The 57,671-nt window shown below is 33.0% G+C and carries 64 protein-coding genes and 4 pseudogenes (1 of these 68 running past the window's edge); 9 read left to right on the forward strand and 59 right to left on the reverse strand.

Annotation, left to right across the window (positions count from 1 at the left end; genetic code table 11):
• Positions 1 to 107: 107 nt before the first annotated feature.
• The 8 genes and pseudogenes from HMPREF3247_RS00005 to HMPREF3247_RS00040 form a co-directional block, all read right to left on the reverse strand.
• A pseudogene (locus tag HMPREF3247_RS00005) lies at positions 108 to 292 on the reverse strand (hypothetical protein).
• An 88-nt stretch (positions 293 to 380) separates the two neighbouring features.
• Complete coding sequence (locus HMPREF3247_RS00010) at positions 381 to 1,445, reverse strand: Mrp/NBP35 family ATP-binding protein (protein ID WP_000958531.1); 1,065 nt, start codon at positions 1,443 to 1,445, stop codon at positions 381 to 383.
• 147 nt (positions 1,446 to 1,592) lie between these two features.
• Positions 1,593 to 3,036 (reverse strand): annotated as a pseudogene (gene lmrS / locus HMPREF3247_RS00015) (multidrug efflux MFS transporter LmrS).
• A 322-nt stretch (positions 3,037 to 3,358) separates the two neighbouring features.
• Positions 3,359 to 3,832: a multidrug efflux transporter SepA gene (sepA, locus tag HMPREF3247_RS00020; protein WP_000636857.1), complete on the reverse strand. Its 474-nt coding sequence runs from the start codon at positions 3,830 to 3,832 to the stop codon at positions 3,359 to 3,361.
• Positions 3,833 to 3,930: 98 nt separating this feature from the next.
• Entirely contained in the window at positions 3,931 to 5,274 is a 1,344-nt protein-coding gene (gene sdrM, locus HMPREF3247_RS00025; protein ID WP_001237506.1) for a multidrug efflux MFS transporter SdrM, read from the reverse strand.
• Between the two features lie 176 nt (positions 5,275 to 5,450).
• On the reverse strand, positions 5,451 to 6,134 hold the full coding sequence (locus tag HMPREF3247_RS00030) for a PAQR family membrane homeostasis protein TrhA (protein ID WP_000047255.1): 684 nt from the start codon (positions 6,132 to 6,134) through the stop codon (positions 5,451 to 5,453).
• An 18-nt stretch (positions 6,135 to 6,152) separates the two neighbouring features.
• The gene (locus tag HMPREF3247_RS00035) at positions 6,153 to 7,340 is read right to left on the reverse strand and encodes a UTP--glucose-1-phosphate uridylyltransferase (protein WP_000884735.1); all 1,188 of its coding nucleotides are present in this window, start codon (positions 7,338 to 7,340) and stop codon (positions 6,153 to 6,155) included.
• A 43-nt stretch (positions 7,341 to 7,383) separates the two neighbouring features.
• Positions 7,384 to 7,899, reverse strand: coding sequence for a metal-dependent hydrolase (locus HMPREF3247_RS00040; RefSeq protein WP_000147094.1), 516 nt, complete (start codon positions 7,897 to 7,899; stop codon positions 7,384 to 7,386).
• 176 nt (positions 7,900 to 8,075) lie between these two features.
• Here HMPREF3247_RS00040 and HMPREF3247_RS00045 point away from each other — a divergent pair, with 176 nt between their 5' ends.
• Positions 8,076 to 8,336, forward strand: a complete 261-nt coding sequence (locus HMPREF3247_RS00045) for a SunI/YnzG family protein (RefSeq protein ID WP_001251935.1) — start codon at positions 8,076 to 8,078, stop codon at positions 8,334 to 8,336.
• A 131-nt stretch (positions 8,337 to 8,467) separates the two neighbouring features.
• Here the strand turns inward: HMPREF3247_RS00045 and HMPREF3247_RS00050 are convergent, their stop codons facing one another.
• The 4 genes from HMPREF3247_RS00050 to HMPREF3247_RS00065 form a co-directional block, all read right to left on the reverse strand.
• Complete coding sequence (locus tag HMPREF3247_RS00050) at positions 8,468 to 9,838, reverse strand: YjiH family protein (protein ID WP_001549577.1); 1,371 nt, start codon at positions 9,836 to 9,838, stop codon at positions 8,468 to 8,470.
• Positions 9,839 to 10,073: 235 nt separating this feature from the next.
• Positions 10,074 to 11,042 carry a FecCD family ABC transporter permease gene (locus tag HMPREF3247_RS00055; protein ID WP_000989091.1) on the reverse strand — a complete coding sequence of 323 codons (969 nt, stop codon included), beginning with the start codon at positions 11,040 to 11,042 and terminating at the stop codon, positions 10,074 to 10,076.
• On the reverse strand, positions 11,039 to 12,070 hold the full coding sequence (locus HMPREF3247_RS00060) for a FecCD family ABC transporter permease (protein WP_000974914.1): 1,032 nt from the start codon (positions 12,068 to 12,070) through the stop codon (positions 11,039 to 11,041). Before HMPREF3247_RS00060 ends, HMPREF3247_RS00055 begins: the two co-directional genes overlap by 4 nt.
• A gap of 11 nt (positions 12,071 to 12,081) precedes the next feature.
• Positions 12,082 to 13,065 carry an ABC transporter substrate-binding protein gene (locus tag HMPREF3247_RS00065; RefSeq protein ID WP_001214661.1) on the reverse strand — a complete coding sequence of 328 codons (984 nt, stop codon included), beginning with the start codon at positions 13,063 to 13,065 and terminating at the stop codon, positions 12,082 to 12,084.
• 166 nt (positions 13,066 to 13,231) lie between these two features.
• On the opposite strand from HMPREF3247_RS00065, the gene HMPREF3247_RS00070 reads away from it, so the two are divergent.
• Positions 13,232 to 13,357 (forward strand): hypothetical protein, encoded by a 126-nt coding sequence (locus HMPREF3247_RS00070; RefSeq protein WP_031866190.1) that lies wholly within the window; start codon positions 13,232 to 13,234, stop codon positions 13,355 to 13,357.
• A gap of 100 nt (positions 13,358 to 13,457) precedes the next feature.
• Here the strand turns inward: HMPREF3247_RS00070 and sfaC are convergent, their stop codons facing one another.
• From sfaC to sfaA, 3 genes are read right to left on the reverse strand one after another with little or no spacing between them, the layout of a single operon-like run.
• Positions 13,458 to 14,528 carry a staphyloferrin A biosynthesis protein SfaC gene (sfaC, locus tag HMPREF3247_RS00075; protein ID WP_000951637.1) on the reverse strand — a complete coding sequence of 357 codons (1,071 nt, stop codon included), beginning with the start codon at positions 14,526 to 14,528 and terminating at the stop codon, positions 13,458 to 13,460.
• 6 nt (positions 14,529 to 14,534) lie between these two features.
• A complete protein-coding gene (sfaB, locus tag HMPREF3247_RS00080) occupies positions 14,535 to 16,292 on the reverse strand; it encodes a staphyloferrin A synthetase SfaB (protein WP_000262646.1) in 1,758 nt (585 codons plus the stop codon).
• Complete coding sequence (sfaA, locus tag HMPREF3247_RS00085; protein WP_000170414.1) at positions 16,279 to 17,472, reverse strand: staphyloferrin A export MFS transporter; 1,194 nt, start codon at positions 17,470 to 17,472, stop codon at positions 16,279 to 16,281. The genes sfaB and sfaA overlap by 14 nt, the downstream gene beginning before the upstream one ends.
• A 101-nt stretch (positions 17,473 to 17,573) precedes the next feature.
• Here sfaA and sfaD point away from each other — a divergent pair, with 101 nt between their 5' ends.
• Entirely contained in the window at positions 17,574 to 19,550 is a 1,977-nt protein-coding gene (gene sfaD, locus HMPREF3247_RS00090) for a D-ornithine--citrate ligase SfaD (RefSeq protein ID WP_001087626.1), read from the forward strand.
• Positions 19,551 to 19,710: 160 nt separating this feature from the next.
• Here the strand turns inward: sfaD and HMPREF3247_RS00095 are convergent, their stop codons facing one another.
• The 15 genes from HMPREF3247_RS00095 to HMPREF3247_RS00165 form a co-directional block, all read right to left on the reverse strand.
• On the reverse strand, positions 19,711 to 20,220 hold the full coding sequence (locus HMPREF3247_RS00095; RefSeq protein WP_000215236.1) for an Asp23/Gls24 family envelope stress response protein: 510 nt from the start codon (positions 20,218 to 20,220) through the stop codon (positions 19,711 to 19,713).
• A gap of 62 nt (positions 20,221 to 20,282) precedes the next feature.
• A complete protein-coding gene (locus HMPREF3247_RS00100; RefSeq protein WP_000002683.1) occupies positions 20,283 to 20,522 on the reverse strand; it encodes a DUF2273 domain-containing protein in 240 nt (79 codons plus the stop codon).
• 12 nt (positions 20,523 to 20,534) lie between these two features.
• Positions 20,535 to 21,071 (reverse strand): alkaline shock response membrane anchor protein AmaP, encoded by a 537-nt coding sequence (gene amaP / locus HMPREF3247_RS00105; protein ID WP_070866154.1) that lies wholly within the window; start codon positions 21,069 to 21,071, stop codon positions 20,535 to 20,537.
• A gap of 174 nt (positions 21,072 to 21,245) precedes the next feature.
• Positions 21,246 to 22,808, reverse strand: coding sequence for a BCCT family transporter (locus HMPREF3247_RS00110; RefSeq protein WP_000792342.1), 1,563 nt, complete (start codon positions 22,806 to 22,808; stop codon positions 21,246 to 21,248).
• 307 nt (positions 22,809 to 23,115) lie between these two features.
• Positions 23,116 to 24,123, reverse strand: coding sequence for a zinc-binding alcohol dehydrogenase family protein (locus tag HMPREF3247_RS00115; RefSeq protein ID WP_000781953.1), 1,008 nt, complete (start codon positions 24,121 to 24,123; stop codon positions 23,116 to 23,118).
• Positions 24,124 to 24,357: 234 nt separating this feature from the next.
• Complete coding sequence (locus HMPREF3247_RS00120) at positions 24,358 to 25,359, reverse strand: NADP-dependent oxidoreductase (protein WP_001180217.1); 1,002 nt, start codon at positions 25,357 to 25,359, stop codon at positions 24,358 to 24,360.
• Between the two features lie 282 nt (positions 25,360 to 25,641).
• Positions 25,642 to 26,511 carry an alpha/beta hydrolase gene (locus tag HMPREF3247_RS00125; protein ID WP_000719329.1) on the reverse strand — a complete coding sequence of 290 codons (870 nt, stop codon included), beginning with the start codon at positions 26,509 to 26,511 and terminating at the stop codon, positions 25,642 to 25,644.
• A gap of 265 nt (positions 26,512 to 26,776) precedes the next feature.
• Positions 26,777 to 28,189 carry a 6-phospho-beta-galactosidase gene (gene lacG, locus HMPREF3247_RS00130; protein WP_000169226.1) on the reverse strand — a complete coding sequence of 471 codons (1,413 nt, stop codon included), beginning with the start codon at positions 28,187 to 28,189 and terminating at the stop codon, positions 26,777 to 26,779.
• Between the two features lie 17 nt (positions 28,190 to 28,206).
• Positions 28,207 to 29,919: a lactose-specific PTS transporter subunit EIIC gene (locus HMPREF3247_RS00135; RefSeq protein ID WP_000983327.1), complete on the reverse strand. Its 1,713-nt coding sequence runs from the start codon at positions 29,917 to 29,919 to the stop codon at positions 28,207 to 28,209.
• 5 nt (positions 29,920 to 29,924) lie between these two features.
• Entirely contained in the window at positions 29,925 to 30,236 is a 312-nt protein-coding gene (locus HMPREF3247_RS00140) for a PTS lactose/cellobiose transporter subunit IIA (RefSeq protein WP_001078309.1), read from the reverse strand.
• A 21-nt stretch (positions 30,237 to 30,257) separates the two neighbouring features.
• On the reverse strand, positions 30,258 to 31,238 hold the full coding sequence (gene lacD, locus HMPREF3247_RS00145; RefSeq protein ID WP_000047015.1) for a tagatose-bisphosphate aldolase: 981 nt from the start codon (positions 31,236 to 31,238) through the stop codon (positions 30,258 to 30,260).
• Between the two features lie 3 nt (positions 31,239 to 31,241).
• On the reverse strand, positions 31,242 to 32,174 hold the full coding sequence (gene lacC, locus HMPREF3247_RS00150; protein WP_000604135.1) for a tagatose-6-phosphate kinase: 933 nt from the start codon (positions 32,172 to 32,174) through the stop codon (positions 31,242 to 31,244).
• A gap of 12 nt (positions 32,175 to 32,186) precedes the next feature.
• Positions 32,187 to 32,702, reverse strand: coding sequence for a galactose-6-phosphate isomerase subunit LacB (lacB, locus tag HMPREF3247_RS14795; RefSeq protein ID WP_000684746.1), 516 nt, complete (start codon positions 32,700 to 32,702; stop codon positions 32,187 to 32,189).
• Positions 32,703 to 32,717: 15 nt separating this feature from the next.
• Positions 32,718 to 33,146: a galactose-6-phosphate isomerase subunit LacA gene (gene lacA, locus HMPREF3247_RS14800; protein WP_000974608.1), complete on the reverse strand. Its 429-nt coding sequence runs from the start codon at positions 33,144 to 33,146 to the stop codon at positions 32,718 to 32,720.
• 367 nt (positions 33,147 to 33,513) lie between these two features.
• The gene (locus tag HMPREF3247_RS00165; RefSeq protein WP_001032743.1) at positions 33,514 to 34,269 is read right to left on the reverse strand and encodes a DeoR/GlpR family DNA-binding transcription regulator; all 756 of its coding nucleotides are present in this window, start codon (positions 34,267 to 34,269) and stop codon (positions 33,514 to 33,516) included.
• Positions 34,270 to 34,510: 241 nt separating this feature from the next.
• Here HMPREF3247_RS00165 and HMPREF3247_RS00170 point away from each other — a divergent pair, with 241 nt between their 5' ends.
• Positions 34,511 to 35,251 (forward strand): NAD-dependent protein deacylase, encoded by a 741-nt coding sequence (locus HMPREF3247_RS00170; protein WP_001566761.1) that lies wholly within the window; start codon positions 34,511 to 34,513, stop codon positions 35,249 to 35,251.
• A gap of 36 nt (positions 35,252 to 35,287) precedes the next feature.
• Positions 35,288 to 35,442, forward strand: a pseudogene (locus HMPREF3247_RS00175) (hypothetical protein).
• A gap of 92 nt (positions 35,443 to 35,534) precedes the next feature.
• Here HMPREF3247_RS00175 and HMPREF3247_RS00180 read toward each other — a convergent pair.
• From HMPREF3247_RS00180 to HMPREF3247_RS00195, 4 genes are all read right to left on the reverse strand, one after another.
• On the reverse strand, positions 35,535 to 36,143 hold the full coding sequence (locus HMPREF3247_RS00180; protein ID WP_000333458.1) for a DUF3885 domain-containing protein: 609 nt from the start codon (positions 36,141 to 36,143) through the stop codon (positions 35,535 to 35,537).
• 190 nt (positions 36,144 to 36,333) lie between these two features.
• Positions 36,334 to 36,459, reverse strand: a complete 126-nt coding sequence (locus tag HMPREF3247_RS00185; protein ID WP_001566764.1) for a hypothetical protein — start codon at positions 36,457 to 36,459, stop codon at positions 36,334 to 36,336.
• Between the two features lie 218 nt (positions 36,460 to 36,677).
• On the reverse strand, positions 36,678 to 37,526 hold the full coding sequence (locus tag HMPREF3247_RS00190; protein ID WP_001015500.1) for an aldo/keto reductase: 849 nt from the start codon (positions 37,524 to 37,526) through the stop codon (positions 36,678 to 36,680).
• 69 nt (positions 37,527 to 37,595) lie between these two features.
• Positions 37,596 to 38,012: a MerR family transcriptional regulator gene (locus tag HMPREF3247_RS00195; RefSeq protein ID WP_000850008.1), complete on the reverse strand. Its 417-nt coding sequence runs from the start codon at positions 38,010 to 38,012 to the stop codon at positions 37,596 to 37,598.
• 244 nt (positions 38,013 to 38,256) lie between these two features.
• Between HMPREF3247_RS00195 and HMPREF3247_RS00200 the strand changes: the two genes are divergently transcribed.
• From HMPREF3247_RS00200 to HMPREF3247_RS00210, 3 genes are all read left to right on the forward strand, one after another.
• Positions 38,257 to 38,424: a hypothetical protein gene (locus HMPREF3247_RS00200; protein ID WP_001790107.1), complete on the forward strand. Its 168-nt coding sequence runs from the start codon at positions 38,257 to 38,259 to the stop codon at positions 38,422 to 38,424.
• Positions 38,421 to 40,868, forward strand: coding sequence for a polysaccharide lyase 8 family protein (locus HMPREF3247_RS00205; RefSeq protein WP_000222232.1), 2,448 nt, complete (start codon positions 38,421 to 38,423; stop codon positions 40,866 to 40,868). Before HMPREF3247_RS00200 ends, HMPREF3247_RS00205 begins: the two co-directional genes overlap by 4 nt.
• A gap of 188 nt (positions 40,869 to 41,056) precedes the next feature.
• Entirely contained in the window at positions 41,057 to 41,482 is a 426-nt protein-coding gene (locus HMPREF3247_RS00210) for an MAP domain-containing protein (RefSeq protein WP_000769705.1), read from the forward strand.
• 396 nt (positions 41,483 to 41,878) lie between these two features.
• On the opposite strand, the gene budA is transcribed toward HMPREF3247_RS00210, so the two are convergent.
• The gene (gene budA, locus HMPREF3247_RS00215) at positions 41,879 to 42,583 is read right to left on the reverse strand and encodes an acetolactate decarboxylase (RefSeq protein ID WP_000179064.1); all 705 of its coding nucleotides are present in this window, start codon (positions 42,581 to 42,583) and stop codon (positions 41,879 to 41,881) included.
• Positions 42,584 to 42,619: 36 nt separating this feature from the next.
• A complete protein-coding gene (gene alsS / locus HMPREF3247_RS00220) occupies positions 42,620 to 44,284 on the reverse strand; it encodes an acetolactate synthase AlsS (RefSeq protein WP_000130148.1) in 1,665 nt (554 codons plus the stop codon).
• 197 nt (positions 44,285 to 44,481) lie between these two features.
• Here alsS and HMPREF3247_RS00225 point away from each other — a divergent pair.
• Positions 44,482 to 44,711, forward strand: a pseudogene (locus HMPREF3247_RS00225) (hypothetical protein).
• Here the strand turns inward: HMPREF3247_RS00225 and HMPREF3247_RS00230 are convergent.
• The 23 genes from HMPREF3247_RS00230 to rplE all read right to left on the reverse strand — a co-directional run.
• Positions 44,693 to 44,875, reverse strand: coding sequence for a hypothetical protein (locus HMPREF3247_RS00230; protein WP_000655246.1), 183 nt, complete (start codon positions 44,873 to 44,875; stop codon positions 44,693 to 44,695). The pseudogene HMPREF3247_RS00225 and the gene HMPREF3247_RS00230 overlap by 19 nt on opposite strands.
• 281 nt (positions 44,876 to 45,156) lie before the next feature.
• Complete coding sequence (rpsI, locus tag HMPREF3247_RS00235) at positions 45,157 to 45,549, reverse strand: 30S ribosomal protein S9 (RefSeq protein ID WP_001790547.1); 393 nt, start codon at positions 45,547 to 45,549, stop codon at positions 45,157 to 45,159.
• 19 nt (positions 45,550 to 45,568) lie between these two features.
• Entirely contained in the window at positions 45,569 to 46,006 is a 438-nt protein-coding gene (gene rplM, locus HMPREF3247_RS00240) for a 50S ribosomal protein L13 (protein WP_001250038.1), read from the reverse strand.
• A 239-nt stretch (positions 46,007 to 46,245) separates the two neighbouring features.
• Entirely contained in the window at positions 46,246 to 47,049 is an 804-nt protein-coding gene (truA, locus tag HMPREF3247_RS00245) for a tRNA pseudouridine(38-40) synthase TruA (protein ID WP_001221855.1), read from the reverse strand.
• Between the two features lie 4 nt (positions 47,050 to 47,053).
• Positions 47,054 to 47,860, reverse strand: coding sequence for an energy-coupling factor transporter transmembrane component T family protein (locus tag HMPREF3247_RS00250; protein WP_070866156.1), 807 nt, complete (start codon positions 47,858 to 47,860; stop codon positions 47,054 to 47,056).
• On the reverse strand, positions 47,850 to 48,710 hold the full coding sequence (locus HMPREF3247_RS00255; protein ID WP_000155392.1) for an energy-coupling factor transporter ATPase: 861 nt from the start codon (positions 48,708 to 48,710) through the stop codon (positions 47,850 to 47,852). Before HMPREF3247_RS00255 ends, HMPREF3247_RS00250 begins: the two co-directional genes overlap by 11 nt.
• Positions 48,707 to 49,516, reverse strand: a complete 810-nt coding sequence (locus HMPREF3247_RS00260) for an energy-coupling factor transporter ATPase (RefSeq protein ID WP_000389653.1) — start codon at positions 49,514 to 49,516, stop codon at positions 48,707 to 48,709. Before HMPREF3247_RS00260 ends, HMPREF3247_RS00255 begins: the two co-directional genes overlap by 4 nt.
• A 537-nt stretch (positions 49,517 to 50,053) precedes the next feature.
• Positions 50,054 to 50,422: a 50S ribosomal protein L17 gene (gene rplQ, locus HMPREF3247_RS00265; RefSeq protein ID WP_000542274.1), complete on the reverse strand. Its 369-nt coding sequence runs from the start codon at positions 50,420 to 50,422 to the stop codon at positions 50,054 to 50,056.
• Between the two features lie 16 nt (positions 50,423 to 50,438).
• Positions 50,439 to 51,383 carry a DNA-directed RNA polymerase subunit alpha gene (locus tag HMPREF3247_RS00270; RefSeq protein ID WP_000569649.1) on the reverse strand — a complete coding sequence of 315 codons (945 nt, stop codon included), beginning with the start codon at positions 51,381 to 51,383 and terminating at the stop codon, positions 50,439 to 50,441.
• A gap of 74 nt (positions 51,384 to 51,457) precedes the next feature.
• Positions 51,458 to 51,847: a 30S ribosomal protein S11 gene (gene rpsK / locus HMPREF3247_RS00275; RefSeq protein WP_000101625.1), complete on the reverse strand. Its 390-nt coding sequence runs from the start codon at positions 51,845 to 51,847 to the stop codon at positions 51,458 to 51,460.
• A gap of 23 nt (positions 51,848 to 51,870) precedes the next feature.
• The gene (rpsM, locus tag HMPREF3247_RS00280) at positions 51,871 to 52,236 is read right to left on the reverse strand and encodes a 30S ribosomal protein S13 (RefSeq protein WP_000090796.1); all 366 of its coding nucleotides are present in this window, start codon (positions 52,234 to 52,236) and stop codon (positions 51,871 to 51,873) included.
• A gap of 22 nt (positions 52,237 to 52,258) precedes the next feature.
• Positions 52,259 to 52,372 carry a 50S ribosomal protein L36 gene (gene rpmJ / locus HMPREF3247_RS00285; RefSeq protein WP_000868342.1) on the reverse strand — a complete coding sequence of 38 codons (114 nt, stop codon included), beginning with the start codon at positions 52,370 to 52,372 and terminating at the stop codon, positions 52,259 to 52,261.
• 31 nt (positions 52,373 to 52,403) lie between these two features.
• Complete coding sequence (gene infA, locus HMPREF3247_RS00290; protein WP_001118443.1) at positions 52,404 to 52,622, reverse strand: translation initiation factor IF-1; 219 nt, start codon at positions 52,620 to 52,622, stop codon at positions 52,404 to 52,406.
• A gap of 192 nt (positions 52,623 to 52,814) precedes the next feature.
• Complete coding sequence (locus HMPREF3247_RS00295; protein WP_001021468.1) at positions 52,815 to 53,462, reverse strand: adenylate kinase; 648 nt, start codon at positions 53,460 to 53,462, stop codon at positions 52,815 to 52,817.
• A gap of 16 nt (positions 53,463 to 53,478) precedes the next feature.
• Positions 53,479 to 54,771, reverse strand: a complete 1,293-nt coding sequence (secY, locus tag HMPREF3247_RS00300) for a preprotein translocase subunit SecY (RefSeq protein WP_000616784.1) — start codon at positions 54,769 to 54,771, stop codon at positions 53,479 to 53,481.
• Positions 54,771 to 55,211, reverse strand: a complete 441-nt coding sequence (rplO, locus tag HMPREF3247_RS00305; protein WP_000766074.1) for a 50S ribosomal protein L15 — start codon at positions 55,209 to 55,211, stop codon at positions 54,771 to 54,773. Before rplO ends, secY begins: the two co-directional genes overlap by 1 nt.
• Positions 55,212 to 55,227: 16 nt before the next feature.
• Positions 55,228 to 55,407 carry a 50S ribosomal protein L30 gene (gene rpmD, locus HMPREF3247_RS00310; RefSeq protein WP_001096577.1) on the reverse strand — a complete coding sequence of 60 codons (180 nt, stop codon included), beginning with the start codon at positions 55,405 to 55,407 and terminating at the stop codon, positions 55,228 to 55,230.
• Positions 55,408 to 55,423: 16 nt separating this feature from the next.
• Positions 55,424 to 55,924 (reverse strand): 30S ribosomal protein S5, encoded by a 501-nt coding sequence (gene rpsE, locus HMPREF3247_RS00315; RefSeq protein WP_000113851.1) that lies wholly within the window; start codon positions 55,922 to 55,924, stop codon positions 55,424 to 55,426.
• 20 nt (positions 55,925 to 55,944) lie between these two features.
• Positions 55,945 to 56,304 (reverse strand): 50S ribosomal protein L18, encoded by a 360-nt coding sequence (gene rplR, locus HMPREF3247_RS00320; protein WP_000623881.1) that lies wholly within the window; start codon positions 56,302 to 56,304, stop codon positions 55,945 to 55,947.
• 30 nt (positions 56,305 to 56,334) lie between these two features.
• Positions 56,335 to 56,871, reverse strand: coding sequence for a 50S ribosomal protein L6 (gene rplF / locus HMPREF3247_RS00325; RefSeq protein WP_000091975.1), 537 nt, complete (start codon positions 56,869 to 56,871; stop codon positions 56,335 to 56,337).
• A 24-nt stretch (positions 56,872 to 56,895) separates the two neighbouring features.
• Positions 56,896 to 57,294 (reverse strand): 30S ribosomal protein S8, encoded by a 399-nt coding sequence (gene rpsH / locus HMPREF3247_RS00330; RefSeq protein WP_000178881.1) that lies wholly within the window; start codon positions 57,292 to 57,294, stop codon positions 56,896 to 56,898.
• A 31-nt stretch (positions 57,295 to 57,325) separates the two neighbouring features.
• Positions 57,326 to 57,511, reverse strand: a complete 186-nt coding sequence (locus HMPREF3247_RS00335; protein ID WP_001140799.1) for a type Z 30S ribosomal protein S14 — start codon at positions 57,509 to 57,511, stop codon at positions 57,326 to 57,328.
• A 22-nt stretch (positions 57,512 to 57,533) separates the two neighbouring features.
• Positions 57,534 to 57,671 carry the final stretch of a 50S ribosomal protein L5 gene (gene rplE / locus HMPREF3247_RS00340; RefSeq protein WP_001080824.1) on the reverse strand. 402 nt of this gene lie beyond the right edge of the window, so only the last 138 of its 540 coding nucleotides appear in the window; its start codon lies off the right edge, out of view — the gene reads right to left on this strand; it ends in the stop codon at positions 57,534 to 57,536.

The raw sequence follows: 57,671 nt of genomic DNA on the forward strand, positions 1-57,671 counted from the left end.
GACATATTGTCATTCAGTTTTCAATGTTCATTAATGTTCAATCTCTTTTATTCTACTTCATTTATTTCTTGAAGTCAATAACTTTTTGAACGATTACTTTATTTATTCTATATTGTTTTTATAGTTATTTCAATGGTAAGTTTTACACTTTTGAAATTCTTCTTTAAAAACAACTGCGTCGTTTTTGACGACTTTATCATATTATCAACTTTGGAATTTAAAGTCAATAACTTTTTTAAAACTTTTTGTGTTCACAACCCGCTTCTTTTTCAACGCGTTTATTGCTTAACACAAGAACTTATTTTACCAGCATTCCAAAACAAATCAACATAAAAACGTACAAAATAAAAGTAATTTTGTACGTTTAGCATATATTATACCTATTTATTTGTAGCAGCTATAACTTTTTGTGCAATCGAGCTATAAATTTTACCTAGACGATCATCTGATTGATATATTGACGGTGCAAAATCTTTTGGATTCCAAGATGGTTGCTCTAAAGGTAATTCCCCAAGTAATTGAGTATTAAGTTCATCAGCTAACTTAGTACCGCCACCTTTGCCAAAGACATATTCTTTATTACCCGTCTCTTTACTTTCAAAATAACTCATGTTTTCAATTACGCCAAGAATAGAATGATCCGTATGTTTTGCCATCGCACCTGCGCGAGCTGCAACAAATGCTGCTGTAGGATGAGGTGTCGTTACAATAATTTCCTTACTTGAAGGTAACATCGTATGAACATCTAAAGCTACATCTCCTGTTCCAGGTGGAAGATCGAGTATTAAATATTCAATGTCTCCCCATTTAACTTCTGTAAAGAAATTCGTCAACATTTTACCTAACATTGGCCCTCTCCATATAACTGGCGCATTTTCTTCCACAAAAAAGGCCATTGATATAACTTTAACGCCATGACGTTCAACTGGAATTACTTCCTTCCCTTTAATTCCAGGCTTTTCATCAATACCCATCATATCTGGTACACTAAATCCATATATATCGGCATCTACTAATCCGACTTTTTTCCCTTCACGAGCTAAGGCAACGGCTAAATTTACTGCAACAGTAGATTTACCGACACCACCTTTACCGGAGGCTATTGCAATAAATTCGACTGGATTATTTTGAGATAATAGGCCTTCTATCGTTTTAGGTTTATTTTCTTCTTTTGGTTTAAATTGATTTACTTTTTCTTCCGGCAATGTTTCAAATCGTATACCGACCGTTTTCGCACCGTTTTCTTTTAATGCATTAACAACAGCCATCTGTAAATCTAATTGCGGTGCACCACCTAATTGTGCCATTGCTAATTTAACACTCACATGTTCTTTTTCTTCCTTAATAGAAACTTCAACAATACCTTCTGTTTCTTTTAAAGGCACATCTATAATAGGATCTTTAATTTCTCCTACCAATTCTTTCACTTGATCTACCGTTAACAAAGCAAATCCCCCTTAATCATTTTAAGACATCTACATCATAGCAAATAACAATTTTTGCTTAGTCTATCACTAAAAGTATAAAACTTTTTATTAAATAAAAAAAGCAGTTAGCCTATTATTTTAAATAGACCAACTACTATAATTATTTTAAAATTTCCTTCTATTACTTTCTATTTCTTTAGGTTCTCTTATAAAAAGTGCTATCACATAAGCTGCCATAACAAGCACAGCTACAAAAGCAAATGAGATATCCACCCCTATAGCAATGGATTGCTGTTTAATTTCAGTTGCAGTTAAATGCGATGGCGATGTAGATAAAAATATTTTTGCACCAAAACTCATTAATGTAACCATTAAAGCTGTGCCTAGTGAACCAGCCATTACACGACCAAAGTTCATAATAGCCGTGCCATGTGAGATTTCTTCATTTCTCAAAGAATTAATTCCTGTAGTATTTATCGGCATCATGAGTAAAGAAACTGAAAACATTCTAATTGCATATACGACTATTAAATACGTATAAGATGTGTCTTGTATGCAAGAAACACAACATAATTGTAGTAATTGTTAAAATTGTAAAACCAGTATAAATCAATGGTCTAGGACCATACTTATCATAAAATTTACCTGTAAAAACTGACATAATACCATTTATTATTGCACCAGGCATGATAACAAGTCCTGATAACAAGGCAGATAAAGATAAACTGTTTTGAACATATAGCGGTATAAGCAGCGCAGGTCCAACCATTGACATCATTATAATCATTGAACTAATCGTACATAATGCAAATGTTCTATTTTTAAAAACCCTTAAATTTAAAAGTGCATTAGTAATATTAAATTGTCTACGTATAAATAAATAGATAATAACCATACTTATTATCAACGCACCTATTACTATTGGACTTGTAAATCCTAAATCTCCTGCACTACTAAATGCGTATAGCATTAACCCGAATCCAATAGTTGAATACATTACTGAGCGCTTATCTAATTTCGTATATTTCACTTCATTGTAACTTGAGATTGAAACTAAGCCGAAAACAAAGGCAACTAAAGCAATTCCTACAATTATAATAAATGGTACTCGCCAACTCGCTTGATCAATAATTAATCCTGTAACTGTAGGGCCTATTGCTGGTGCAAATTGAATTACTAAACCTGCTAGTCCCATTGCAAAACCTCGATGTTCTTTACTGAACAATGTAAATAACGTAAATTGCATTAAGGGCATAAGTACGCCTGCACCCATCGCTTGAATTACACGTGCTAACATTAAAACTCCAAAATTCGGAGCTAAGGCTGCAACAATAGAACCTAATAAAAATGTCCCCATCGCCGCTAAGTATAAAGGTCTAGTTTTAATTCTATCCATTAGATATGTCGTCAGAGGTATCATGACGCCATTAACAAGCATAAACCCAGTAACTAGCCATTGCGATGTACTTTCATTAATATTTAATTCTCTCATTATACTAGGTAACGCTGTATTTAATAATGTTTGATTTAAAATAGCTACAAACGCACTAATCAACATAACAGCAACTATGAAGTTTCGTCTCCGGGTTGTTAATTCAACTTTAGCCATCATAATTCCTCCTTTTTAAAACAGATATACACTTGCCCCTTTAATACATATAGCCATTAACATAATGGGAGTAGTACTCAAATGATAAAGAAGCACTACATAATAAATCATTATTGGTTCTTACACATTAGGCACAGCTAATGTGTACTTAAAAAACTAACAATATAACATTGTAGGGCCTAATAATTTATTTTATGTCTCAGACTCATACAATGGTTATTTAACTTATTTACCACAAATTGAGCACTAAGACTCACTATTATCGATTCTTCTATTGAACAAAAAGAAGTTGGAACACATATGTGCCCTCAACTTCAGATATCTATTTTCTATTATTTAAATTTTTACTTTCAGGGTAAAATTGAAGCTTACAAACATATAAGAACCCTATAATAACCATGATGACCCAAAAATCGATATTGATATAAACATAATTTAAATGAATGATGAAATAAAATAACGTTGTTGCAACTGTGTAAGAAATCAAATGAAAAGTCGCGCCTCTAAAATATGCATTTTCAGGCAACATTTTTCTAAAATAATCCATTAAATGCTCGACTGCAAATATGATGAAGTACCCAAAGATTATATAACTGCCATAATATAATAGGTTATCGTACATACTTCTATTATATGTAAAGTCACCCAACCTAAAATAAATAAGTATTCTACTTAATCCATATAAACCAAACCCTAGAAATGTTAAAAAAATCGCACCAGAAAGTACAAAAATAAAGAGAACAATCATTGTAGTTAACAAGTTATAAAACTTATGTTTAAGATAATTCACAATCATTGGCCTCCTTATTAATAAAATATTGAACGATTTATCTAGTATCTAGGAAATTTATTATTTCTTACTTTAATTACACTACATCAATTTTAATCATAATTCTATTCTTTTGATTGAGATGACTGTTCTTTAAAAAATACGACCCATAAAACAATAAGCCCAATGCTAATTACAGCAACAGCACTTAACACATTGTGTAAGTTTGGACCAAAGATTCCTGATTGTATCGCATAAAGATATCCCATTATTGTTGAACCTATTGATGCCCCAAGATTTTTAGTTAATCCATAAAATGACATCATTTTCTTCATTTGTAATGGGCTAGTTTCCTCTTGGACAATTACACTATCTTTCGTATAAATATATCCAAAACTTAATCCTGCCAAAATTAACACAAATGCTATAAGTACCGGCAATTTAATACCAAATGAAATGATAATACTACTTACTAGTAGCAATGTAAATGATAGTAAGTAAATAACTTTCCTTGATAGTTTTGCTTCAATTCGATGTAAATTAAAATTCAATGTAATCCAAGCTACAGATAAAGGAAAAATAACCAATCCACTTTGCAATGGAGATAATCCTAGTTGTTCTTGAAGGTAGACTGGAATATATAAATTGAATCCCATTAAACAAATAGCTGTTAGAAGGTCTGTTATAAAAACTAAAGTAATTGAACGATTAAATTCCACCACAGGTAAAAATGGTGAAGAAACATGTTTTTCTACTTTAAATAAACACATTGCCACAACGATAGCTAAGATAAAACTCAAGAAATTTAAAAGTAATAGCTGTTGGTTTAATAAAGCAAACATAATCAATCCAATAAATACATAAAATAGCGTGAGCCCTTTAGTATCAAATTTTGATTTAGCAACTGTTTCTTCCTCTGGAAAATGAAATGTCCATATAACTAATATAATGGCAATGATCGCAATCGGTATATTTATGTAGAATAACCAATGCCATGTTGCAAATTCTAATATACCACCACCTAGAAGCGGTCCAATGATACTCGAAATACCCCAAACACTGCCAACTATGCCCATAATTTTATATCGTAACGGAATTTCAAATGCTAACTTTGGAACAATTTGCGATAATGACATCAATACACCTGATCCAAAACCTTGTATCACGCGTGATATAATTAGCATAGTAAAATTAGTACTTAAACCACACATAAAACTACCTATACTAAATAAAAGTAATCCTGCAATTGCCACATAAATAATTTTAAATCTCGAAAGTAATTCGCCCACTATAGGATTGGCAATTACTAATGCGATAAAATACGCTGTGAAAATTAATGAAATTAAATTTCCTGCATTTAAATCTTGTTTAATTGTAGGTAATGCAAGCGAAATAATAGATGATTCAATCGCTGACATAAACATAATTAATATTAAAGCTATAACAGTTATGATTGACTTTAATCGCATGAAATACCTCCTTCTATAAATTTATTTATAAGATTTTATTTACAAATAATTGGTTTTCATATGTATAAACACTTTTGACTTTCAAATCTTAACGATAATTCTATTACAATACAATCCCCTATTAGAATGATTTATGTAATAAAAAAAGCGGAGTTTCCCCCAGCTTTTCTAAACGACTACATAAAATATAAGATCGCAATTAAATGCAATAGTGATGCTATTACAATAAAAATATGCCAAATCATATGAAAATATGGTCTATTCTTTTGTGCATAAAACCATGCACCAATTGTATAAGACACACCACCTAAGAAAATGAATAATATGAATATCCATGATGTGCGAATAAAAATAATTGGTAACAAGATAATACCTACCCAGCCCATCACTAAATAGACAATTAAGCTTAACTTTTGGTTAACTTTGACAGCTATGGATTTATATAAAATACCCCAAAGTGTCGTTCCCCATAATAAAATAAATACTGTCCAACCTATCCAACCACCTACAACTGTTAACAAAATAGGCGTATATGTACCAGAAATTGCTACGTAAATCATACTGTGGTCGATAATCCTTAAAATATATTTATGGGGTGTTTCATTTTGCATAGAATGATAAATAGTAGATGAAATAAACATCATAAAGATAGAAATAACATAAATAGACATACTCACAGACGCAAGCGTACCATGTGCAATATAACTATGCACAGCCGCATAGGGTAACACTAATAATGTTAACAAAGCTGCAACACCATGAGATGCCGCATTACCAATTTCTTCTCCAAATGATAAAGGGATGATATCCTTAAATGTTTCTACGATTGTGTCATTACTTTTTTTAGTTGATTTGGACATCATAGTCACCGCCTATCATTAAATTAAACCCATTCTACGTAAATCTTCTGTTGCAGTTGCAACACTATCTTTACCTTCTTTATTTTTAAGAGGTGAAAATTCTTCTTCTCTAGGAACTTGTAACGTGACAAAACTAGTTCCATAAGTAAATATGTCAAAATAGAACAATTCGAATTTTAAAGTTGGTTGTTCAATAACCCCAAAGTTCTCATCTAATTGTTTCAAATTCTTAATAGCTAAATGATAAGGTAACTCACGATTTACAGCGTTTAAAATAAAACCAAGTTTAAATGCATGAATACCGATATTAGCATTGTTAAATTGATTTGCAACTTCTGGATCTAATTCTGAATACTCCAGTACTGTATCTTTACAATCGACATTAACTAAACGTCCAACACTTTCTCCTGGTTTTGGTTGAATCGTTTTAGAAGTAATATCGTAATCATGTTCTACCGTAAATCCTGCAAATAGTGGATCCAACACTTTTACTAAAACATTGTCGATATTATTCAAGAAAATATACTTAACGCCATTATTAGACATTTCTTCTAAGTATCCTGCCTTGTCTAAAGATTTAAACACGCCACCATTACCATTCGGCGTTTCCATAATACGACCCTGTTGATTTAAAATTAACTTCCCTTCTTCACTAAGCGCCACAATATTATCTTGTTTAAAGAAATGGATTGCTTCTTGATCATATCCAAAATAACTATGTGCTTCGAAATAAGCTAAAGTTTCTTCATGATTGATATCACTTGTCATAATATACCATTGAATCGTATGTCCAGATTGATGATTCAATGTTTTTAATTGGTTAGCTTGAAGTTCAAATAAACTTACACCTTCAATTTCAAACGAACCTTTAGGGCCCTTGTAACCAAGTCTTGTTCCTTGACCACCTGCCATCAAAAGTACTGCAAATTGTCCTTCTTTAATAGCTTGAAGCCCTTGTTCCTCTAAACGCTTAATCTCATCATCACTCATTTGTGATTTAATATCATATTTCACTTCAGAAACTGCAGATACATCATCTATTGTTTTCTTATTGATGTATAAATCGTTATATAATTTGGCAATAAAATCTAAATCTAATGACGCTACCTTCTCTTCAAGTGCTTCTTTTTCATTGTTACTCATTATTTTTTCATATTCACACAAATGATCTTGTTTATATTTAGCTAATTGATTTTTATCTAGCATTTTATGCCTCCTGCTGAGTTTGTAACCTTTAATAATTTATTTTCTATAAAAACTTAGTATTCCAGTTGCTTATTATATCATTGATGAAAGGCTGAAATAAAACATAAACTGTTCCGACCATTAACGCAGTAGCTAAAGATAAGTCTACAAGTCCACCTGTTTTAAATTGGATCGGTGTCTTCACATTAAACGGTAACGGATAAAATAATTTCACGCCTTTTGGTGTTATCATATCTAGTATAACATGTGACACTAACCCAATTATAATTGCTGCCATATAATAATTAGGCGTCTGAATAATTTGCAATAAAAATGCTATGATTGCGATAAATAATATTGAATGCGTAAAGGTTCGATGTCCAAAGATCAATCTCACAAAAAAACTAATTACCTTAAACCTTCTGCCAATCTTACTTTGAGTGTGACATATATCAGGTAATAAGCTAGCTAGAGTTGCTAGAATGATAACCGTAACCGACGAAAAAATATCCGTTTGAAAATATTGTGTTGTTAGCGCTCCAACGAGCATGCCGCATGAAGCATGTGTTTTACCTGTCATATTTGTTCTCCTTTAATACTCACATTTTACCATATCCCTAACAAAAACACGAACATATTTTCGGGTTAAAATTCATTAGTATGACACAATTTAAAAAAGTATCACATAACTCTTGAAAACGATTACAAAATCGTTTATGATGTATTTACAAAATATTTAAAGGATGTGTTTGAATAATGGCAATGACAGTAAAGAAAGATAATAATGAAGTGCGTATTCAATGGAGAGTTGCTGATATCAAAATTCCTACAAGTGAAATTAAAAATATTACACAAGACCAAGATATTCATGCAGTTCCTAAATTAGACAGCAAAGATGTATCTAGAATCGGCTCAACATTTGGTAAAACGAATCGCGTTATTATCGATACTGAAGACCACGAATACATTATTTATACTCAAAATGATCAAAAAGTTTACAATGAATTAACTAAATAAATTGTATAAAAAAATCATTCATGGTGAGGGCTTCATGAATGATTTTTTTAATTGATTCAACACCCAGCAAAAACAAATACAAAAGGACAACTGTTCTCATAATTTTAACAGTTGTCCTTTTTCACATATATTTATAACAAAAGATGTGCCATCAAAGAAATAATTGGTAGTGTAATGATTGTTCTAATCAAGAAAATCATAAACAATTTGCCGATACTTACAGGAATCTTCGAACCAAGTATGACGCCACCTACTTCAGACAAGTATATTAACTGCGATATACTAAGTGCCCCAATAACAAAACGAGTTATATCATTTTGTACACCTTCAATTAATATAGAAGGTAAAAACATATCGGCAAAACCGATAATAATCGTTTGAGAAGCCTGTGCCGCTTCAGGTATTTGCATTAACTCTAAAAATGGAACAAAAGGTTTACCCAATATGACAAAAAAGGGCGTGTAGTTCGCAATAATGGTAGCAATAGTACCAATACTCATCACTACAGGCAAAATAACAAACCACATATCAATGACTGTTTTTAATCCTGACTTAAAAAAGTCAATAACGCCCGGTGCTTTAATACCAACTTCTGTTGCAGTATCAAAGCCATGTCTCAATGCCGTCTTTCCTTCTGGCAATGCCTCAGTACGCGCACTTTCAGGTACCTCCTTAGCATACTCATCAGGAATTTTATTTAAAGGCCAAATTCTTGGCATAATGACTGCTGCAACGAGGCAGGATACTATCACTGATAAATAGAAAGCAAAAAATTGATTTTGCATGTGCACTGTTTCAGCAACTACAATTGCAAAGGTGATAGAAACTACACTAAATGTCGTTGAAATAACTGTTGCCTCACGACGAGAATAATATCCTTCACCATATTGTCTACTTGTAATTAAGACCCCAACAGTTCCGTCTCCAATAAATGATGCTAAATTATCTACCGTCGAACGTCCTGGCAATGTAAATAAAGGTCTCATAACCGGTCTAAAAATAGGACCCAACATCTCTAACAAACCGTATTCCATTAATAGCGGTAAAAATAGAGCTGCAAATAAGAATACTGCCACTAATGTTGGCAATAAACTTGAGAACAATAATCCACCCGTTTCATCTGAGTAAATAACCTTTGAACCAATTCGTAAAAATGTCATCCATGCAAAAACAACTGCTAATATTCGTAAAATTAACCAACCAATTCTAACGTTAAAAGCATTGTTCATTAGCCCGTCAGGTTTCAATTTATCTTTTAAAATAGTTGAACAAATCAGAGTTATGATACCCGATAAAGTAATTATCGTCACAATTAAAAATGGCATTACGCCACCTAATACATCTTTAAGCACGCCTGCTAAAAATGCCACGGGCAACGTTGTTTGCTTCTGTCCATCTTGTTCGACTGGAATTGGTACTAAAAATAATAAGATACCAATTAAAGACATCGTAATAAACTTAAGTCTCCCAATAACTATCTCTTTCCTTGAAAAGCTATCCATAAAATCAATCCATTTCTCTATGTATTCGTTTTAAGTATATACAGAATTCTATTCAGTTAACAAACATATTCCTTATCATTCTATCTTTCAAAATGTTTATGTATGCAAAATAATGAATAATTACAGTTATTAAATATACGCTATTTCTTGTAATTTTTCAAGATGAATTCAAAAAAGGTTAAGTACAATTACTGATTTCGTACTTAACCTTTTTTAAACTCTAATCATATGTTAGTTATTTCATTCTTCGTAATAATATTAAGAAGTATGGTGCACCGATAATTGCAATGATAACCCCAACAGGAATATCCAGTGGCGGATGAATGCCACGGGCTAAACCATCTCCAAATGTTAACAATATAGCACCAATTAACCCCGACATGATAATAACGTGTAATGTTTTATTTCCTATTAATTGTCTCGCAATATGAGGTGCAATTAATCCTAAAAAGCTAATACCACCGACAACTGAAATTGCGGATCCTGCTAATATTACTGCTAAAATTAACAATAGCATTTTAATAGTTTTAACTTTTAAACCGAGTGCGGTTGCAACAGCATCACCTAGATTCAATACATCTAATTGATAACTCAATAAAATGATGATTGGTATCGTTATTAAAAACCAAGGTAATATAGTATAAATATTCGACATATCATGTCCATATAGACTACCTGTCAACCAAACAAGCGCTTTGTTTGCTTCCAGTGGATTTCTGATTAATAAGAACTGCACAATCGCCGTACATATTGCGCCTATTGCTAAACCAATTAAGGCAAGCTTTGAACCTTTAACATCATATTTTGAAATTAAAAATGATAAAAATAAACTTACTGCAAAGGCACCTAAGAATGAACCTATAGGTAATACAAACAATGGTGCTGTTGGAAAGGTCATAATAATAATCACAGCAGCTAAACTGGCACCTTTAGAAATACCTATAACATCAGGTGAGGCTAACGGGTTTCTTATTACAGCTTGTATAATTGCACCTGAAATAGCCAAGCTACTGCCGATAATAATACCAAGTAATGTTCTAGGTATACGATACTCATTTAAAATAAAATCATCTTGTGTAAAGATTCCCTTAATAGCATCAATCGGATGAATCATGACAGACCCTACACATAAACTTATGAATATACTCACAATTAAAAGGATTGTGATTAAACTATAACGACGTATAATTTTCGTTGTCATCATATTCTTTTCACCCCTTTAATCGTTATAAATAAGAAGTAAAGTGCACCTACGAATGATGTAACAATCCCTACTGGTGATTCATAAGGATATGTAATTAAACGACTTAATACATCTGATAGTAGTAACAAATCTGCACCTATAATAAATGTTAATGGAATCATGACTAAATAATTCTTACTCACATAGCGTTTGACTATATGCGGTACGATTAAGCCAACAAAGCCAATTGGTCCTGCCACTGATACCGACATACCTGTAAGAATAATGACTAATAGTCCAATGATAATTCTAACTTTATTTATATTTTGACCTAATCCCTTAGCAATGTCATCGCCTAGTTCCATTATCGTTAGTTGACGTCCAATAAAAATCGTTACAATTAAAGCACCAATAAGCCATGGTAGAATGGTTAAAATTTCATCCCACTTCATACTGGATAATGAACCGACAAGCCAAAACATCACTTGTTCGTTTGAATTCTCATTCAAAATAATAATACCTTCGGTCATACTACTAAAAAACAAATGGATGGCCATACCAGCCAATGCTAATTTAATGGGTGTCATACCTTTCGTAGCACCTGAAAGTGTATAAACAGTTAAACCACCTATAAATGCACCTATCACACCTAAATATAATGCATAATATTCTAATGATGGAATGATAATCGTCACAAATACAATGAAAAAAGATGCACCAGAACTGACACCAAAAATTTTAGGTGATGCTAGCGGATTGCGTGTCATTGCTTGCATTAACAAACCAGATACCGCTAATGCACCGCCAATAAATAACCCTGCAATCATCCTTGGCATACGTACATTATGCAATAAAAACGTTGCTTTCGTATCTGTATGACCAGTAACATAGTGAACGATATCGCTAAAATTAATTTTCGAAGAACCAATCGCCATATTTAAATATATACAAATAAAAAGAAAGCACAAACTCACTATATACGTGAGTGTTGTGCGTCTTTTTCTTTTATGATCTATGGCAGATTGGCTACTTATTTCTTTTATAGCCATTTACTTCCACCTTACTTTTGTTCTTTTTTTGATAATTCAACAAGTTCTTTAGCCATTTCTTCAGAAGAAATTAAGCCACGAGATCTTGCCCAAACATCACGGTCAACAATATCCACGCGATTATTTTTAACTGCATTCAATTTTTTCCATGTTGCATCTTCTTGTAATTTCTTGAATTCAGCAGAATCTTTTTTAGCGTGATCAGTCATAATGATCATACGCTCTGGATTTAAATCAGCTAAATGTTCAGTGTCTAATTGTAAGTAAGGTCCTTTCAAATATTTACTTAAACCTTTTGTTACATCGTCACTTAATGCATTTTTAAATCCTAGTTCGTTTAAAAATTGTCCAACATATGAATAGTTTGGATGTGCTAATAAACCAGCTTTAGCAACTACTGCTGGAAGCACTTTTTGATTTCTATCAAATTTAATTTCATCTTTATACTTATTGATTAATTTATCATGCTCAGCAAGACGTTTTTCGCCTTCTTTTTCTTTATTTAAAGCTTTAGCAATTGTTTTGAACGAATTAATGTTTTGTTTGTAGTCTCCATCAAAACTCTTTAATGATAATGTTGGTGCAATTTTGTTTAATTCTTTATTAATACCTTTATGTCTACTGCTATCAGCGATAATTAAATCCGGTTTTAATTTACTAATTTCTTCTAAGTTTGGCTGTTTACGTGTACCTACAGAAGTATAATCCCCAATTTTTTCTCTAACTGGTTTAATGATACGTTTTTTCTTACCATCATCAGCAATACCAACTGGTTTAACGTCTAATGCTGCTAATGCATCTGCAAATGAGTACTCTAATACAACGATACGTTTTGCATCTTTAGGTACTTTTACTGTACCATTTTCATCTTTTACCGAAATAGTATCTTTAGTTGATGATTCTTTTTTACTTGAATTATCCGTATTACCACAAGCTGCAACTAAAAGTAAGGCAACTATTAATCCCAATATACTAAAAGTTTTTAGACCTCTCATCGTTCCACTCCTTAATATGTATAACTTCATTTATTATTTTATTGATAACAATTATCATTGTCAAGTAACGTTCAATCTTTTTATATTACTAAAATGTATGACTATATATATTTCCTCTAATAATTATGACTACAATTAGCACATTTCCTTAGAAAAAATACTGATAATGTATCATTGCTATTTCATCTTTGCATTAATACAATTGACACCATTTAGCATGACCGTTATCCCTGTAACTCAGCTGATATTATCTGTTGCAATTTTATGTGACGAACTGTTGCACTTAATTTGATAAATCAACAAATACAAAAAATCTAAGTTGAACAATTATGATACAACCGTGCAAACGATATGTAGTATAACTTGTCAACTTAGACTTATTGATAAATATATTAATATTGGTTTACCATAGCAGGAGATTTCACATCAAAATTTTGAAGTAGCGTATCAATCTTTGAATCATCAATATATACCTTATGTAAATTTTTCATATACATCGAATGAGAAAGTGCTTCATAATTTAATGAAAAAGATATATGATCTCCAACTTGATAGTGTCCTTGACCATTTAAATCAAGCATTAAATGATCACTCGAAGCGCCTAAAATATTGATATGCTGATCCATAGGTGAAATATTATCGACTTTTGTATCTAAATAACCAATATCTACAATAGCTTGTAAGAATGATTCATGCGTTTGTGTATTAACTCGAGGTTTAATTTCTAAAATCTCAGCCTCCAATGTAATCGCATCTTGATATAACATAGCTATCGCTTGATTTGTCGTTGTATCAACACCTCTAAACAACGTTTCACCTATTCGCAATTCATTTATTTTACCCAAATCATTATATAAAAGTTGTGGTAACATGCTCGAATTACCACCTGAAATAATTTTCAATCGATATCCTATTTCTCTTTCAACAGCTGAGACGAATCGATTAATCATAAAGATATCATCATCACTTGGCGCATCAGATTTAAAACACATAAAATTGAATGCTAAACCTACAAAATGGATATTTTTCAAGTGAATAATCTCTTTAATATAATCTAAAACATCATAAGTCAGAACACCTTCACGGCCATCTTTCCAATCTACCATTAATAAAATCTTATGTTTTTTTCCTAAAACTTCTGCTACTTCATTTATTTGATGTATGGTAGATAATTCTGTTTGGATACTCATATCAACTTTTTCTATCATATCTGAAATCTCTTTTTTGGCAGGCGTACGCAATAACGTATATGTTAAATCCTGATCTGCAATACTAATTATGTTATCCAATCTGGATTCTGCAACATGATTGATACCTAACGCTTTTAAGCTTTCTACAATTGTACGGTCACCAGCTATGCACTTAATTACTGGTGTGAATTGCATATTTTTACTTTGAAAAACTGTTTGAAGTACTTTGGCGTTATATTTAATCTTCGATATATTTATGTTAACGTGTGCCATGTAGTACTACACCTCTTTTTTTATCGGATTATCTAACTCAATATTTAAATATTGCTTTACTTTATTTTCCATTCTCATATTTAACAACGCTTTGACAGTAATTGTTGGTCCAAACAAAATATCTTTTAACTCATTTGCATGTGGTAGTGTTGGGTTAATAGCATGCGCTACTACTTGCTGTACTATGTTAAATAATTCGGTTTCTTCAACACAATCATACTGATTAAAATGATGGATTAATTCTGCCATTTGATTTTGAATAACAGCATGTTGAAATTTTGCAATCACTGCATCTATAGAATCAGCTATTAAACTATCATTTGTAATTTTAATATCTGATACACGATGTTGTAATGTTTCTAAATCAATTCTAGAACCACCTAAATCTCTCACTAAAAATTGAATGTCAAAATGTGGCCCCAAGTTCACTACTGTATTTTGCATGTGTGCTTCTAAAGCAATTCCATAATTTTGAATAAAAGCAATTAAAGGCGGGATTAATGCTTGAGCGTATCGTTCAATAAATGTCGTAATACTTTCTTTAGTAATTCCTTGATTTAACCACTCTAAGTAACTATCCACGATAACTTTTTGATCTATTGGATTTTTATTAACTAGACTTGCACTAACCACTGTTGCACCTTTTCCATCAATTTCCGGCTTTTGTCTTATAATACAAGCAAGCTGACGTGCCCTATCTTTATCAACATTTGCATATTCACCGAACGGTTCCATAGCAACTTTAAATCCTGGATATTGATTCAACATGTTTTGTAAAGCATAACTTAACTTTGGTCCATCTACAGTAGTCACAGTTGAGACTGTTCTAACGGCACTTGTTGCTTGTACATCGACGGGCAACTTAACATGGTATGGTTTATCAATTAAAGACATCGTCCTAAATGATAAAGTTGCTTTTGAAAGTATTGTAAACGGCGTTGGAATTAATATTTTTTTAGCAATCCATGCTTCAAAATATTTCCCTATCGTATGATCATATTGCCAAGGATGTACTAAAATCGCTCTATAGTCTTCACTTTTCAAACCTAAACTCTTTAAAAACACACGAATCTGATTGTAGTATTCGGGAATTATTTCATCAATAATAAATTGATCATTACCATCCATAGCTGTGCAAACAACATGGTCTTTTTCAATCATCATAATTTGCAAAGGGATTTCTTTTTCAAACTCAGGTGCATATGCTCGTACTTCTTCCATAGTTAAGGGCAATTTCGTTTTGGTTAAAGGGTGTGTTGGATGCCCCTCTGGTACCAAACTCTCAGAATAAGTTAAATCATCTGTCTTATCACTATCTTTTACATGTTGTAACCATGAAAAAAAGTTAATATCTTGTGGTAACCTTGAAAATTTAAAACTTTGACTTATTAACGTTTGTCTGTGAGACATTTGCTTATATGTTTCAACTAAACTATCTCGACTGTGTATTAACTCTTCGCGTAGTCGCTCTGAAATAGGGATATCAAAGTCATGATTCAACACATCTAATAAACCTTCTAAAGTTATAATTAATGACGTTTCACCTTTATTTAAATAAGTAATATCACCTGTAAACTCATAGCGTTCTAATGCACTTTTTCTAACAACTTCAATAGTCAACACATGCATATGATACTGAATTTCAATTAAAGATCCTTTTTGCGAAATAAATGTTTGCTCGGGGTAAATACGTTCTTTAATAATGGCGTTAATTACACGATATTGAATATTTCTATCTGCCTTTGCCCATTCAAGATATACCATGATTACTTTCCTCCAACTTTAACTTCAACTTTCTATTTATAAAATAGAATACCATTGTAATGCATATAGTACTTATTCCCATTATTGAAAAAGTTCTAACAATGCCAAACACATCTGCACATATACTCATTAATAGACTTCCCAATGGAATCATACCTCTATCCATCATAATAATACTCAGTACTTTACCACGTTCATAATCTTTAACATTATTTTGAAAATAAACGCGATTTGTCGTACGTGCCCATTGACTAAATAACCCAATTAATGTAATACAAATGAACATGATGACAATATTGTGAAATACCACACCTAACAAAGCAATGCCAAATAAAAATGAACTTAAATAATACATATTTACCATACCAATATATTTAAGTACTTTAGGTAAAACTAGCGTTGCAATAATACCACCAATGGCACACATCGTCATAGCGATACCAAATATTTCAGATTTCCCCGGAAATACTTTGTTTGTCAAAACTGGTAAAAGTGTCGTATATGAAAAACCTGTCGCCATAATCAATAATGATGTTATAAATATTTGTCGACCTTCCATATGTAATTTGAAGTAATCTATAATGACTTTTAACGGCATGTATCTTGTTGCATCTTCAGGTATTTTAGTTACTTTAAAATGTAATGGTAAACATAATAAAACTGCGATAAAATAACAAATTGCCTGTGCAAGAAATGTTGTTGGCGCATGATAGACTGCTAATATGACACCAGCAATGGCAGGCCCTATTGAACGACAAATATTAATGATGAATGAATGAAATGATACAGCTTGTGTAGTAGATATTTTATCTGATAACTCTGGTAAGATTGCTTGTCTTAAAGGTGTTTCAACCGTACTTAAAATCCCTCTTAATGTCGCATATATAATAATGACGCTAATTGGAATTGCAGTGAAACTATACGTGAGCACACATAAAATTGCAGTTACTAAAAATGATGATGAAATTGTAATTCTCAGCAATCGCCCTTTATCATATTTATCGGCAATTGCCCCTGCCCACACACTTAGTAATAATATTGGTACAAGTCTGCAAAAATTGACAATCCCCAGATAAACTGCGTTATGATAAGTGGTAAGTACAAACCAATTTAGCCCTATTTGTCCAATCCAATTACCTAGAAATAGTAGAAAAGAACTGCTAAAAAAATATTTTGTCATAAAACTTACACCCGCATTCTGTTGATAATAAGAATCATTATCATTAATATGGATTATACAAATCTATCTTGCTTTTGTAAAATATTTCATAGAGGTGAATTATGAACTCGAACTTAATTTTTAAAGAACAGACATTAAAATTTAACAAAGAAGAACAAAAAACATATTTATTTTTACAACAACATAATAATGATTGGGCTAATATTTTTAAAGAGATGATTTTACAAGGAAGAGATAAAGTCACTCAGAGATTAGTCACATCAATGCATCGCGAAAACTTAGTTAAAGCGCGCACTCAAAGTAAGAAAATATTGAGTCGTGATTTGATTATGTTAGATATCTCAACGACTCATATACTAGAAATCCAGTTCCCACAAGCTAAGCAAACATTATATGCTCCTATCACTGGAGAACACGCCTTTGATCGAATTGATGTTGAAGGCCCTTTCTACATTAAAGATAACATTACAAATACGATTACACGAGTACACCATCCAAATGAAATTCTTGAGTGTATTTTAATTGAAGCACCAGATTTAAAAAATGCTGCTAGTGATCAATTTCAGCAAGATTTAATAAACAGTGCAACTAATATGACATTTGCAATTAGCTATCAAGCACTGTCAATGCAACATGATTCTGCACCTTTATTTAATATTATCGAAAATAGCGAAGATAGTTACTTGCGTTCAGAGCAAGCCGTTATTGAAGGTCATCCGCTACATCCTGGGGCTAAATTACGTAAAGGTTTAAATGCATTACAAACATTCCTATATTCTTCAGAATTCAATCAACCTATTAAGTTGAAAATAGTACTGATTCACAGTAAATTAAGCCGTACTATGTCACTGTCTAAAGATTATGATACAACTGTTCATCAACTATTTCCGGACTTAATTAAACAATTAGAAAATGAATTTACGCCAAAGTTTAACTTTAATGATTATCACATTATGATTGTTCATCCATGGCAATTAGATGACGTATTACATTCTGATTATCAAGCAGAAGTAGATAAAGAATTAATCATTGAAGCAAAACATACGTTGGATTATTATGCCGGTTTATCTTTCAGAACATTAGTTCCTAAATACCCAGCTATGTCGCCACACATCAAATTGTCGACAAACGTTCATATTACAGGTGAAATTCGTACATTATCAGAACAAACGACGCACAATGGTCCACTAATGACACGTATTTTAAATGATATTTTGGAGAAAGATGTCATATTTAAGTCCTATGCATCAACAATTATTGATGAAGTTGCTGGTATTCATTTTTATAATGAGCAAGACGAAGCAGACTATCAAACTGAACGAAGTGAACAATTAGGTACATTATTTAGAAAAAATATATACCAAATGATTCCACAAGAAGTCACACCATTGATTCCTTCAAGCTTAGTTGCAACCTACCCATTTAACAATGAATCACCTATCGTGACATTGATTAAACGTTATCAATCAGCTGCATCATTGTCTGATTTTGAATCATCGGCGAAATCGTGGGTTGAAACTTATAGTAAAGCATTGCTTGGTCTCGTAATCCCACTAGTTACTAAATATGGCATTGCATTAGAGGCTCACTTGCAAAATGCTATTGCAACATTTCGGAAAGATGGTCTATTGGACACGATGTATATTAGAGACTTTGAAGGTTTAAGAATTGATAAAGCACAACTAAATGAAATGGGATACAGTACATCTCATTTCCATGAAAAATCAAGAATTCTTACTGATTCAAAAACGTCTGTGTTTAACAAAGCCTTTTATTCTACCGTTCAAAACCATTTAGGCGAATTAATTCTTACAATCTCTAAAGCATCAAATGATTCAAACTTAGAAAGACATATGTGGTATATCGTTCGTGATGTACTAGATAACATTTTTGATCAACTTGTACTTTCGACACACAAATCTAATCAAGTAAATGAGAATCGCATAAATGAAATTAAAGATACCATGTTCGCGCCATTTATAGATTATAAGTGTGTTACAACAATGCGTCTTGAAGATGAGGCACATCATTATACTTATATTAAAGTTAATAACCCTTTGTATCGAGAAAATAATTAAGGTTATAGAATTTTATTAATCGTGAGCTCAAGGATTACATTAACTTATTAAATACAATCTATACAAATGAGAGAATAATACATTTTCCATATTCAAATTATTAAAAATCACAAAAAAGCTCGGCACTTAAATTGAGTGCCGAGCTTTTTTATCGAATAACTTATTGTAAACCTTGTCTTTCTTGGTTATTGTTTTCGTTATTTTTTTCGTGTTTTTGTTTCCACTCTTTTTGAGTCATTACATCGTCAACTTGCATGTTAACTTCAACTACATCTAAACCAGTAATATATTTAACTTGTTCTTTAACTAATTCAGTTACTTTACGGAAGATTTTTGGTGCTGATTCACCATATTCTAAGATTACTTTTAAGTCTACAGCAGCTTGTTTTTCACCAACTTCAACAGATACACCTTGAGTAACGTTGTTGCCACTTGAGAATGCATTAGTGAATGTATCAGTTAAGCCACCTTTCATATCTAAGATACCTTTAACTTCACGTGCAGCGATACCAGCAATTTTTTCAACAACTTCATCAGAGAATGTTAATTTGTTTTTGAATTGAGGCTCCTGATTTTGTTCTTGTTGTTTTTGACGCTCTTCTCTTTCTTTTTCGTTAACACCAGTTTGATTGTCGTATGCTTGTTTTGCTTTATTGTTATCTACAGTCATAATAGATTCTCCTTTTACTTGTTAATTTTTATATTTTTTTAATTAAATTCTAAATTGATGAATTAACTCCATCGATTTAAAAAATTCATAAAATCTTGCTTACGGTCTTTCATATACCCAATACCTACACCAATTAAACATAAAACGATGATAAGTACTGTTTTCCAAAAACCTAACGTTAAGAATAATATCGCGATTAATAGAAACGCTAGGAAACCAACGATTCTCCATTTAAATACTTTTAAAAAATTAATCACTTGTTGTGTAGAGTCTTGTCCGTTTTGGTTATGATTGTTAGCCATGATATACCTCCCTTACAACACTCGTGGACCAGAAGTTTTCTGATCTCTCACATTAACTTCTAACTTACGTACTGGCATTTCTGTGAAATATTCTACATTCTTTTTAATATCCGAACGAATTGCTTCAGTTAAAGATTGAACTTGAACATTATTTGGTACGAAAAAGTCAGTTTTAATGTCGATATAAGATTTATTTTTTTTGTTATATAGTTTCGCAACTACATTTGGTTGTCTTACTTGATCATATTTTGCAATCGTATCGAATGCCGTCTTTTCAACAGCTTTACGAGATACGTAAACATGACCATCATCGAAGTCTTTGTATAATCCAGGTTTTCGATGCGTAGGTTTGAAGATACTAAATACTAATATAAGACCTATTAATATCAATAGTGCAGCAAGTGAAATAAGTAATGGTTGGAACCATTCAAATTGAAGGAAGTAGTCTTGATATTCAGTTATACGTCCATCTTGGATATACATGAATAACAGGAACCCCACGATTACTACTATTAATAAGCCAAGGATAAAGTTTTTAAGTCGTTTCACCCCTAACGACACCTCCTTAGTTAAAGTTAATTTAAAAACATATTAAATATGTACCCATCAGTTTTTTTCTTAAACATAATAAATTAATAACTTTAAATTTATTTTTAATATATAAGATGAAGTACCATTTAGTGATATATTCCCTAGTTTTTGTAAATAAAACCTCATTATTAATTAATTTTCGTCAATATGTTTTGAAGAACGATATTCTAAAATATCTGGGTCACGATGTTTAATTAAAACCTTATTACTATTTCTCGGTTTCTCCTCACTCAAAGATTTTAAAAGCGACCATATCATCGCTATAATGACCACGGAAAATGGTAACGCAGCAATGATTAATAAATTTTGTATCGCTTGCGTACCACCTGTGTAGATCATGATAATTGCAAATAATGCCATAATGATACCCCAACTCACTTTGACAAATGACTTCGGATTAATATCACCTCTTGAACTCAACATACCTAAAACATAAGTTGCCGAATCCGCTGATGTAACAAAGAAAATCATAATAACAAGTAAAGTAATTAAGCTTAATACAAAACCTAGTGGGTAATGTTGTAGCGTTGCAAAAGTTGCTGTTTCTGTCGCAGCTTTAGCAATATCGGCAATATGATTATCTTGTAAGTAAATTGCTGACGCGCCGAATACCGCAAAGAATATAAAGCAAACTAACGCCGGGACAAAAAGTACACCTAGAATAAATTCTTTAATCGTACGTCCTTTTGACACACGTGCAATAAATATACCTACAAATGGTGCCCAAGATATCCACCATGCCCAGTAAAAGATTGTCCAATTTTGTAACCATTGGAATTTTTGACCGCCTGACGGAATACGTAAACTCATACTAAAGAAATTTGCAATATAATTACCTAGACCATTTGTAAATGTATTTAAAATGTAAAGCGTTGGCCCAACAATAAAAAGACCAATAAGTACTACAAAAGCAAGTAACATGTTGATATTACTCAACGTTTTGATACCTTTATCGATACCTGACCATGCTGACCAAGTAAATAATATGGTTGCAATGACAATCAAGATTACTTGCATCGTGAAGTTACTCGGTACATTAAATAAAAAATGTAAACCTTCGTTTATTTGCAATGCACCGAAACCTAATGTTGCAGCAACGCCTGTTACTGTAGCTATGACTGCCAATACATCAATGGCACCACCTAAAGGTCCACGCATTGCCTTTTCACCTAATAAAGGCGTCAATGTAGCGCTGACTAAGCCAGGATATCCTTTATGAAAGCTAAAATATGCAAACACAAGCGCGACAATACCATAGACTGCCCATGCATGAATCCCCCAATGGAAAAATGAAAACTGCATTGCATCATTAATTGCAGATTGCGTGCCAGCTTTATGAATAGGCGTTAATTTGAAGGCATGACTGATTGGTTCTGCCGTTGTCCAGAACACAAGTCCTATTCCCATACCAGCACTAAATAACATAGCAAACCAAGACGGCAATGAGAATTCAGGATCTTCGCCTTCTTCACCTAATGTAATGTTTGCGTATCTCGAAAATAAAATATACACACAGACAAATAAAATAACTAAAACGAGCAATAAATAATACCAAGAAAAATGTAGCGCAATAAATGTAGTAATGTTTTGCGTGAGTTTTTCTAACTGTTTCGGAAATATTGCTCCAAAAGCAACAAATATCGTACATATCACTAAAGATACCCAAAACACTAGACTTACTGATTTATTTTTCATAAATACAAACCCTTTCTGTGTAATGGTAAGTTCATACCCATAACTGCAACATTTTAATCATTTGTAATTTTATATAGACACAATTAATAATGCCTCATCTTTTAAAAATGATATATAAAACACACTCAAATTATTTATCATTGAGCAACAAAGTATTTTATTGTATTTAAGTAATGCCTTTCTAATGCATTATTGAATTGATACCTGCAAAGTTGCCATATTTCCATTTAGAATCAATAGTCGCTAGACACAAAAAATAAGTCGCCCTATACAGTATTTTCTGCATAAGGCGACTTTACTTACTAAACTATATATTAATTACTAATTTTCCAATCATTGATTGTTTTTCCAACAATTGATGTGCTTGATATAAGTTTTCAGGTGATAAACCTTCAAAAACTTGTGTCGTTGTTGGTTGGTAATGCCCTGATTCTATATTTTTCGTAATATCTTCTAAATACTCATGTTGTTTAATCATATCAGGCGTTCGATGAATTGGACGCGCAAACATAAATTCATGTGTAAATGTTATACTTTTTAATTTTAGTGCATTTAAATCTTGATCTTCATTAAAAGCTACGATAGTTGTAATATGCCCTAATGGTTTTATCAGTTCAATCATAGTATTGTAATACAAGTCTGTATTATAGGTGCAAAATATATAATCTACTAATGGAATTTCTTTTTCTTTAAATTGACGCACTAAATCCTCTTTATGATTCAATACGATATCTGCGCCCATCTTTTCACACCACTCTGTTGTTTCTTGTCGTGATGCTGTTGTAATGACAGTTAAACCATACCGTTTAGCAATTTGAGTGGCTATACTGCCTACACCACCGGCACCATTAATGATTAAGACAGACTTCCCTTCGTTTTCAGCAGGATTCGTAGAAATTTTAAATGTATCAAAAAACGTTTCATATGCCGTAATACCAGTTAGCGGTAGACTAACCGCTTCATTAGCACTTATGTTGTGTGGTGCCTTTGCAACTATAGCTTCTGACACCAATTGATATGTCGCATTTGATCCTTGTCTATTTGGCGATCCAGCATAAAATACAACGTCACCCGGACTAAATAATGTAACGTCTGGTCCGATAGCTTCAACAGTACCAATAGCATCAAACCCAAGTACACGAGGTGCTTGAGTGACTTTCATTTGACGTTGTTTTGTATCTACAGGATTTACACTAATACTATTTACTTTGACTAAGATATCATCGTTTTCTGGCGTTGGCTTTCTTTGTTCGTATACTTTAAATAAATTTCCTTCTTCCAATTTAAAGGGCTTTTCAAATCCTATCATTTTCATATCGTTTCACCTCATTTATGAACTTATTTCTTATTATACAAAATAGAAGCCATGTGTGCTTATACCGCAGCATCATGACTCCTTTTTCATTTGAATATATAAATAATTACAGACGACTTTCGTATTACATTTTAGACTTATTTCTACCATGTTACTGAACAAATTTGCTTTAGATAAGAAAGTTATTAAATTTTGATCAATTAACAAAGTTAGTTTGTTAAAACGTATACTTTATTATTCCGTTACTTTAATAACTTGTTTACCAAAGTTATCGCCAGTAAATAAATTTTTAAATGCATGTGGCGCATTTTCAAAACCATCTTCAATGGTTACTTGTGACTGAATTTTACCTTCTTGAACCCATGTTGCGAGCTGTTCACTAGCTTCTTTAAAAGCATTAGCGAATTCACTTACTAAGAAGCCTCTCATCATTACTTGCTTCTTAATAAGCGTACCTTGAATACGTGGTCCGATATCTGCTTCAGGATGATTATATGACGAAATTGCGCCGCATACTGGTACACGTGCAAAACGATTTAAATGCTTAAATACTTCATCGCCAACTGTACCACCAACATTTTCAAAATAAACATCAATACCATCTGGTACTGCTTGTGCTAACGCTTCTGCAAAATCCTCTTTCTTATAATCAATACCAGCGTCAAAGCCCAGTGTCTCTGTTAAATAATTTACTTTTTTGTCGCCACCCGCAATACCTACTACACGGCAACCTTTAATCTTAGCAATTTGACCTACAACTGAACCTACAGCACCAGATGCAGCTGAAACCACAACAGTATCACCGGCTTTAGGTTGTCCAATATCAAGCAGACCATGATATGCTGTTTGTCCTGGCATTCCTAAAACACTTAAATATAAATCAAGTGGTACATCTGTCGTTGGAACTTTAGTAATTTGATCCGCTTGGACATGATTAATGATTCGCCAAGGCAACATACCTACAACGACATCTCCTTTTTTATAATCTGCGAGTGTCGAATCAATTACTTTTGCAACGACATGGCTAACAATCGGTTTACCAATTTCAAAAGGCTGTACATACGAATCTGCCTTAGTCATACGTCCTCTCATATATGGATCCACTGAAATATACAGCGTTTGTACAAGTACACCATCCCTCTCAAGTTTAGGCGTGTCAATCTCTTCAATTTTGAATGTATCCTCTTGAGGCATGCCTTCTGGTATTTTGTTAAAAAGAATTTGTTTATTTTGCATCATTAATCACCTTTCTTTATTTGAAACTTTTACTTATTTGTTACTTAAGCGTTAAGTTTGAATTGTGTCTTCGTGATGTCTGTATGCAAATACATTCTTAGTTGTTATATTTTGACTTAAGCACTGATTCATTCATGTAACTTCAACCACATTATATTTGCTATAATCATAAATTTAAAATGTTACGACTTAGACATTTTATGGAAACTCTCAAACAATAGATAATTTTTGAAAAGCTCTAATATTACAAGCTTTTTTGCCCCCGAAAAACTAGCAGTTGCTTTATTTTTTCCATAAGAAGTCGATTAACTCATTAGCAACATTTTCATTCTCATGAAGCTGACTATGTTGTGCAGGCTCACCTTCATATTTAGATTCTCGATAACTTTTCGGACTATTTCCCAGTAAATATTTTAATGATTTCGAAGAACTATTAGACACTCTGCCGTCTGAATGTGTACCATCTTTCAAATCTCCATAAATATTTAGCACTTCGATACCTTTACCTTTATAAATATCTTTTAGCACGCGTAATTGCTGATAAGGTTGATTCATTCGACTTGGTTTACCATCTTTATCAACTGTAATTTCATTGACATCTTCATTCATATTTAAAACACCATTAAATGTCCCTGCAATATTCACTTGTTTGTTTAACTGTGGCAGTGACTTGTCGTTACCATATGTCATCATATATTGTGCAAATGTTAAGTTCCCCATTGAGTGACCGACAAAGTTGAATTTATCGAAATTGTATTCAGATTGTAACTTAGTCAGTACATTTTTAAACCACGCAGCATTCTTATCCAAATAGCCTTGTCTGTTATTTTCAAGTTCAATTTTCACAATAGGATTCACTGCATCTTTTCTTAGTTTCCCTTTAAATGTCACTGCACCATCCTTTGAAACGTAAGCAGTGATGATATCTTTAGTTACCCCTCTTTTTTCTGCTTGCTTCACCATAAACTTTTCAGAATTGGCACTACCACCAAATCCATGTAAGAACAATGTTGGAATTGGCTTTTTAACAAATTGCTGTTGTTGTATTTTAAATGTTTGTGCCTGTCGTTGACTAAACACCACCGTAATAATAGAGCCTATAATAATAGCGACCGCTAACAATGTCGTAATAATTACAAAAATTTTCTTCACACTTTTAACTCCCATTCATGTCTTTTATATAAGTATAAAGGATGTGATTAAAAATGTCCTTTAGTTGATTTTGAATACATCATTAACTTTTAAGATGACTTTGGAAAGTTGTCCGTTAACATTTGTTAATTGATTGCTTCTTTAGCTTTCAATGGTGTGTCACCCATTGATTAATATATAAATATGTATATGCATGTTTAATTTATCTCTTTTTATAAATAAAGACCTACCAGCACTCGACTGATAGGCCTTTTAATATCTATAATTATTTAATTTCTTTTGTTTCGGCTAACTCTTTGTACCAATAAGCACTTTTCTTAGGATAACGTTCTTGAGTCTCAAAATCGACATAGAATAAACCATATCGTTTTTCATAACCATTTGACCAAGAGAACACATCCATTAATGACCAAATAAAGTAACCTTTAACATTTGCAACATCTTTAATAGCATCTGCAATAACGTTCAAATGTTGTCTTACATAATCAATACGTGCATCATCATGAACTGTTTTTTCAGATTCAATAAATTCATCTTTATATCCTAAACCATTTTCAGTGATATAAATCTTGTGATAGTTAGGATAATCTTTAACAACACGCATGATTTGATCATATAAACCTTGAGGATAGATCATCCAGTCCCAGTCTGTGCGAGGTACGTCGACATCAAATTCACGTTGTCCGACACCTTTAAGTTGGTATTTAGAACCGCCTTTATCACCTGTCGCATTATGCGTGATTTCAGATTCTCCATCGTAACCTCTCATCCAGTCACTCATGTAGTAATTGATACCTAAGAAGTCGTTTAAATCTTTGGCTGCATCTAAAATGGCATAATCTTCATCTGTAATATTTAATTTACCGCCATTAACAGATAAGATATGTTGCACACCTTCCATCGTTTCACGAGAATACTTACCTAAATATGTTGCATCTAAGATGAATTTATTATGGATGATATCTTCTAATTCTGCTGCACGAACATCTTCAGGATTTGATGGATCGAACGGATATTTTGTTGGCAATGCGTGTACAACACCAATTTCTCCTTGATAGCCGCCATCCTTGAATAATTTCACTGCTCTTGCATGAGCAACCATCATATTATGATGAGATTGGAAAACTTTTTCAAAATCATATTTAATACCTGGAGGGAATTTACCTACTAAATATTGGCCATCACCAATTGGTCCAATTTCATTGAATGTAGTCCAATATTTTACTTCTGGGAATTCTTTAAAACAATATTCAGCATAATCTACAAAGTAGTCAATCGTTTTACGATTTAGAAAATCGCCATCTTTGTGTAACACTTCTGGTGTATCAAAATGATGCAATGTTACAAATGGTTCAACATGACGTTTATGACACTCTGCAAATAACTTATGGTAATACTCAACACCTTTAGGGTTAACTTCGCCATATCCATTTGGGAAGATACGTGACCATGCAATTGAAATACGGATACCATTAACACCGAATTTTTCACTTAATTCTAAATCCACTGGATATCTGTTATAAAAATCACTCGCTGGTTCTGCAGTGTACCAATAGTTTTCTTCCAAATACGTATCCCATGCTACACGACCTTTACCATCCGTATTTGTCGCACCTTCTGCTTGATATGCTGCTGTTGCTCCACCAAAAATAAAATCTTCAGGTAATGTTTTAGTCATATGAAAAACTCCTATTCTTAATTTTCAAATTGTTGTTGAACGAAATCAAGGGCTGCTTGGCCGTCTCGTGTCAATTTGATATATTCGGCACCTTGAGTCTTCGCTAATTTAATACCTAATCTATCTGTATCTTGCTTAATATCTTCATAGTTAGACGCAACTTGTGGCGCTAAAATGATTAATTGGTACTCTTTCATAATGTCCATATGTGCGCCATATCCGCCAGCTGCCGCTTTCACTGGCACATGATATTCTTCAGCTGCTTTATTAAGTGCATTGGCTAATAATCCACTTGTACCACCACCGGCACAAAGTACTAAGACATTTGTTTGTTCTGTGATATTTGGAGCTTTAGCTGCATCGTCTGATACACCACTTGCCGCTAAAATTGAATCAGCTTTTTTCGTATCAAAGTTTGCTGCAACTTTTTCTTTTAAATCTGAATTACTTTCTTTACGTCCTTCTTCTTCATCAAGAATTTCACTATCATAAACTTTTAGGAATGGGTAGTAAATAATAATATCTACAACAATCAAAGTAATAGCTAGTATGAATGACCATAAACCAAAACCTGTACCCATGATAATGCCCAATGGACCTGGTGTTGTCCAAGGTAAATTCACACTAAAACTATTCATTCCTAACACTTCAACGAAAAGTTTGAAAATCCATACGTTAACAATTGGTGCTAATACAAATGGAATAAAGAACACAGGATTCAATACTAGTGGTGCACCAAATAAAATTGGTTCGTTTACACCAAAGAATGTTGGTACAACTGATGCACGTCCAATCGCTTTGTTTCGTTTAGATTTCGTCATCCACATAAACATGAACGGGACGACCAATGTTGCACCCGTACCTCCAAATGTAACGATAAACATTTGTGTACCTGATGTAATAATTTTATCTGCGTGTTCTCCAGCTTGAAGCAACTTGAAGTTCGCTTCGATATTCGCATATGTAATGGCTGCAATTGCTGGTTCTACTATTGATGGACCATGAATTCCTACAAACCAGAATAATGCAAAGGCACCAAAGATAATTGTGACACCAATCCATCCATCTGCTGCTGTAAATAATGGTTCGAATAATTTTAAAATACCTTCCGCTACATTTGATTTAAAGCTGTTGCGAATGACTAAATCTAATGCATAAAGAATGATGATTACCGCTGAAAATGGAATTAAGTCCTTAAATACTTGTGAAATATTCGGCGGTACTTCTTTCGGCATTTTAATTGTAATATTGCGCTTCACACAGAAGTTATAAACAATAACAGTTACAAATGCTGATAAAAATGCTGTTAATAAACCTTTAGTTCCCATAAATGCACTTAAGAATCCACCATCTTTGGCTGGATCAGAAGCTAAGAACAAGAATCCACACATCGCTGCTAGCATTGTAGAAATAAAGTTAATTTGATTTGTACTTTCTAGCTTACGGTTAAATGAATCTGTTAAAGATTTCGCTGTCGTTCCTGCTACTAAAAATGCTACAAGCCCCATCGTATAGTTATATGGTTTCATTAAAATGGCTTCCATGCCTTTATCCCATTTAAAACCAAATATATTTGGCACGTATGCAATTAATAGAAAGATACTTGAGAATAAGATGACAGGCATTGCAGAAATAAATCCATCACGGATGGCTCTTAAATATATGTTACGTGATAATTTCTCGAAAAATGGCTTCCCTTTTTCAATTTGTGCGATCAATTTTTGCATCATTGTCATCACCCTCTTTTATAAAATTCTAATAAATGCTTCATTAAATCTTTCAGTAAAATTGTTGTCATTAAATGGTCTTGACCATGCATCATCGTTACACTGTATGCAATATCATCACCTTGTGCTTCTTTAGCTAACAGGCTTGTTTGTGCTCTATGCGCTTCAGCAATGCAATTGTTTCCTTCTTCAATCAATGCATCTGCTTTTGCAAAATCTCCAGCTTGAGCTGCTGTCAATGCTTCTAAAAACTTAGAACGTGCATCCCCTGCAAATGCAACAATTTCAAAACCTAATAATTGGACTTCTTCTCTATTCATAGCATTAATCCCCTTTTATACTTATTTTCTTTGTTTCCAAGATGTCGCAGTATCTTTTAATACTTTATTTAAGTCATCAATATTTTTGAAACCAGTTGTACGTAACCATTCACGAGCAGCATCTTCACCTTGTTCAATGTATACTTGAACAGCACCAGACCATGTAGCACGGCCACAAAGTACACCGTTGAATTTAGCACCAGCTTCGTGAGCAAATTTTAAAGTTTCTTGGAATAATTCCGCAGAAACACCAGCACTTAAGTAAATGTATGGTAAATGAGTTGCTGCATCTTGATTTTTAAAGTGTTGTGCCGCTTCCTCTTTTGTATAAACCACTTCACCTTCAGCAAAGCCTTCTACATACTTCATGTTTACTGGTACTTCAACTTTCAATACATCAACATTAAAGCGTGGTTCTGAGAATAATTTCATTGCTTCGTTAACCTTTCTAGGCTTAACTTTTGCGAATTCAACACTACCGTTATCAGGAATGTTGTCATCGTATGTTAATACTTCTAAGAAGAAAGGAATGTCTTCTGCAACACATTCTGAACCGATTCTTTCAATGTATGCTTTCTTTTGAATGTTAATTTCTTCAGCATCATCAACATCATAGTAAAGTAAGAATTTAACAGCATTTGCACCTTGTTCTTTTAAACGTTTTGCAGACCACTCTACTAAACAGTCAGGTAAACGACCTTTAGCATTTACGTCATAACCAGTTTTTTCATAAGCTAGCAATAATCCACAATCTTTGTTACGTGCATCAGATGCTGGTAAACCGTATTCTGGATCTAATAAAATTGAAGATGCATATTGTGTTAATTCTTCCGCAACTAATACTTTTAATTGTTCAATTTGAGCTACAGTTGGCTCTTCAGTTTGATGTTTTGCCATCATGCGTTTTAAAGCACCACGTTGGTCAAATGCTAATGCAGAAATGATACCTTCGTTATTACTTAGTTGTTCAATTGATGCGATTTTTTGATTCGATTTTGACATTTTTTACACCTCTAAAACTTCAATTTGATTGAATAAATCATCATAATTATTTAAATTGACATAACCTGTTTGTGCTTCTTGCGCATTCAGCATGCCTAAAGTATTGGCTTTTTTTAGTAAATCGTGGTCGTTTTCATGATTGAGAATTGCTGAAGTAATTCCAGCAACTGTAGAATCACCTGAACCAACCGGATTTAATACGCTTATTGTCGGAATATTCACTCTATAGAATGTATGATTGTGCTTAGCGAATGCACCTTGTGCACCTAAAGACACAATAATCCACTCAATCCCTTCGAATAAGGGTTGTGACACTGCCTGTTTCAAACTTTCTAAACTTTCATCAAGTGGCTGGTTAAGCAATTGATATAGTTCAGAAATGTTTGGTTTAATGACTGTTGGTTTGTATGGATTTTCCAAAACTGTTTGCAAAGTTGCACCCGAGCAGTCCAATATCACAGGCACACCTTTGTTTTGGCATCGTTCAATAATTTGTGCATAATAATCTTGATTTAATCCTTTAGGTAAGCTACCTGAAATAGCAACTGCTTCAACTTTTTCTAATAATTGTTCAAAATGTTTAATAAATCCTGCAGCCTCTTGATTATCAATCTCCGGTCCCTGCTCTAAAATTTCTGTTTGTTGCCCTTCATGTAAAATTGCAATGCAGTTTCGTGTTTCACCCTTAATGTTATAAAATGCATGCTTGATGTCGGCATGATCTAATTTTTTAGCAATAAATTGACCTAATTCACCGCCAATAAAACCACTCGCAAGGACTGGCTCGCCTACTTGCGCAAGTACTCTTGTTACATTTAAACCTTTACCACCAGCTGTTTTACTTACTTCTTGAACACGATTAACATCATCTAATTTCAATGCTGTTAATGGATATGAAATATCAACGGATGGATTTAATGTTAAAGTTAAAATCATATGTGTCGTCCCTTAATCGTGGTATTCGCCTCTGTCCCATTTTTCTAAGAATTCATCAAAGAAATGTGGATCAGCTTGATCTGCATTGCTTGTTTCTAAATGTTTAATTTTAGCGATTAATTTTTTATTCTCTTCAGTTGGTTTATATTCAGCGTTAATAAATGCATCGATAATATCGCACATTAATAACTCACCAATAATACGTCCACCAAAGCCAATGACGTTCGCATTTAATTCTTCTTTAGCATATAACGCTGATGTCATATCACGTACTAGTGCTGAACGAACGCCAGGTACTTTATTTACAGCATTGTTAATACCGACACCTGTTCCACAAATACAAACACCTAAGTCTGCATTCCCGCTAACAACTTGTTCGCCAACTTTTTTACCAAAAATTGGATAATGTGTTCTTGTGAAATCGTATGTTCCTACGTCAATGACTTCATGTCCTTTTGATTTTAAAAATTCAGATACACGCATTTTTGTATCTGTAACAATATGGTCGCATCCTAATGCAATCTTCATAGTAATTTTTCCTCCTTAGCACATTTTATTAAGCATATCTACGCGGATTTGGTGTCTACCACCATCGTATTTACCTTCAACAAAACCTTTAACGACATTTTTCGCTAATGTGTCTCCAACAATTTCAGATCCCATAGTGATCATTCTTGAATTGTTATGGCCTCTAGTCATATATCCAGAGCGTTCATCTGATACTTCAGCAGCAATCATGCCTTTGATTTTTGTAGCAACCATAAAGCTACCTGCACCAAATGCATCGATAACAATACCTAAGTTACCTTCTTGACTTTGAACATCTTTTGCTACAGCCAAAGTTGCATCAACAAAGTCAACTTCCTGTCCTTCTGTTACGTCAACAACATCATATTTATTGTCTAATAAGTATGATTTGATGACTTCTTTTAATCGTTTGCCAGCTTCATCTGAACCAATAATAATCGCCATAATAAGACTCCTTTTTACTTTAATTTTGAAATACCTTTCTTAAAATATGACATGTTTATTTGTAGGTTATGAAAATCTTGCGAAAAGGCTTTCAATTTGATTACGTTTAAATTATAAACATAAACAAACAATAAATCAACATAATATGTTTATAATCTGTTTGTTTATGACATATTTTCAAACAATAAGTGAACATTTATACTGTGGTGTTGTTTTAATTAGGTATTCGTCTGAAATTGTAGTAAAACTTTGTCGAGGTTCCCGTTTACATAAATTTGCATAAAAAATAGCCCATAAATGAATGCAAATTCACATTCACTTATGAGCATATAGATACATATTTTAACAATGCAGTTATACTTTTAATTTAGTCGACTACTTCAATATATGTTTTAATCGTTTCTACTTTTTCTTCATCTTCATAGTCCATGACCACTGCAGTCAATTCGTTTAACTGACAAAATGATGTAAAATCTTCTTTGCCAACTTTCGTATGATCGATTAACAAGTATTTTTCAATTGAATTACTGAGTGCCAGTTGTTGCGTATAGGCTTCATCTAATGTAGATGTCATCACAGCACCTTTATTTACTGCGTTACTACTAAAGAACATCTTGCTAAATCTTAGTTTTTCCAACATGGCGTTCGCCATTTCACCTACAAATGCTTCTGTAATATGGCGCATTTCACCACCAATTAAATAGACACGAAAATGTGCTGTTTGTTTTTCTAACAAAATTTTATACACCGGTAAACAATTCGTAATAATTGTGAGCGTATGATGATTGACTTCTTCTGCTAATAGTTCCACTGTTGTTCCTGGTCCGAAAAACAAAGTATCCCCATCTTCAATTAATGATGCAGCTTTTCTAGCTATAAATCGTTTTTCTGCAATTTGACGGGTATGTTTTTCTTTATGCGATATTTCTTTATACTGAAATGTTGAATTACTGCGTGCACCACCATGAATCTTCGTTAAAATCCCTTTATTTTCCAACTCAATTAAATCTCTTCGAACTGTCATATCAGACACATTTAAACCTTCGACGATTTCATTCGTTCTTATCGTGCCCTTTTTATTCACTAGTTTAGCAATTTCGTCCAAACGTTCATGTTTATTCAATGTAAAATTGCCTCCTTTATTTAGGCGATGGGTCATTATCCTTTATGTTTAGACATCAATTTTAATATACATGCTTATTCTATAATAAAAATTGCGTAAAAACTAATATAATTTAACTGTTCGATTATATGTATAATTCATTTTTAAAAAGAACTGTTTAAACTGCGCTTTTGATAATCGTAAAATGAATATACTATAATAAAAGCAAAAGACGTTATAAATCATTCATTATTTTGATGGGGTGTTTAACTTGAAACATGATTTAGAGACACTAAAACATATTATAGATAGTTCGAATCGTATTACATTTTTTACAGGTGCTGGTGTATCTGTCGCAAGTGGTGTTCCAGATTTCCGCTCAATGGGTGGCTTATTTGATGAAATTTCAAAAGATGGGCTTTCGCCAGAATACTTGTTAAGCCGTGATTATTTAGAAGATGATCCTGAAGGTTTTATCAATTTCTGCCATAAGCGCTTACTATTTGTCGATACGATGCCCAATATCGTTCATGATTGGATTGCAAAATTAGAACGTAATCAACAATCTTTAGGTGTCATCACGCAAAATATCGATGGTTTGCACTCAGACGCTGGAAGTCAACATGTTGATGAATTACATGGCACGTTAAATCGTTTTTATTGTAATGCATGTCATAAATCTTATACGAAGTCAGATGTTATTGATAGAACTTTGAAACATTGTGATAATTGTGGTGGTGCCATTCGACCGGACATCGTATTATACGGTGAAATGTTAGATCAACCTACCATCATAAGGGCATTAAATAAAATTGAACATGCTGACACCCTTGTTGTACTAGGTTCATCACTCGTTGTACAACCTGCCGCAGGATTAATATCACATTTTAAAGGCGACAATTTAATTATTATCAATAAAGATCGAACACCTTATGATAGCGACGCTACTTTGGTCATACATGACGACATGGTTTCCGTTGTAAAATCATTAATGACAGAGTAATCAGTACGTAAAAAGCATTTCCCTGTTACTCGGGAAATGCTTTTAATTTTGGAGTTGCGTTTTTGGAATTTGGAGTTTGGAATTCGACATTTGGAATTCCAAATTAAAATGAGTGGAAAATTTTAATTATTGCGTGTTTAATGACTTGGTTTTGTAGCGATTTTTATTTGATGGATTGTTTTTTTGTTTGATGTTGGGATGCTACTTTTAATGGTTTGTCATTTGTAAGATTTAAAATAAACATAAAACAAGAAAAAAAATAATAGCTGCGAATATTAAAAAATTAGATATCTTCGTTATCAAATTCCGATATTAAATCATTATATTTTTCAGAATATCTTGCATAATCTTCATTATTATTAAAAGCTAGCCATAGACCTCTATCATCATATAAATGATATATTAAGTTTTTAGTATTGTTAATTATATATATTTCAGAATAATTATCATTCTGATTGATATTTGGAACTAACCCTTTAAAGTCTTGATTGGATATAGCTTTTAATAATTTTTTATGTTTTATATCTTTTATGGAACACTTATATGAAAACTCCTCGCACAAAATATTATCATCCTTCTCCTTTTTATATTCTTTAAAGTAATACAATTCATCTATTGTTAACGATGTAAATTTTTTTATAACATTTGTTTTCTTATAAGGTTCATTATAAACATATACTACATGAACCAAATTTATAGAATCAGAAGGCGAAAACAAATCTTCAAAAATGTTTATTGCATTATCATATACAGCTAAAAAATAAGTATTATTGATAGTTTTACCGTCCTTCAAAAACTGGTATTTATCGCCACTTAAACTTAAATGAATTGCGTTTTTTATCTTTCTAAAATTCAACTTTTTTATATCCAAATTATTTATATCAAAGCACATAATTTACATCACCTTATTCCCTTAAGATTTTTTCTTCTTTAGTTAAAGAAGCTACTCTTTTTCCTTTGTCATTTATTAACTTCCAATAAGAACCACTTAACCTTTTGAGTAAATTTACCAATACTCAACCCTTTATCATTTAACAAACTTTTATTAATGTTTTTGGCTATAATATGAGTCTTTACTGCTTTTAAATTGTAAAAATAATCGTCATAAATAATGGCATTTTCCGACATTCAAATGGTACAAAGTACATTGTCATATGCGTAATGATACCTGTAATTAATATAATAATAGAGAAGTGTATATATGTCATATCGCCACCTGCTATACAACTTATTAGATAATTAATTCCAAGACATATTAATTATCTAATTATAACCTTAGGTAAGTTATTGCATAATATAAAAATATATAATAACTTATTTGCTTGCTCTATTCACTTTTAAGAGTAATAAAATAACCTGAAACATAGACTTTAACATCCAAGTTCAGGTTAGCGTAATGTAAATGATTTACTTTGTTATATTATGATTAAACATCTAATTCTCTGCTTGTAAGTGCTTTAATCATCTCTGGATCAGCATGTGAGAAAAATTGGCTATTACTTTCTTCTAATGTCGCAATTTGTTGTTTATCTTCTTCTGTAAGTTCAAAATCAAATATATCTAAGTTTTGAGCCATACGTTCTGGATTCACTGATTTTGCGAGTACAACGATGTCACGTTCTACTAACCAGCGTAAAATAACTTGTGCAATTGATTTGTTATATTTATCTGCAATGGCCTGCAACAATTGATTTTGGAATAATTGATTTTTACCTTCTGCAAATGGTGCCCAAGCTTCTACCACAACATTTTCTTGTTGAAGTGCTGCAACTTGTTCTTCTTGTTGATGGAATGGATTAATTTCTATTTGGTTCACTTGTGGTTGAATTTGATTGTGAATACCTAAATCTACAATTCGATCAACGCCGAAGTTAGATACACCGATTGCTTTAATTTTACCATTTTCTTTTAACTCTTCTAATGCACGCCATGAGCCATATACATCATTATAAGGTTGGTGAATAAGCACTAGATCAAGATAGTCTAAATTTAATCGTTGTAATGATCGTTCGATTGATTTGATAGTATCTTCATAGTTTACATTTTCAATCCATACTTTAGTCGTAATGAATAGTTCACTTCTATCAATACCTGAAGCTTCAATACCTTGACCTACTTCAGTTTCATTTAAATAACTTTGCGCTGTATCAATATGTCTATAGCCCGCTTTAATTGCTTCTTTAACCGCTTCTGCTGTTTGTTCTTGAGGAATTTGAAATACTCCGAAGCCTAATACTGGTATCTTTACATCTTTACTTATTTCAATATGATTCATAAAATGAACCTCCTTTATCTTGTAAGTCCACTATAAACCATGGAGCGAACTCTATAGCAAGCCATAGGTTTACTTTCTCTCCCAAAGACGTTCAACATTGTCATCATGATTATCACTAGCATTGATTTTAGCAATATGATTATCATAATTATCAATTTTATATTGTAGTAAATCTCTCGCATCATGAATTGTCTTTAAGTTTTCATTTAATTCTTCGAGTTGCTTATTTAAAATTTGCTTTTGCTGTGCTTGAATATTTTCATTTTTAGGAAGCTGCGCTAACCTGCAAAATTCGATAAGCGATTCAATACTGACGCCTGCATTTCGCAAATTTTTCACTAAATAAATCCAATTTAAATCACTATCATTATATATTCTATATCCATTTTCATCTCGATTAACAGGTGGAATCACACCAACCTTTTCATAATATCTTAAAGTGTCTTGAGATATATTCATGAGCGCTACGACTTCTTTAGTTTTCATTGCGACTATCCTTTCAGTTATGTTGGTGGCATCTTAAGTAATGTTGCTTTATATATTACCATCCTCGTTTGAATACCTCTTATTTTATTACTCAAATTTAAATTTGTCTCTTTTTTAACATTTTACATTTCATCGTTTTTAATTACTTTAAAAATTGTATAACTTAAACATTTAAAATGATATAATCACTAAGATTGATAATATTTAATTTTTTAAAAATTATTTTCGTTGCAATTTTTGGGTGATGCGGAAAATTTGGGTGATCGATTGTTTATATGCATCAACATTCTTTGTGGATTGTTTGACAGTAGACAGTCATTTGTATACGTTAACGAATTTTGAAAAATTGAATCATTATTTAATCATAATATTCATTGCGCACGCGCAACACAAAAAGGAGACATGTCAATGACATATAGAATAAAGAAATGGCAAAAATTATCCACCATTACGTTATTAATGGCTGGTGTGATTACTTTGAATGGTGGTGAATTCAGAAGTATTGATAAATATCAAATCGCTGTGGCTGATACGAATGTTCAAACGCCAGATTATGAAAAGTTGAGGAACACATGGCTGGACGTTAACTATGGTTATGATAAGTATGATGAGAAGAATGACGCAATGAAGAAGAAGTTTGAGGCTACGGAGAATGAGGCAAAGAAATTACTTAGTGAGATGAAAACTGAAAGTGATAGGAAATACTTGTGGGAAAACTCAAAAGATTTAGATACGAAGTCTGCGGATATGACTCGTACCTATCGTAATATTGAGAAAATCGCAGAAGCGATGAAGCATAAAGATACTAAGTTAAAAATAGATGAAAACAAGAAGAAAGTGAAAGATGCCCTTGAGTGGCTGCATAAAAATGCATATGGAAAAGAACCAGATAAAAAAGTTGCTGATTTGACCTCAAACTTTAAAAATAAAACTTCTAGAAATACCAATTTAAATTGGTGGGATTATGAAATTGGAACACCTAGAGCATTAACAAATACCCTTATATTGCTGAATGATCAATTTTCAAATGACGAAAAGAAAAAATACACTGCCCCTATCAAAACTTTCGCCCCAGAAAGTGACAAAATATTATCATCAGTAGGACAACCTGAACAAGCTAAAGGGGGAAATTTAGTAGACATTGCTAAAGTAAAACTTTTAGAAAGTATTATCGAAGAAGATAAAGATATAACTAAAAATTCAATAGATGCATTTAATAAAGTCTTCACTTACGTTCAAAGTAATGCAACTGGTAAAGAACGTAATGGATTCTATAAAGACGGCTCTTATATTGATCATCAAGACGTCCCATACACTGGTGCTTATGGCGTTGTACTCTTAGAGGGGATTTCTCAAATGATGCCGATGATAAAAGAAACACCTTTTAATGATAAAACCCAAAATGATACAACCTTAAAGTCATGGATTGACGACGGATTTATGCCACTCATTTATAAAGGTGAAATGATGGATTTATCAAGAGGTAGAGCTATCAGTCGTGAAAATGAAACGAGTCATACAGCGTCAGCGACTGTAATGAAATCATTGTTGAGATTGAGTGATGCCATGGATGATTCAACAAAAGCTAAGTATAAGCAAATCGTTAAAACTTCTGTTAAATCTGATTCAAGTTACGGCCAAAATGATACATTAAGCTCTTATTCGGATATAAGCAAAATGAAGTCTTTAATGGAAGACAGCACTATTTCTACTAACGGTTTAACACAACAACTTAAAATATATAATGACATGGATCGTGTCACCTATCACAATAAAGACTTAGACTTTGCATTTGGTTTAAGTATGACGTCGAAAAACGTCGCACGTTACGAAAGTATCAACGGAGAGAACTTAAAAGGTTGGCACACTGGTGCTGGAATGTCTTATTTATACAATAGCGATGTGAAACACTACCGTGATAACTTCTGGGCGACAGCTGATATGAAACGTTTAGCAGGTACAACAACTTTAGAAAATGAAGAACCTAAAGGTACGGATGTTAAAAAGTCGAGTAAAACTTTTGTAGGCGGAACAAAATTCGATGACCAACATGCTAGTATCGGAATGGATTTTGAAAATCAGGACAAAACTTTAACTGCCAAAAAATCATATTTCATATTAAACGATAAAATTGTCTTCTTAGGAACTGGCATTAAAAGTACTGATTCATCAAAGAATCCAGTTACAACGATTGAAAATCGCAAAGCGAATGGGTATACGTTATATACAGACGATAAACAAACAACCGCTTCCGATAATCAGGGAACCAATTCCGTCTTTTTAGAGTCAACCAATAAACCTAAAAACAATATAGGCTATCATTTTTTAAACGAATCGAAAATAACTGTAAAAAAAGAAAGTCATACTGGTAAGTGGAGTGATATAAATAAAAGTCAAAAGCAAGACAGTAAAACTAATCAATATTATGAAGTAACTCAAAAGCATTCTAATACAGATAGTAAATATGCATATGTGTTGTATCCAGGCTTATCTAAAGATGACTTTAATACAAAAAAAGATAAAGTAACTGTCGTTAAACAAGATGATGACTTCCACGTTGTGAAAGATAATGAATCGGTTTGGGCTGGTGTTAATTACAGCGATAGCACTCAAACTTTTATCATTAACAAAACTAAAGTCGAAGTTAAAGCAAAAGGTATGTTTATACTTAAAAAGAAAGATGATAAAACTTATGAATGTAGCTTCTATAATCCCGAATCTACAAATACCGCTTCAGATATTGAATCTAAAATTTCAATGACTGGATACTCTATTACAAACAAAAATACGTCGACTTCTAATGAATCCGGCGTGCGCTTTGAATTACAACAAACATTAAATAAAGATGATAATTAATGATTTAAAATTATAGTAACATGATGGTTTATTATATTTCTTTTTTCAAAATACACGAGTCATATCCCTCGTTAAAAACTATTACTAAAAATCAAAAATATAAAAAAATCAAAAAGTATGTTTTAAACTTTATGAAACGTGTTATACAAATAGTGTAATATCCTACAAAACAAAAAGGAGATTGAGTTATGAAACTAAAATCATTTGTTACTGCCACTTTAGCATTGGGATTATTATCAACAGTAGGTGCAGCTTTACCGAGTCATGAAGCATCTGCAGATAGTAATAACGGTTATAAGGAATTGACAATGGATGGGAAACACACTGTACCTTACACGATCTCAGTAGATGGTATTACTGCATTACATCGAACTTACTTTGTTTTTCCAGAAAATAAAAAGGTACTTTATCAAGAAATTGACAGTAAAGTAAAAAATGAATTAGCTTCACAACGTGGTGTTACAACAGAAAAAATTAATAATGCGCAAACTGCAACTTATACACTTACTTTGAATGATGGTAATAAAAAAGTAGTGAATCTAAAGAAAAATGACGACGCTAAAAATTCAATTGATCCAAGTACAATCAAACAGATACAAATTGTAGTTAAATAATAATTTGAAAATGAAGAATAATTACATGAGGCAAACGCTGAAAAATTGCGTTTGTCTTTTTAGTATGAAATGAATGATCTTGTCATATATTGTTTCTTAGTTCTCGTACCAATAAACCAGCTATGCAATTGTAAATTCTATATTAATGTCTTCCTCAATTTATTATCTAAACATAACAGCAAATCTCAAATATCTGGAACCTAAATAAATCCCCTCACTACCGCTAATAGTGAAGGGATTTATTTTATTGCTTAGACGTATTCATAAATATATTTGTTCTATTGTAATCATGCTTAACCGTATTAATCAACCTTTTATCATTGCTAAATTTCCAAATCGAAAATTATGAAGTCAATGTCTCAATTTTCATAAACCGTCATTACATTTCCGCATTCATTATTCAGCTTCTCTAATTTCGTCTGCAATATCTTTATAGTCAATATTTGCATTTATGAAATCCCCATCATGTATTGGAAAATGCTGTTCAAATGTTTCTATATTTTGGATTTCTACCTTAACATCTTCTACTTCAAAATCTAAGACATGTCCACCAAAATTACGATCATCATTTGCAAAGTGTACATGGAATCCTGCTGATCCGATACCATGGAATAATTCTGGTGTAAAGAAACCAACGACTGAACCTTTGACATACGTTTCAGTTTGTTCAGGTTGTCTTCTAGCTGAATCGATTAAACGTGTATAAGGTGGTTCTTGAGCCGGCATCATACGTACATGCATTTTTTTAAATAAGCCTGAAATTTTTACTGCTGAAAATAAATTTTCACTCAGCATTTTCTCCTTAATTTCTGCAAAAACTGCTTCAGAAGATTTATCTTTCGTTTCATAGCTCGTATCTGCTACGAATTTAGTTACAGTTGCATATGGTGTTAACTCGTCACCTTTTAATTCCACAAATTCTTTATGTTCATTTGCATGATAGGCTTTTCCATCTAAAAAGATGACCTCACCATTTGAACCTGTTAGTGTAGCGATACCTAGGTCACCATGCTGCAATAATTCATTTATTGATGCAGTTCCTTTTAATAAACCTGCCATTAATGTGCCTAATGTACCATGTTGATATAAAACACTAGCCATAAAATTTCCCACTCCTCATTAACATTTATCTTTGTTTTAGTTAAATACGTCAGGTAACATATTTGTTGAAAGTTTGATATTATCTTTGTAATTTACAGGTATATCAATTAATACTGGGCCATCTGTTTCATACCCCTCTTTAATTGCCGCTTCTAATTCTTCTTGATTAGTAACTCGTAAACCTTTTGCGCCAAATGATTCAGCATATTTTACGAAATCTACAGGACCGAAGTCTACGCCTGATGAACGTTTATATTTCATTTCTTCTTGGAATTCAACCATGTTATATTTTCCATCGTTCCAAATAAGTTGAATAATGTTTAGATTTTTACGTACGGCTGTTTCTAAATCTTGTGATGAAAATAAAAAGCCTCCATCGCCAGCAACGGATACAACTTGCGTATTAGGGCGTACAAGCGCAGCTGAAATTGCCCACGGTAATGCTACACCAAGCGTTTGCATACCGTTACTAAATAATAAATGTCTTGGATTGTAACTTCTGAAATTACGTGCCATCCAAATATAGTGACTACCAACATCAACTGTCACTGTTGTTTCATCAGTTAATACCTTTTGCATAGATTCTATAATTTCAACTGGGTGTAAGATGCCTTCTTCATGCGTCGCTTTAATACCAGTTTCTTGATCAATATGCGCTCTTAACTTTTCTAATTCATCCAAATGTTGTTGATTTATAAATGGCTCATCTACTTTGACAGAAATCATTTCAATTGTTTTAGCAATATTACCAATCAACTCTTTTTTCGGTTGCATATAATTAGTAATTTCAGCTTGAACTTCGTCAATATTGATTATTTGCGTATCTAATTCTTTATTCCAGTTACTAGCCTCATATTCTATAGGATCATAACCGATTGTAACAACTAAATCACTTTTACGTAATAATTCATCACCAACTTGATTGCGGAATAAGCCCACTCGCCCAAAGAAATGATTTTCTAATTCACGACTAATCACACCCGCACCTTGGAATGTTTCTACAACGGGTAAATTGGTACGCTCTACTAGCTTACGAATGGCATTTGTTTCTTCTGCACTAGAACTTCTCATACCAGCTAATAAAACAGGAAATGATGCATTTTTAATCGCTTCAATGACATCATTAATATCTTGTTCACTTGGTACACCTAAATTTGGTTTTTGACAAAGTGATATCGCCTTAGATTCAACTGGTGAAGAAATCACATCTTGCGGAATACTAATAAAACTTGCGCCATTTTTTCCTGAAGTAGCAATTCGAATTGCATTTGTCATAACTTCTGATAATGATTCAGGATCTTGTACTTCTTCACTATATTTTGATGAATATTTTAATAAAGCAGCATTATCAATACTTTGATGCGTTAATCGTAATAAATCATTACGTTTCACTTGGCCACCTAACGCTAATACAGGATCCCCTTCAGATGTTGCGGTTAATAATCCAGTAGTTAAATTACTTACACCAGGACCACTTGTAACAAGTACTACACCCGGTTTGCCTGTTAATCTTCCAATACCTTGCGCCATCATTGCGGCGTTTTGTTCATGACGAGTGACAATAAGTTCAGGACCATCATCAATTAAAGCATTAAATAGATAGTCAATCTTTGCACCCGGAATACCAAAAACATATTCTACCCCATTATTTTTCAAAGTATCAATAACCATATCGGCTGCAGTGTACTTTTTATCAGTCATTTATATTCATTTCCCTTCAAATGTGATTTGTAATCTAATGATAGTTACGCAAAATTAATGATGTTTATCAAAATTTTACATGTACGATTAGATTTGTAATACATAAAAATTGCCTTCATTACATTATATAACCTTTGTTAGATGAATAAAAATCGTTATTTGTAATACTAAGTATTCCAAAAATGCATGAGTAGATTTTGTGCGTTGTGATTATGAGGGATGTTGGATTGATTGTTGTGGAGGATTGTTAGCATATTTTGGGATGAGGTGTTTAGTCGATGGTGGGCTGAAAATGCTGTTTTATGACGGACTGAAAATGTTGTTTTTGGCGATTTAAAATTGTCATTTCGATAAAAAGCCGCAGCAAGATTTAGATTTAACTGTGACTTATACATTTCATACTTATATTTATCGATTGGTTTTATAGTTATAAATGATAGATGCAGTTCCTAAACAAATTAAGAAGATAATCATTAAATACATAGAAAAGTTATCTGTTTTAATATAAAACCTAAAAAGTAGAAACACCAGCATCGCAACAATAAAATAAACAGGAATAAAAGCTTTCTTCCAAAATATAGAATCTTTCAATTAAGTCACTCCTTATTTTAATAATACTTTTTAATTAAGGCTCTTGAGTTATCGTCTACCCTCCGCAAGCTAAATGACAATTTAATAATGTAAACTTTTGATTGTGTAAGCATGTACAAATTATACGTGTAAATCAATAATTCATAGTTGAATTTATTCTATTCCTGAGACATTAAATAAAGGAAAGTTCATTTATACTACATACATTTCATATTCCCCACACAAACGCAAAAAAACACCTCGACATAACATCGAAGTGTTTTGTATATATCGTCCGACAATTAACGTTTTGAGAATTGAGGTGAACGACGAGCTGCTTTAAGACCTGGTTTTTTACGTTCTTTCATACGTGGGTCACGAGTAAGTAATCCAGCGCGTTTTAAAGAACCTCTGTATTCAGGATCTGCTTCTAATAATGCACGAGCGATTCCGTGACGGATAGCTTGAGCTTGTCCAGTGAAACCACCACCATGAACGTTAACTAAAACATCATAGTTACCTTTAGTTTCAGTTACATCAAATGGTTGGTTTAAGTCTAAAATTAATGATTCGAATGGTAAGTATTCGCGTACGTCACGGTTATTAACTGTGATGTTACCTTCACCTGGTACTAAACGTACACGTGCTACTGAGTTTTTACGACGGCCTGTGCCTCTATATTCAACTTGTGCCAAAGTCATTTCCTCCTTCTAATTAACCACGTAATTCGTAGTTTTCTGGTTGTTGTGCAGCGTGTGGATGTTCAGCGCCACCATATACAAATAATTTTTTACCTTGTTTTTCGCCTAAACGAGTGCTTGGTAACATACCTTTAATTGAGTTTTCAATTAAACGTTCTGGGTTAGTTCTTCTTAATTCACCAGCAGTGATTGATTTGATACCACCTGGGTGATTTGAGTGACGGTAGTAAACTTTGTCAGTTTCTTTGTTACCAGTAAATTCGATTTTTGATGCATTAATAACGATTACATAATCACCAGTATCAACGTGTGGTGTGTAAGTTACTTTATTTTTACCGCGTAAGATAGATGCTACTTCTGATGATAAACGACCTAATGTTTGGCCTTCAGCATCGATAACATACCATTTGCGCTCAATGTTTGATTCATTTGCCATAAATGTTTGACGCATAATAATTGTCCTCCTAAAAAATAAATGCTTCTATTCAAGCTATAAACAGTTTCATAACCTAATAGATGATTTCATTTGTTTCATTTTTAAAACGTTTAATTTCATTTATTTTGTTAACTGTTGTTCGTTTCTGCTTATATATCTTGTAACACAATAAGTTTCCGGGGCTTATCGTGGGGTGGATATAAAACAATACCGTTAATAATCTTATAATTTCACAAGCTTTTTGTCAATGGCAATCAGTCATTTTGTAATGATTTTTTACGATGTATTTTGATATCGTTGCCAAAGTCTTTTAATAACTCATTTTCATCTAAATAAATCTTCTCTAAATATAATCCTTCAGCCGTTGCAGTGAAAGGAACATTCTTACGATTCTTTGATTCAAGTAGCTTCGGCACATCAGAAATTTCATGTCGTCCTTTTCCAACTTCTATTAAAAATGCAACTAAGACACGCACCATGTTATATAAAAATCCAGATCCAGTGACAATATAATCAAAGCCATCATCTGTCTTTACAATTTCACTTTGGTATAATGTTCTAACCTTGCTTTCTACTTCAGTTTTTTGCGAACAAAATCCCGTAAAATCATGTGTACCTATGAATTGTTGTGCCGCTCTGTTCATTTTATCTAAATCCAACGTTTCAGGAATAAATGTTTTCAAACCACTTTGAAATGGATCGCGGTGTTGTGCTTGATATACTTTATATCGATAGCGTTTACCTACACAATCGTAACGACAATGAAAATCGTCATCGACTGTAACTACATTGTTGACATAAATATCATCAGGTAACGTTCGGTTCATTGCATATTGCCATTGTGACATAGGTATATTCAGCTCTGTGTCGAAATGAAAGTATTGCTGTATCGCATGTACACCTCTATCAGTCCTACTTGAAGGATGGATTCTCACATGTCTTTTATGCATGCGTTGTAATAGCTTTTCAAATTGTTGCTGTACCGTTCGACCATTTTGTTGAATTTGAAAACCTAGAAAATTATTTCCTTGATACGCAATTTCTACTAATATACGCATGAATTTACACTCCTGAATATTTTAATACGAATAAAATAATAGCAATTGGGATAATCATGATTAAAGATAACGTATCTCTCAATTGCCATTTAAACTGTCTGTAGCTCGTTCTCTTAACATTGGCATCATAACCCCTAACTTCCATTGCGACCGCTAATTCTTCGGCGCGTTGGAAAGCTGAGATGAATAGTGGCACTAGTAATGGAATAAATGATTTAATACGTGTTGCAATGTTCCCTGAACTTATTTCAGAACCACGCGACTTTTGTGCCAAAATAATTTTATCTAACTCATCCATTAACGTCGGGATGAATCGTAACGCAATGGACATTATCATACTTAATTGATGAACTGGTAATTTAAACATCTTTAGTGGTGCAAGTAATCTTTCAAACGCATCTGTTAAATCAATTGGACTTGTAGATAGTGTCATAATTGTTGCAATCATCACAATCCCAATTAAACGCAATGATATATAAAACCCTTCTAAAATACCATTAGTTTCAATCGTGATGCCATGCCATTCAACTAATACATATCCACCTTTAGTTAAAAATATATGCATCATTAATGTGAAGATTAAAAAGAAAAATATTGGTGTTAAACCTTTGATTAGGAACCATAATTGAATTTTTGCTAATCTCATAAAGAATAAGATAAGTGCAAACACCCAAAGGTATGTTAATGGTGAATGACAGAAAAATATTAATATAATAAAAAGAAAAACAAACATTAACTTTGCTCTTGGATCAAGATGATGAACAAAAGAATTAATTGGTAAATATCGCCCTATAATCAATTTATTTTTCATGTTGCCACTCCTTATACAAGCTTACAAATGCTTCTTCAGTTAAGGCAATATCTTTTAATTTTGTTTGATGTTTTTGTTCAAAGTCATATTGTAACTGAACAATTTCTGGCAAACCAATATGCCAATCCGCCAATTTTTCTTTATCTTTGAAGAGCTCTTTTGGTGATGTTTGCGACACTATACTACCTTCTTTCATAACGATGACTTCATCTGCATAACGCGCGACTTCATTCATATCATGTGAAATTAGGATAATTGCCTTATTTTCATCTGTTTGTAGTGACTTTAGTAATCGCATTACTTGTCGTTTACTTTGTGGATCAAGTCCTGCTGTGGGTTCATCAACCACGATAATATCAGGATTCATTGCCAATATCGATACAATCGCTATTTTACGCATTTGTCCACCTGACATTTGAAATGGTGATTGTGACATTACTTCTCTTGAAAAACCTAAATCCATCAACAGACGATGGGCATAGTTTTTGGCTTCATCTAAATTCATTTTAAAGTTTTTAGGTCCAAATATCATTTCACGCTCTACTGTGTCCTCAAATAATTGAGATTCGGGAAATTGAAATACCATTCCAATTCTTTTTCTTACAGGTCTAATATATTTATCTTTGGTCTTATGTGTAATAGTAATGTCATCAACTGTAACTGTCCCAGTAGTTGGCTTTAACAGTGCATTAATATTTTGTATCAATGTTGATTTACCACTACCCGTTTGTCCAACGATGGCGTAATATTTACCTTGTTCAAATTCTGTATTAACATCATGAATAGCTTGATGCTGGTATGGTGTCCCTTTTTGATAGGTATAACTTACATTGTCAAAGCGTATAGTCATAGTTGATCCACCAGCCCTTCATAAGTTAAGAATGATGTTTGGTATCCCAGCATTTGATTTATTTTGATTGGGAATGGCAAATCTAGACCTATTGTTGTTAACTCTTCTGCATGGTCGAAAATTTCAATCGCTGTGCCTTCTTTATGGACAGTCCCTTTATTCATAACGATAACATGATCTGCTTCCATCGCCTCAGATAAATCATGCGTAATAGAAATGATTGTAATATTATGTTCTGATTTAACTTTTCTCACTAAATCCAATAAATTTTGACGTGCATCAGGATCTAACATAGAAGTCGCCTCATCTAATATAATGACAGAGGGGTTAAGTGCTAATACACTTGCTATAGCCACACGCTGCTTCTGTCCCCCCGATAATGCATTAGGTTCATAATCCGCACGTTCTAACATATCAACTTGTTTAAGTGCTTCGCTGACTCTTCTATGCATTTCGTCATGTGGAACCGCATGATTTTCGAGTCCAAATGCCACATCGTATTTTACAATTGAACCAACAAATTGATTATCCGGATTCTGGAATACTATTCCTATGTCTTTTCTTAACTTTTCAAAATTATCATCAGTTATAGCTTGATTATTATAAAAAATTTCTCCAGATTTAACTTTCTCTATGCCAATCATTAACTTGGCAATTGTAGATTTTCCAGAACCGTTATGACCAACAATAGATGTCCACTGACCTTTAGGTATATTAAAAGAAACATCTTTCAATGTGAAGGATGCATCACTTTGATATTGAAATGAAACATTTTTAAATACAATAACTGAATTCTTATCCTCCACTTGTCTCTCTCCTTTACGATTCGTGTATCTATCATATTTTACAATATTTATAAATCGCTGTATATGACATTGACTGGGTTTGCTATATATTACTAGTATTTTCTAACTCATTTCTAGTCTTTAAAGTGTTGTTTAACAACTAATGATAAGGACATTTATTCCTCTCTAACAATTATGTATAAACGTTAATAAAATAAATGATTTACTAATATAGGGGTGGTCGCGTTTGATTCAACGATAATACTTTCACTTCATTCAGTTCTAGTGAAATTGATCAAACTAGCTTGATCATATTTTTAGATTCGCACTCAAAAAAGTAGATATAAAGAAATCGGACTTAAAAACATTTCTGTTCATAAGTCCGATATCTTATTCAATAAAAAAGCGCGCACCCCATCATAAGTTTGTTGAGTTCACGCTTTAAATCTTTATTTAGTTGATGGGGTACTCTGAGCTAGACAATATTTGTATGTGGCAAACATTATCGTTGCACTCATTTGCTTTATATAAAAGTAGTTAGTGTATTTATATAAATTCTTATACTAATTCGATAATTACTGATTCAGCACCGTCACCGCGACGAGGGCCTTGTTTAAGGATACGAGTGTAACCACCTTGACGTTCTGTGTAACGCTCTGCGATTTCACCAAATAATTTTTGAAGTGCAGTTTGTGTAGTTTCATCTTCGTTTAAGATTTCAACATTACGTAAAGTTTTAGCTGCATTACGACGAGAAGCTAAATCTCCTTTTTTACCTAAAGTGATTAATTTCTCAACAACACTGCGAACTTCTTTTGCACGAGCTTCTGTAGTTTCAATACGTTCACTAATAATAAGTGATGTAGCTAAGTCACGTAACATAGCTTTACGTTGATCAGAAGTACGACCTAATTTTCTGTAACCCATGAGTTAACCTCCTTTATCAATCTTCTTTTCTTAATCCTAATCCTAAATCTTCTAATTTGTATTTAACTTCTTCTAAAGATTTACGACCTAAATTACGCACTTTCATCATGTCAGCTTCAGATTTGTCAGCTAACTCTTGAACAGAATTGATTCCTGCGCGTTTTAAGCAGTTATATGAACGTACAGATAAGTCTAATTCTTCAATAGACATTTCTAATACTTTTTCTTTTTGATCTTCTTCTTTTTCAATCATGATTTCAGCGTTTTGCGCTTCATCAGTAAGACCAACGAAGATATTCAAGTGTTCAGTCATTATTTTTGCTGCTAATGAAACTGATTCTTGTGGTGTGATTGAACCATTAGTCCAAACATCCAATGTTAATTTATCAAAATCACTGCTTTGACCTACACGTGTATTTTCAACAGTATAGTTCACACGTTCAACAGGTGAATACAATGAATCAACAGGGATTACACCAATTGGTAAATCACTAGTATTATTTTGTTCTGCTAATGCGTAACCTCTACCCTTGTTAGCAACTAGACGAATTTTTAAGTGACCACCTTTAGATACTGTTGCAATTTTAAGCTCTGGGTTTAAAATTTCAACATCACTATCATGTGTAATGTCGCTTGCTGTTACTTCGCCTTCATCACGTACATCAATTTCTAAAGTTTTATCTTCTTCAGAGTAAATTTTCAATGCTAATTGTTTAATGTTCATAATAATTGTAGAAACATCTTCAACTACATTGTCTACTGCTGAGAATTCATGTAAAACTCCCTCAATTTCAATATACTTAACGGCTGCACCTGGTAATGAAGATAGTAGGATACGACGTAAGGAGTTTCCTAGTGTAGTACCGTAGCCACGTTCTAGTGGTTCAACAACGAACTTACCGAATTTAGCATCTTCACTAATTTCAATTGTCTCAATTCTAGGTTTTTCGATTTCTATCATTTAAATATCCTCCTTATATACGTCGACTTAATTTAAAATGTTTGCTCAGTGACCTGTAACAATACCATCATAAATTATACACGACGACGTTTTGGTGGACGACAACCGTTATGAGGTACTGGAGTAACGTCTCTGATCGCAGTTACTTCTAAACCTGCAGATTGTAATGCACGAATAGCTGATTCACGACCTGGACCAGGTCCTTTAACTGTTACTTCAACTGTTTTTAAACCATGCTCCATAGCTGATTTAGATGCAGTTTCAGAAGCCATTTGTGCTGCAAATGGTGTTGATTTTTTAGATCCTTTGAATCCTAATGCACCAGCTGATGACCATGATAAAGCATTACCGAACTCATCAGTGATAGTTACAATAGTGTTGTTGAATGTTGAACGGATGTGTGCTACACCATTTTCAATATTCTTTTTCACTCTACGTTTACGAGATACTTGTTTACGTGCCATTTAAAATTTGCCTCCTTTACCTATTATTTTTTCTTGTTAGCTACCGTTTTAACTGGTCCTTTACGAGTACGCGCGTTGTTTTTCGTTTTTTGACCACGAACTGGTAAACCACGACGGTGACGGATACCACGGTATGATGAAATTTCCATTAAACGTTTGATATTTAAGTTAGTTTCACGACGTAAGTCACCTTCGACTTTATAACCGTCTACAACTTCACGGATGCGACCTAATTCGTCATCAGTTAAATCTTTCACACGAGTATCAGCTGATACGTTAGCTTCTTCAAGAATTTTTTGAGCAGTTGACGTACCGATACCGTATATATAAGTTAATGAGATAACTACGCGTTTTTCACGTGGAATATCTACTCCTGCAATACGTGCCATATTAATTTACACCTCTCTTTTATTAACCTTGTCTTTGTTTGTGTTTTGGATTTTCACAAATTACCATTACTTTACCTTTACGTTTAATGACTTTACATTTTTCGCAAATAGGTTTTACTGATGGTCTTACTTTCATTTTTATACCTCCCTATATTATGGAGTGACGATTATTTATAACGATAAGTAATTCTTCCGCGTGTTAAATCGTACGGAGACATCTCAACAGTTACTTTGTCGCCAGGTAGAATACGAATGTAATTCATTCTGATTTTACCACTTACGTGAGCTAAAATCTCATGACCATTTTCTAATTCTACTTTAAACATTGCGTTCGGTAAAGTATCTAATACAGTACCTTCTAATTCAATTACATCTTGTTTAGCCATTGATTAACTTCCCCCTTTTTGCAATAGTAAGGTAATCGTCAATAGACAACTTTATTGTTACGAATCTATCAGTGATTAATTTTATAAGTTAAACAAAAATTACGGGAATTAATTATCGTTAATTGCCACTCTCATCTATCTAATATGATTAAATCATGCCTCACTTAAAATAGACCGCTAAAAGTTGATCTATTACAAATGATCTAAAATATCAATGACATCTTTGGTAACGTCGCTAATATCTTTTGAACCATCAATATTTTTCAATACACCTTTTTGATCATAGAAATCTAAAATAGGCTTAGATTGTTTAATATTAACACTCAAACGATTAGCTACCGTTTCAGGATTATCATCTTCTCGTTGATACAATTTACCACCATCGATATCACAAATACCTTCGACCTTCGGAGGATTAAATACAAGATGATACGTTGTACCACATGACTCACAGATTCGACGACCTGTAAGACGGTTCATTAATTCTTCTTCCGGAACTTCGATATTGATGACAGCATCAATGTTTCTGTCAAGCTCAGACATAATATTATTTAATGCCTCAGCTTGCTCGATTGTTCTTGGGAAGCCATCTAATAAAAAGCCTTTTTTTGCATCGTCTTCAGAAATTCTTTCCTTAACGATACCTACAGTCACTTCATCAGGAACTAATTCGCCACGGTCCATATAAGACTTAGCTTCTTTACCTAATTCAGTTTCTTCTTTTATAGCTTTTCTGAACATGTCACCAGTTGAAATGTGGGGTATTGGGAATTTCTTGACAATTTCACTTGCTTGAGTTCCTTTACCTGCGCCAGGTAAACCCATCAAAATGATATTCATAAGTGCCCTCCTAAAATTATCTACCACCAAAGCCTTTATATTCTTTTTGAGATACTTGAGCTTCTAAAGATTTCATTGTTTCAATCGCTACACCAATAACGATAAGTAAACTTGTACCACCAATCTGAATTGATTGTGGTAATCCCATAAACTTAGTTGCTAATATCGGTAGAATTGAAATAACGGCTAAGAAGATAGAACCTACAAAAGTTAAACGATATAAAACTTTAGTAATATATTTTTTGGTTTGTTCACCAGGTCTAATGCCTGGAACATAGCTACCTTGTTTCTTAAGGTTATCAGCCATTTTTTCCGGATTAACTTGTACAAATGCATAGAAGTATGTGAATAGTATAATTAGTACAATATATACAACCATACCAACATTACTTGAAGGATTTGCAGCATTCGCAATGTTTTGTGCCCATTCTTTATCTGGATAGAACAACGTTAATGTTCTAGGCAGTAAGAAGAACGCCATTGCAAAGATTACAGGAATAACACCGGCTGAGTTCACTTTTAAAGGTAGATAAGTTGCCTGTGAACCTAATCTTTGAGCAGTTTGTTTCTTAGCATATTGAATCGGAATTTTACGAACGGCTTCAAGTACATAAATAGCACCTACAGTTAATAGTATCAGTGACACTAAAAGTCCTAATACTTTCAACCATGCTAATGATGTATCTTCTTGCCCAACGAACGCAGTTTGTCCAAATTGAATTAGACTGGCTGGCAACGTTGATAAAATACCCGCAAATATGATAATAGAAATACCATTACCAACACCGAACTGAGTGATTTGATCACCAAGCCATATTAAGAAAGCAGTTCCTGCTGTCAAAACTAGTGCTATTAATAAATAACTCATAATTGACTGATTGATAATCAGCGCACCTTTGAGATAATTATTAAATTGGAATGCCATACCTATAGATTGGATAAATGCTAAAGAAATTGCTAAATAACGAGTAACGTTATTTAACTTTCTTCTACCTACTTCACCTTGTTTTGCCCATTCTGAGAATTTAGGGACAATATCCATTTGTAATAATTGCATTACGATTGATGCAGTGATGTAGGGTACAATACCCATTGCAAAAATAGAAAATCGTTTCAAGGCTCCGCCACCAAAAGTATTTAATAACTCAGTGGCACCTTGAGAACCTTGGGGATTATCAAAAGCTGCAGGATTTACTCCTGGAGCTGGTATATAAGTCCCTATTTTAAAAATTACTAACATTGCTAGTGTGAAGAAAATCTTGTTACGAACCTCTTTTGTTCTAAAGAAGTTCACAAGGGTTTGAATCATTAAATCACCTCGTGTGCTCCACCTTTAGCATCAATAGCTTCTGCTGCTGAAGCTGAGAATTTATGAGCTTTCACTGTCAATTTCTTATCAAGTGAACCATTACCTAGTATTTTGATACCAGATTTTTCATTCTTAACAACACCAGATTCTACTAATAAAGCTGGAGTTACTTCAGTACCATCTTCAAATTTATTAAGTTGGTCTAAGTTAACAATAGCATATTCTTTACGATTTATGTTAGTAAAACCACGTTTTGGTAAACGACGGAATAATGGTAATTGACCACCTTCAAATCCTGGTCTTACACCACCGCCTGAACGAGCTTTTTGACCTTTGTGTCCGCGACCACTTGTTTTACCATTACCTGTCGCAACACCACGTCCAACACGATTGCGTTCTTTACGTGAACCTTCTGCCGGTTTTAACTCATGTAATTTCATTTCGGCACCTCCTTGATTATTTTTCTTCTACTGTTACTAAGTGCTTAACTTTGTTGATTTGCCCACGAATAGCAGGGTTATCTTCAACAACTACTGAACTGTTAGTCTTTTTAAGACCTAAAGCTTCAACAGTTTTACGTTGTGTTTCAGGACGACCAATAACACTACGAGTGAGGGTAATTTGTAATTTAGCCATAACTAGTTTTCCCTCCTTAATTGTATAATTCTTCTACTGTTTTGCCACGTAATTTCGCAACATCTTCAGCATTTTTAAGGTTTTGTAAACCATCGATTGTAGCACGAACCATGTTGATTGGTGTGTTTGATCCTAATGATTTACTTAAGATATCAGTGATACCTGCTAATTCAAGTACGGCACGAACAGGACCACCAGCGATAACTCCTGTACCAGGTGCAGCCGGTTTCATAAATACGCTTCCTGAACCGTAACGGCCAGTAATTGTGTGTGGAGTTGTACCTTCAACACGTGGAACAACTACTAAATCTTTTTTAGCTGCTTCAACAGCTTTTTTGATTGCTTCTGGTACCTCTTGAGCTTTACCAGTACCGAAACCTACACGACCATTTTTGTCTCCAACTACAACTAATGCAGTGAAACGGAAACGACGACCACCTTTTACAACTTTTGCTACACGGTTGATTGTAACAACGCGTTCTTCAAATTCTTTCGTCTCTTCTTCTCTACGAGCCATGTATTTGTCCCTCCTTTAAATTAAAATTCTAATCCGCTTTCTCTTGCTGCTTCAGCTAATGCTTTAACACGTCCGTGATATAAATATCCTCCACGGTCAAATACGATTTCTTTAATGCCTTTGTCAGCAGCTTTTTTAGCAATTGCTTCACCGACTTTAGTTGCTAATTCAACTTTAGTTGCTGTAGTAGCAATGTCGCTGTCTTTTGAAGAAGCTTGAGCTAATGTTACGCCTTTATTATCATCAATAATTTGAGCGTAGATATGCTTGTTTGAACGATATACGTTTAAACGTGGCTTTTCAGCTGTACCTGATAAGTTAGTACGAACACGAGCATGTCTTTTTAAACGCACTTTATTTTTATCAATTTTACTGATCATTTCAATACTCCTTTCTTTAGAGTTTATCTATTATTTACCAGTTTTACCTTCTTTACGGCGAACGTATTCACCTTGGTAACGAATACCTTTACCTTTGTAAGGCTCTGGAGGTCTTACTGAACGGATGTTAGATGCTAATGCTCCAACTTGTTCTTTTGAAATACCTTCAACTTTAACGACTGTGTTTTTCTCAACTGAGAAAGTAATGTTTTCTTCAGCTTTAATTTCTACTGGGTGAGAATAACCAACGTTAAGGATTAAGTCTTTACCTTGCATTTGAGCACGGTAACCTACACCAACAAGTTCAAGTACTTTTACGTATCCTTGAGAAACACCTTGTACCATATTGTTTAATAAAGCACGAGTTGTACCATGGTTTGTTCTATCTTCTTTAGAATCAGATGGTCTTACAACTTCAATTGTGTTTTCTTCTTGCTTGAATGTCATTCTTTCATTTAAAGTTCTTGATAATTCACCTTTAGGACCTTTAACAGTTACATGATTTCCATCAAAAGTTACTGTTACGTCACTAGGGATGTCAATAATTTTCTTACCAACACGACTCATGTTATGGCACCTCCTTATTTTTTATTACCAAACGTATGCGATAATTTCTCCACCAACATTACGTTTTCTTGCTTCTTTGTCAGTGATTACACCTTCAGAAGTTGATACTAATGCAATACCTAAACCATTTAATACTTTAGGCATTTCGCTAGCTTTTGCATAAACACGTAAACCTGGTTTTGAAATACGTTTTAATCCTGTGATAACACGCTCATCGTTTTGACCATATTTTAAGAATAAACGAAGTACACCTTGTTTATCATCTTCTACGTATTCAACATTTTTAATGAAACCTTCACTCTTTAAGATTTCAGCAATTTCTTTTTTAATATTTGATGCAGGTAATTCTAACTTCTCGTGACGCACCATGTTTGCGTTTCTTACACGAGTAAGCATATCTGCGATTGGATCTGTCATTGTCATTGATTGTTGCCTCCTTTCAGACTCTTTTTTATTACCAGCTAGCTTTACGAACGCCAGGGATTTGGCCTTTGTAAGCTAATTCACGGAAACAAATACGGCATAATTTAAATTTACGATATACAGAATGTGGACGGCCACAACGTTCACAACGAGTGTATTCACGAACTGCATATTTTTGTTTTTTTTGTTGCTTAGCAACCATTGAAGTTTTAGCCACTTAATTAGCCTCCTTTAAATAATTATTTACGGAATGGCATACCGAAGTTAGCTAACAATTCACGAGCTTCTTCATCAGTGTTAGCAGTCGTTACGATAACAATATCCATTCCTCTAACTTTACTTACTTTATCATAGTCGATTTCTGGGAAAATTAATTG

This window comes from Staphylococcus sp. HMSC36A10, assembly GCF_001838845.1.
Lineage (GTDB): Bacteria > Bacillota > Bacilli > Staphylococcales > Staphylococcaceae > Staphylococcus > Staphylococcus aureus.

Coding starts and splice junctions, on each gene's coding strand:
- sepA (WP_000636857.1), bottom strand. CDS start 3,832: ATGATTGTGAATTATCTTAAACATAAGTTTTATAACTTGTTAACTACA.
- sdrM (WP_001237506.1), bottom strand. CDS start 5,274: ATGCGATTAAAGTCAATCATAACTGTTATAGCTTTAATATTAATTATG.
- HMPREF3247_RS00030 (WP_000047255.1), bottom strand. CDS start 6,134: ATGTCCAAATCAACTAAAAAAAGTAATGACACAATCGTAGAAACATTT.
- HMPREF3247_RS00035 (WP_000884735.1), bottom strand. CDS start 7,340: ATGCTAGATAAAAATCAATTAGCTAAATATAAACAAGATCATTTGTGT.
- HMPREF3247_RS00040 (WP_000147094.1), bottom strand. CDS start 7,899: ATGACAGGTAAAACACATGCTTCATGCGGCATGCTCGTTGGAGCGCTA.
- HMPREF3247_RS00045 (WP_001251935.1), top strand. CDS start 8,076: ATGGCAATGACAGTAAAGAAAGATAATAATGAAGTGCGTATTCAATGG.
- HMPREF3247_RS00050 (WP_001549577.1), bottom strand. CDS start 9,838: ATGGATAGCTTTTCAAGGAAAGAGATAGTTATTGGGAGACTTAAGTTT.
- HMPREF3247_RS00055 (WP_000989091.1), bottom strand. CDS start 11,042: ATGATGACAACGAAAATTATACGTCGTTATAGTTTAATCACAATCCTT.
- HMPREF3247_RS00060 (WP_000974914.1), bottom strand. CDS start 12,070: ATGGCTATAAAAGAAATAAGTAGCCAATCTGCCATAGATCATAAAAGA.
- HMPREF3247_RS00065 (WP_001214661.1), bottom strand. CDS start 13,065: ATGAGAGGTCTAAAAACTTTTAGTATATTGGGATTAATAGTTGCCTTA.
- HMPREF3247_RS00070 (WP_031866190.1), top strand. CDS start 13,232: ATGTATCATTGCTATTTCATCTTTGCATTAATACAATTGACACCATTT.
- sfaC (WP_000951637.1), bottom strand. CDS start 14,528: ATGGCACACGTTAACATAAATATATCGAAGATTAAATATAACGCCAAA.
- sfaB (WP_000262646.1), bottom strand. CDS start 16,292: ATGGTATATCTTGAATGGGCAAAGGCAGATAGAAATATTCAATATCGT.
- sfaA (WP_000170414.1), bottom strand. CDS start 17,472: ATGACAAAATATTTTTTTAGCAGTTCTTTTCTACTATTTCTAGGTAAT.
- sfaD (WP_001087626.1), top strand. CDS start 17,574: ATGAACTCGAACTTAATTTTTAAAGAACAGACATTAAAATTTAACAAA.
- HMPREF3247_RS00095 (WP_000215236.1), bottom strand. CDS start 20,220: ATGACTGTAGATAACAATAAAGCAAAACAAGCATACGACAATCAAACT.
- HMPREF3247_RS00100 (WP_000002683.1), bottom strand. CDS start 20,522: ATGGCTAACAATCATAACCAAAACGGACAAGACTCTACACAACAAGTG.
- HMPREF3247_RS00110 (WP_000792342.1), bottom strand. CDS start 22,808: ATGAAAAATAAATCAGTAAGTCTAGTGTTTTGGGTATCTTTAGTGATA.
- HMPREF3247_RS00115 (WP_000781953.1), bottom strand. CDS start 24,123: ATGAAAATGATAGGATTTGAAAAGCCCTTTAAATTGGAAGAAGGAAAT.
- HMPREF3247_RS00120 (WP_001180217.1), bottom strand. CDS start 25,359: ATGCAAAATAAACAAATTCTTTTTAACAAAATACCAGAAGGCATGCCT.
- lacG (WP_000169226.1), bottom strand. CDS start 28,189: ATGACTAAAACATTACCTGAAGATTTTATTTTTGGTGGAGCAACAGCA.
- HMPREF3247_RS00135 (WP_000983327.1), bottom strand. CDS start 29,919: ATGATGCAAAAATTGATCGCACAAATTGAAAAAGGGAAGCCATTTTTC.
- HMPREF3247_RS00140 (WP_001078309.1), bottom strand. CDS start 30,236: ATGAATAGAGAAGAAGTCCAATTATTAGGTTTTGAAATTGTTGCATTT.
- lacD (WP_000047015.1), bottom strand. CDS start 31,238: ATGTCAAAATCGAATCAAAAAATCGCATCAATTGAACAACTAAGTAAT.
- lacC (WP_000604135.1), bottom strand. CDS start 32,174: ATGATTTTAACTTTAACATTAAATCCATCCGTTGATATTTCATATCCA.
- lacB (WP_000684746.1), bottom strand. CDS start 32,702: ATGAAGATTGCATTAGGATGCGACCATATTGTTACAGATACAAAAATG.
- lacA (WP_000974608.1), bottom strand. CDS start 33,146: ATGGCGATTATTATTGGTTCAGATGAAGCTGGCAAACGATTAAAAGAA.
- HMPREF3247_RS00180 (WP_000333458.1), bottom strand. CDS start 36,143: ATGTGCTTTGATATAAATAATTTGGATATAAAAAAGTTGAATTTTAGA.
- HMPREF3247_RS00185 (WP_001566764.1), bottom strand. CDS start 36,459: ATGACATATATACACTTCTCTATTATTATATTAATTACAGGTATCATT.
- HMPREF3247_RS00190 (WP_001015500.1), bottom strand. CDS start 37,526: ATGAATCATATTGAAATAAGTAAAGATGTAAAGATACCAGTATTAGGC.
- HMPREF3247_RS00195 (WP_000850008.1), bottom strand. CDS start 38,012: ATGAAAACTAAAGAAGTCGTAGCGCTCATGAATATATCTCAAGACACT.
- HMPREF3247_RS00200 (WP_001790107.1), top strand. CDS start 38,257: ATGCGGAAAATTTGGGTGATCGATTGTTTATATGCATCAACATTCTTT.
- HMPREF3247_RS00205 (WP_000222232.1), top strand. CDS start 38,421: ATGACATATAGAATAAAGAAATGGCAAAAATTATCCACCATTACGTTA.
- HMPREF3247_RS00210 (WP_000769705.1), top strand. CDS start 41,057: ATGAAACTAAAATCATTTGTTACTGCCACTTTAGCATTGGGATTATTA.
- budA (WP_000179064.1), bottom strand. CDS start 42,583: ATGGCTAGTGTTTTATATCAACATGGTACATTAGGCACATTAATGGCA.
- alsS (WP_000130148.1), bottom strand. CDS start 44,284: ATGACTGATAAAAAGTACACTGCAGCCGATATGGTTATTGATACTTTG.
- rplM (WP_001250038.1), bottom strand. CDS start 46,006: ATGCGTCAAACATTTATGGCAAATGAATCAAACATTGAGCGCAAATGG.
- truA (WP_001221855.1), bottom strand. CDS start 47,049: ATGCGTATATTAGTAGAAATTGCGTATCAAGGAAATAATTTTCTAGGT.
- HMPREF3247_RS00250 (WP_070866156.1), bottom strand. CDS start 47,860: ATGAAAAATAAATTGATTATAGGGCGATATTTACCAATTAATTCTTTT.
- HMPREF3247_RS00255 (WP_000155392.1), bottom strand. CDS start 48,710: ATGACTATACGCTTTGACAATGTAAGTTATACCTATCAAAAAGGGACA.
- rplQ (WP_000542274.1), bottom strand. CDS start 50,422: ATGGGTTACAGAAAATTAGGTCGTACTTCTGATCAACGTAAAGCTATG.
- HMPREF3247_RS00270 (WP_000569649.1), bottom strand. CDS start 51,383: ATGATAGAAATCGAAAAACCTAGAATTGAGACAATTGAAATTAGTGAA.
- rpsK (WP_000101625.1), bottom strand. CDS start 51,847: ATGGCACGTAAACAAGTATCTCGTAAACGTAGAGTGAAAAAGAATATT.
- rpsM (WP_000090796.1), bottom strand. CDS start 52,236: ATGGCACGTATTGCAGGAGTAGATATTCCACGTGAAAAACGCGTAGTT.
- rpmJ (WP_000868342.1), bottom strand. CDS start 52,372: ATGAAAGTAAGACCATCAGTAAAACCTATTTGCGAAAAATGTAAAGTC.
- infA (WP_001118443.1), bottom strand. CDS start 52,622: ATGGCTAAACAAGATGTAATTGAATTAGAAGGTACTGTATTAGATACT.
- HMPREF3247_RS00295 (WP_001021468.1), bottom strand. CDS start 53,462: ATGAATATCATTTTGATGGGTTTACCTGGCGCAGGTAAAGGAACTCAA.
- secY (WP_000616784.1), bottom strand. CDS start 54,771: ATGATTCAAACCCTTGTGAACTTCTTTAGAACAAAAGAGGTTCGTAAC.
- rplO (WP_000766074.1), bottom strand. CDS start 55,211: ATGAAATTACATGAGTTAAAACCGGCAGAAGGTTCACGTAAAGAACGC.
- rpmD (WP_001096577.1), bottom strand. CDS start 55,407: ATGGCTAAATTACAAATTACCCTCACTCGTAGTGTTATTGGTCGTCCT.
- rpsE (WP_000113851.1), bottom strand. CDS start 55,924: ATGGCTCGTAGAGAAGAAGAGACGAAAGAATTTGAAGAACGCGTTGTT.
- rplR (WP_000623881.1), bottom strand. CDS start 56,304: ATGATCAGTAAAATTGATAAAAATAAAGTGCGTTTAAAAAGACATGCT.
- rplF (WP_000091975.1), bottom strand. CDS start 56,871: ATGAGTCGTGTTGGTAAGAAAATTATTGACATCCCTAGTGACGTAACA.
- rpsH (WP_000178881.1), bottom strand. CDS start 57,294: ATGACAATGACAGATCCAATCGCAGATATGCTTACTCGTGTAAGAAAC.